We start from the raw sequence: 56,183 nt of genomic DNA, 5'->3' as shown, positions 1-56,183 counted from the left end.
GCGTTTCCCACACTTCCCGAAAACGCTCGTGATCTGCCCCACATCCTCGATATCGACGAGCGGACCGTCGATCGCGAACGGTTGGCGACTGCCGCCGAGCGTCGGTTCCGGAGTGACGCCGGGCGAGCCGTCGCGGCGGGCGACCGCCAACGTATCCAGCGGCTGCTCGACGTCAGCTACGAGCTCGAGGCCTGGGCCCCGGTCGACCTTGCCGAGACGCGCGTTCGGCTCGATGATGCCCTCGAAGGTACGAAAACGGAGTGATCGCCCGAGCGAGTTAAGAGTCGGGAAAACCTGTTTTCGACCATGGACCTCGGGCCGGTCGTCGAGTACGACTCCGCGACAGTGTCCGGCGAGCGGGAAGCGGCGGTGCTTGCGGGAATCGTCGAGCGGCCTGCCGGCCCTCACATCCTGTTCACGAAGCGCTCCGAAGACCTCGAGGATCACCCGGGTCAGATGAGTTTCCCGGGTGGCGGTCGCGAACCGTTCGACGCCGACCTGCAGGAGACGGCCCTGCGCGAGGCCCGCGAGGAGGTCGGCCTCTCGCCGTCTGAGGCGACTGTTGTCGGTCGGATCGACGACATCCTGACCGTTACAGACTATTCGATCCGGCCGTTCGTCGGTCGGATCCCGGACCGAACGTACGAACCGGGGGACGCCGAGGTAGCGGAGATCGCCGTCCTCCCGGTGGCCGAACTGATCAACCTCGACAACTACGAGACGGAGTGTCGCGAGCACCCGTCCCACGGGTCTGTCCGCTTGCACTATTTCCACGTCGACGGGTACACCGTCTGGGGAGCAACCGCTCGCATGCTCGTCCAGTTGCTGGAACTCGCGACCGACTGGGAACCGCCCTCCGGGCCAGAATGTCAGGCCGGGCCGAACTCACCGGCCTGAGTCGACTTACTTGTCGTGGCCGTGTTCGTCCGCACCGGCATGCTCGTCATCGTCGTGTTCATCCTCACCGTCGTGCTCGTGCTCGCCGTCGTCGTGTTCCTCGTCTTGGTGCTCAGCAACGTCGACAGTCGTGCCGTCGTCACTCTTGGGGAGCCGAACCTGTAACGTCCCGTTTTCCAGAAGGGTCGCACTGGCGTCGTCTCCCTCGACACTCGCTTCCGCCGGTAGGGTCACGTGACCGTCGAGGGTCTGTCCGCGTCCCGGGAAGCGCATCTCGAATCCCTCACGGTACTCCCGGAAGCGGTCGATCCGCACCTCGATCGTCCGGCCGTTCATCCGAACCTGTACGTCGCTACCGACGGCACCGGGCGCGTCAAAGACAGCCAGGTAGGCTTCCTCGCTTTCCAGCAGGTCGACCGGCAACGGCGTGTGTTCCTGGGTGCGGCCGACCGCTCGCCCGACGTTCTCCAGCACACTCTCGCCGATCGCTTCGGTGAACTCGCGGAGCTGATTCATGTGTCCCAGCGTTCGGCCGGCGCGACCTTAGCCGTTGTGCCCGCGGCGAGCCGACAGAAACTATGCCTCGATGGTTTCCATGGTCGACCCACTCGCTCTCCGGAGGCAACCTCGGATATATAGTGCTTGATACCCGTCTGTCCAACACATTCCCCCCGGGTCTTTTGAAAGAGACCCAATCGGTACGGGTCGTCGGTGGGGGACTGGCCCCCGCTGACGAGAGTGTCGATACGAGTGGTCTACGGAGATATTTAGGCACCAAAATAATCAATAATTTTTCAATTATGGTCGACCACAAGCCTTTTTTGCGGACTGCAGGTTGCCAGCCGCATGGGATTCACTCATCCGTACGAACCGGTGGACTGGGTAGAACACAGCCGACATCTGACGCAGCTCCATACGCACCAACCACGGAATACGATTCGGGCAGACACGAACAGTCACGAACCCGCGATCGACGTCGAACGGATTCCGATCGATGATCTGGGCAAGAATAACCTCTCTCCGGCGTCACCTCCTGCCGTTCTCGCCAGGAAGTATCGGAATTCCGGGTATACTGTCTTCGCGTTGACGGAGCACGAGTACTACGTCGATCGCACGAAGTACAAGGACACCGCTTACGAGGAACTGCCGGACGTGCTGTCTCGACCCAGCTGGCCGTGGACCGATCGAACAGACGATGTATCGACCGGGAAACCCCCCGAATCAGCGGATCAGACTGGGTTCGACCCGGCACAGCGAGACCTGGTCGCACTCAGGGGAACCGAACTGCGGGGCCGCTTTCAGGGAACGCTCCAGGACGTCATCGGCCTCGAGACGGACATCGGACACGGCCGCCAGGAGGCAATGGGGGCCCTTCTCGACCGGATCGCCGATCAAGACGGCATCGCACTCCTCCCCCATCCGAGTAAATATCGTGACACGGTGAGTGTCGGGGAGTACCGATCGCTGTTCGAGTCCTTCGACGTGCTTCGGGGACTCGAGATATTCAACGCCCACGACCGGTATCCGAGCCGAACCCTCTGGGATCGACTGCTGACGGAACTGGGAGCCGATCGACCGGTATGGGCGGTGGCTGGTGACGATTATCACGGACGTGCCCGGCCGTCCGACGGCAAACGGTTCGATCGCTCCCGGCTAGTGTTGTTACTCCCCGAACTGACGAAGGAGGCAGCCAGCGATGCACTGCGTCACGGGCGGAGTTACGTCCAGTACAACGGCGATTCCCACGCGCCGTTCATCGAGTCGATCCAGGTCACAGAGCGAGCGATCACGATCGACGCTCCCGCAGCGACCCGGATCGAGTGGATCGCGGCCGGTGATACTGTCACAACGGCTGACACCGTCGTGTACGAACGCGTCGCCGACGAGCCCTACGTCAGGGCTGTGATCCACGGCGACGGCGACGCACGCACCTGTACGCAACCGTTTTACGTCGAGTGATCGTTCGACGGCGGTGTTTAGTTAAGCGTAAAAAGTGAGGCGGGCAGATTTTTCGGATGATCCATGGCCGAAATCACCCGCCTCAGCGGCAGTAGCGACTGGATTGAGTTAGATTTTGTGGAGCGCGAGCGGACACCGCACCCGCTGATGGAGCTTGGTATTCGCCTGCATCTGGCTGGACTATCACTTTCGAATACAGTTTCGGAACTTGAGAAATTCGGTGTCCAACGCTCGCAGAAAGCAATCCACGATTGGACTCAAAAGGCCGATCTACAGCCAGCGGGAAATCCCCGAATCAAATCGCGCTCGACGAAACAGTGATTCGAATCAACGACCAGCAGTACTGGCTGTATGCCGCGGCGAATCCGGAAACGAACGAATTACTGCATATTCGGCTATATTCGACGACTACGACTGCGTTGACTGAGATGTTCCTGCAGGAACTCCGCGAAAAACACGATGTCGAAAACGCTGTGTTTCTCGTCGATGGAGCCCAACATCTCCAAACTGCGCTGCAACGAGCGGGGCTCCGATTTCACGTTGAACGCAGCGGAAATCGGAACAGCGTCGAACGTATCTTTCGTGAGGTAAAACGCCGTACCTCTTCGTTCTCAAACTGTTTCAGTCACGCTGAACCGGAAACAGCCGAAAAGTGGCTTCAAAGCTTCGCAACATGGTCGAACTCGCTAAACTAAACACGACCCGTTCGACGTTGCCAAAACGGCTATCGAGTCCTCCCCAGCGGTCCATAGATATCATAGTAATGTCATTAGTGTCGGGTGCGGATGACGGCCTATGGAACGGTACCCACAGCTATGGGCCGCATTGCTGGCCGTGCGTCGCGGGGCAGAGGTACTTGCGACCCATCCCCCGCGGACGGCGACGCCCGGTCCGTCGGGGCCGACGTCAACGGCCGAGTACGAACGTCCCGTCGGGGAGGCGATCCTGACGGAGCTCGACCGACACTTCCCCGAACAGGCGGTCGTTTCCGACGAACTGTCCCCCGAGTTTGCCACCAAGCCGCGATGGGTCGTCGACCCGCTCGACGGGTCTGTCAACTACCGCAACGGCGTCCCACATTACTCGATCTCGATCGCCTTCGAGGGGAACCAGGCCAAGGACGTCGGCGTCGTCTACTATGGGCCGACCGAGACGGTGTTCACGGCAGTCGAAGGCGAGGGGGCGTTCGCGGACGGCACACCGCTGTCGGTCTCGGAGACGCGGTCGGTCTCGGAGGCGCTGGTCGCAACCGGGTTCGATCCGATGACCATGGAGGCACAGGATCTGACGCAGTTCCGGGCGTTCATCGACCGGACACAGGGCGTCAGACGGCTCGGATCGGCCGCGGCGGAACTGTCGATGGTCGCCGCGGGCTACTTCGACGTGTTCTTCGAACGGATGCTCCGGGTCTGGGACACCGCCGCGGGAACGCTGCTCGTCGAGGAGGCCGGCGGCGAAGTGACCCGGATCGAGCGGCTGGACGGGGACAACAGCGAGATGGTGCTGGCTTCCAACCCACACATCCACCGGGAACTCGTCTCGCTCGTCTCCGGTGGTTCCGCGAGTACGTGAGCGAAAACGATATCGCGAGGCTACCGGAACGGCACGACGATCCCGCAGACCACGATCGCCGAGCCGAGAACGAAGAGCACGTCGAAGCGTTTGATCCCGAGGGCACTGAGCTGTAACTCCCGACTCCCGTCGTGATTTAGCGAGTGGGAGAACCCCCGCGTCTCAAGAGCTTCGACGGTGACGCGACTCCGTTTGGCGACGTTGAATATCATGGGGTAAAACGCCCGTATCGAGAGGACGAGGAGATACCGGTAGTGACGCCACCGGAACAACCCGGGGGTGTCCGGTGCGTCGCTTCGGAGTCGATACGTGTTCACGAGGTCGTGATACTCCTCGATCAGGACCGGCAACATCCGGTAGCCGTAGCTGATGGCGAAGGTGAACTGCCGGGGGACGCCGATGCTCATGAACGCCCGGCTAATGTTCTTCGGGGACATCCCCGAGAAGACGGCGATCGACGTCACCGAGATGATGGTCAACTTCGTCGTATAGGGCAACAGCGCCATCGTACTCCCCACGAAGTCCCCACCGAGCAACACCGTCACGACGGCATAGAGGACGACGTTCGTGAACACCCCAAGCGCCAGCAGTCCGACGAGGTACTTGCTCACCCGTGACACGATAGCCAAAAGCGAGACGAACGCTAGGAGGCCGCCGAGGATGCGGAGATCGTAAAACAGCCACGGGATGACGAGGAAGGCCGCGTACCACGCCAGAAGCACCCGCGGGTCGAGGCGGTCGAACAGCGTCCCCTCGTTGTCGTAGGCCGTCCGGAGCAAGTCCTCCTTGAGTGCCTCGATCGACAGCGCATCGCGGAGGTCCCGCTCGTAACTCATCTGTCGGACACCTCTGGCTCACCCCTCGGCCGGTCGAGACGGGCGGCCAACTCCGGGACCGTCAGTGCAACCGGGGAGAGTCCGAGTTTCCGGCTGAGACGGACGACCTGCGGTGGTCGAAGACCGGCCTCGATCAGCAGGGTCCGGTCCGCCAGGATCTCCCGTGGCGGGCCGTCCGCCCGAACGACCCCGTCCTGTAAGACGACGACGCGGGTCGCCCACTCAGCGACGAGTTCGAGGTCGTGCGTGGCGACGATCGTGGTCTCGACCCGGTCGTCCGCACGCTCGATGGTCCGATCGACCTCGCGGCGACTCGCCAGGTCGAGACTCCCGGTCGGTTCGTCGAACAGCGCGATCGCCGGGTCGGTCGCCAGCCCGATCCCCAGGGAGGCACGCCGCTGTTCGCCCACGCTGAGAAGGCGGCCGTCGCGGTGCTGTAGCGACTCCAGATTCAGGAACTCGACGATTTCGTCGACCCGGTCCGCGACGCCCTCGAACCCGCGCTCCTCTAAGAAGTACGCGATGTCGCCCCTGACGGTGTCCCGGATGAACATCTCCTCGGGGTTCTGATCGACGTACGTCACGTCTTCCGCGAGGTCCTCCGGCAGTACGTCGCTGGTGTCGATCCCATCCACGACGACGTCGCCGCGGTCCGGTCGTTCGAGTCCGGTCAGCAACCGTAACAGCGTGGACTTTCCGGCCCCGTTGGCACCGATCAGGGCGACGCGCTCGCCGGGATAGATGTCCAGCGAAAGCCCCTCCAGCACCGGTATGTCGCCGTCCCGGAGTGTCGAGTATCCGTGTTCGACGTTCCGAAAGGAAACGAGTGGGTCCCCGGACGGTCGGGGTGTCGGGCCATCGAACCCGAGCGTCGAGTCGGTGGTTTCCAGCGATCGCAGCCGTGAGATGCCCTCGGCGTCCGTCGTCGGGAGCGACGGTTCTCCGAGCGTCCGTTCGGCGACCCGCGTCACCTGGGGTGGATGAATTCGCTGTTCGCGCAACTCTTCGATCCGGTTGAGGGCTCGGCCAGTCGGTCGTTTCCAGCGAACCGTGCCGTCCGCGACCAGGGCGACGCTGTCACAGTATTCGGCGACGAACTCGGTGTGGTGCTCGATGACGACGATCGTCATCCCCGCGTCGTTGAGTGCCCGCAGGCGTTCGTAGGTGTCCCGGGCGTGGCCGGGATCGAGCTGGGCCGCCGGTTCGTCGACGACGAGGACGCTCGGCTCCATCGACAGCGCCGCTCCGAGCGCCACCAGATGCTGTTGGCCGCCGCTGAGTTCCCAGATGAAGCGATCGTCGACGTCCGCGACGTCCAGGGCCGACAGCGTCTCGAACGCGCGTTCGCGATAGTCTTCCCGGCCGTAGTTCAGCGGACCGAAGGTCAACTCCTCGAACACCGTCGGCGTGACGAGCTGGTTCTCGAACTCCTGGAAGACGTAGCCGACTTCACGGGATAGCTCGGCGACAGAGGCCCCCCGCGTCTCCTGTCCAGCCACGGTCACTGCTCCGTCGAATTCCCCCTCGAAGAAATGCGGGACGAGGCCGTTGAACGTCTTACAGAGCGTCGTCTTGCCACAGCCGTTCCCACCCAGGACGGCGACGAATTCGCCGCTGTCGATCCGCAAGTCCACGTCGGTGAGTGTCGGCTCCTCGGCCCCGGGGTACCTGAAGGAGAACCCGGAGACGTCGATCGCCGCTTGTGTCCCGGACATGGTCTCAGGCGGACCGCCGTTTCGCGAGTTGCCAGACGACGAGTGCGACCGCCGCCGCGACGGCGACCGGGACCAGGATGAAGGGCTGTCCGTAGGTCTCCAGGAACTCCGCCTCCCAGACGATGTTGAAACCGAAGCCGGCCTCGCCCGCGGCGGCGAACGCGAACGCGAGCGGGAACGCGATCAAGGCCATCGTAGCTGCTTTCCAGGAGAACCCTTCCAACATGGAGGCTCCGGGCGTCCCGCGGTACGGTTCCATACCCAGCAATGGTTCGATCTTCCCGTGGAGTTTCGGATACAGGTACAGCGCGGGGACGACGCCGAACAGGATTCCCGTGATAGCCATCTGTACCGCGAAATCGACCCCTTCCAGAACCAGGACACTCTCGGGGAGACCCGGAACTGCCTCCAGTTCTTCGACCCCGACGTACACCTTCCCCACGTCGACGAACATCGCGAGGAACTCGTTGAGTCCCTCCGCGATCAGGACGACGACCGCGAGTTGCACTCTGTTTTCCGGATCTCGCAGCAAGAGGGCGGCGAAGAAAAACGCCGTCGAGACCAACAGCAGATCCTCCATCACGCCGAGTCCGTTGAAGTCACCCAGCAGGATGTCTTCGAAGACGATCTCTCCGACCGGCACGGCGAGGGCGGCCCAGAACGTCCGGAACAGCAACACGAGGACGATCGGGATGAAGATGAAGTCGCCGACGCCGATCTCCAGCGGCCCGACGTCGAACCCCGGGATGATCTCCGTTATCGCGTACTGCAGGCCGCTGAGGGCCATCACGAAGATGAATATCGTCATGTCTCCCTGTTCGAAACTGAACCAACTCGACCGGTCCATCGTCGTTACCTCGGACATGCACATGAGGCGTGTCCGGCACACCGGTTTGTAATTTAATATTACATATCCATCTATATATGGTAACCCACAGATACGTACATAGTAATGGTAAGCATCGGCCTACTGACCGCTCAATATGTACTGGTAATTCCCGGGGTTAAAAAAGTAGCTGCCGAGTACAGACGGACGGAGGTACCTATCCGGCGGTGATCGGGACGGTCGGCTTGCGGGGCACCGTAACCGCTTTCCTACAGTTCGATGGCCTCCAGGGCCGACCCGCCACAGACCGGACACGAAAGGTCCTCGATGCCGTGATCGTCGGGCAGGTCGTAGGTGTAGTGGACCTCGAACATGTCGAGAAAACACTCCTCGGCCGTACAACGGACTTCCTCGGTTGCTGGCATGGTCGAGCGTTGGCGCGGATGACGGATACCGGTTACGCCGGCTTGAGTGTGGTCCGGACGCCGTCGTGTGCGTGGAGACACGGTTTTACGCCTCGGACGGCTATCCGATCTCGATGACTGACCCTGCGGATCTCGCTGTGACGATTGTCGACGGCTACGTCGACGAACCGGCCCACTTCGGGGTCCCCCCGTATATCTCCACGTATCCCCGGTACGTCGCCGGCGCGCTGGTCGATGCTGGCGTCTCTCACGACGCGATCACGTACCACACGATCGACGGACTCCGCGAGGAGAAACGCCGCTGGCAAGCGGTCGAGGAGGCCGATCTCACGATCTACGTCGGCGGGATGACCGTCCCCGGAAACTACGTCGGCGGGACGCCGGCCGAACCCGACGAAGTCCGCCGGATCGCCTGGACGGCCGACGGCACGAGTCTCATGGGTGGCCCGGTCCGCTTCGGCGTCGGCGAGGAGAACGAGGGGGCGAGCGAACCCGAACGCGACGACCTGGACTTCGATTTTCTCGCCGGTGCTGACGTCGAGGCCGCTGCCTTCGATCTCGTCGCGAACGGCCTGGAGGGGTTCGACCCCCGCTATCGCACGATGGAAGAGTCATCCCGGTGGGCACAGAAGGGTGCGTTCATCGTCGAACAACACCCCAACCATCCGGACTATCTCATCTGCGAGATCGAGACCGGCCGGGGGTGTGCCTACCGGTGTTCGTTCTGTACGGAGCCGCTGTACGGCGACGCCTCCTTCCGGGAACCCGAGGCAGTCGTCAGCGAGGTCGACGCACTGGCCGATCACGGCGTCGCCAACTTCCGGCTTGGCCGGCAGGCCGACATCCTCGCCTATGGGGGGGACGGCGAAGCGCCGAATCTCGAGGCACTCCGGGAGCTGTACGGCGGGATCCGCGAGGTGGCGCCCGAGCTGGAGACGCTGCATCTGGACAATATGAACCCGATCACAGTCGTCGAGTGGCCCGAGAAAGCCAGGGAGGGCATCCGGATCATCGCCGAGCACAACACACCCGGCGACACTGCCGCCTTCGGCGTCGAGTCGGCCGATCCCGCCGTCCAGAGCGACAACAACCTGAATGTCACCGCCGAGGAGGCGCTGGAAGCGGTCCGGATCGTCAACGAGGAAGGCGGTTGGAGACCGGGAGAAGATAGGGATAGCGCACCCAACTTCGGCGACGACGCCGCGTCCCGGCTCCCGAAACTCCTGCCGGGGATCAATCTCGTCCATGGACTGAAGGGCGAGACGAGCGAGACCTTCGAGCACAACAAGCGGTTCCTCCAGCGGATCCTCGAGGAGGGGCTCATGATCCGGCGGGTGAACATCCGCCAGGTCATGGCGTTCCCGGGGACCGAAATGGACGAGACGGGCGCCGAGATCGCCCACGATCACAAGCGCCAGTTCAAAGAGTACAAGCGAGATGTGCGGGAGACGATCGACAACCCGATGCTCCAGCGCGTCGCCCCGCCGGGCACGGTCCTGCCGGACGTTCACCTCGAATACCACCAGGACGGCAAGACCTTCGGCCGCCAGTTGGGGACTTACCCGCTGCTCGTCGGGGTTCCGGGCGAGCGCCCTCTCGGGAAGACGATCGACGTGGCGATCACCGACCACGGGTATCGCTCCGTGACGGGCGTGCCCCATCCCCTGGATCTCAACGTGGCGTCGATGGACGAACTACAGGCGATCCCGGGTATCGGTTCACAGACCGCGGGGAACATTGTGGTTGATCAGCCCTACGAGTCACTGCCGGACATTGAGGAGGCGGATCTGGACGCGTTCACGACGGTCGGTCGTGAGTCGCCGAGTTGAGGGCGATCTCTGCTCGCTTGCGCTCGATCGACAGCTCACTCCTCGAAGAACTGCAACGTGAGAAGAACGATGACGGCCATCAGCCCCGCGAGCAGGAAGTACCCCTCGTCGAAGAACCCGCGATCGGCGATCAGCCCGAAGACCAGGGGCCCCGCTGCGCCCAGCGTTGCTGCCGTCGTCCGGACAATGCCGAGACCAGTCCCGCGGGCCTCCTCGGAGAATGCCTCCGAGAGAAACGACTGCGTGATCGCGCCCGATCCGAGCATCGTGCTCACGAGGGCGGTGATGACGATAATTCCCGCGAGGCTGTCGACGAGTGGCAGTGCTGCCAGCCCGAGCACCGGGCCGGAGAGCACCGCCACCAGCGAGCGGCGCGGCCCGATCCGGTCGTAGGCGACCCCCGCGGCCGGTTTCACGACGACGCCGACGGCGAAAAACAGGCTAAAGAGAAGTCCCGCTGTCGTCTCCGAGAGTGGTTTCTGTTCGGCGAGATACGTCGGGTAGAAGCTCGTGAACGACTGCCAGACGAGAATGTACAGAAAGAGGATGAACGCAAAAAAGAGGATGTCACCCTCCCGGAGGTCGGCGATAAGCTCCCGTAGTGTCCCGCCGTCTTCCGTTTCACTCCCCGTAGCGCCAGTCTGTGCCGGGAGTACGACCACGAGTGCGAGCGCTCCGACGAGGAGGCCGGGAATCATCATCCCGAGACCGGCCTGCCAGGCGACCGCGGCGGCTACGGCCCCCGCGATCGGCGGGAAGACTGTCTGCCCGAGGTCGCCGGTCGCCATCGTCACGCCGAGTGCGCTGCCGATCCGGTCGGGATACATGTCGGTGAGGATCGTGATCCGAGCAATCGGGTACAGCGACTGCCCGAGACCGACGAGTGCCGTCGCCCCGAACAGCACGGCGGCCGTCGGCGCGAGAACGACCAGCGAGACCCCCAGCGCGGCGACCAGTACGCCCGCCGCCATGACACTTCGCTCGCTGTAGCGGTCGGCGAGCATCCCGCTCGGGAGTTGCCCGATAGCGGATCCCAGCCAGAGGATGGTAACCAGTAGACCGGCGACGGTCAGCGAGAGATCGAACGTCTCCCGGATCGAGGGCAGGAGGACTGGATAGATCATCCGTACCCCGAGCAACAGCCCCCACGTGCCGGCGACGACGCTCAGCGACCAGCCTCTCCCATCGCTCCACAGTGCCGCCGCTTCCCGGCGGATCGACGCGAGTGGGTTCACCGGTATCTCGACCTCCGGTCGTTCGCCCAAGGTGGCACGCCCGATCGTCGTCCCATCTATACGTTGGCGGAGCCGTGATCGGGTTAGGGCTTGCTAATTCACACTCTGGACATTGCTCGATCAGTCGCGTCTTGATCGGGTGTTTTCTGACCTATCGTATCAGAAGGTTCTTGACCCACGCTGGCCGACGAACTATCAATGGAGTCGGACGTCGCGGTCAGCGTCGTCCTCCCGGCGTACAACGAGGAGGACACCATCGAGCGGACCGTCGCCGAGACGCTGGACCGCCTCGAAACGTTTCTCCCAAGGGGAAGCTTCGAGGTGATCGTCGCCGAGGACGGCTGTGCGGACCGAACCCCCGAGATCGCCACCCGGTTGGCGAACGAGGACGACCGCGTCCGGCACGTCCACAGCGACCAGCGGCTGGGCCGCGGCGCCGCCCTGGAGTATGCCTTCCAGCGGGCCGAGGGAGAGACCCTCGTCTACTTCGATACCGACCTCGCCACGGACATGGCCCACCTCGAGGAATTGATCGAGAGCGTCCGCACGGAGGGCTACGATGTGGCAACGGGGTCGCGGTGGCTGCCGGACAGTCAGGCCGATCGGCCGAAGAAACGCGGGATCCCGAGTCTCGGGTACAACACGCTCGTGCGCCTGTTCCTCCGGTCGGACTTACAGGACCACCAGTGTGGCTTCAAGGCGATCAACCGCGAGGCCTTCGAGGCGCTGGTCGACGAGGTCGAGGACGAACACTGGTTTTGGGACACGGAACTGCTCGTGCGCGCCCAGCGTCGCGGGTTCGACGTCACGGAGTTCCCGGTCTCCTGGACGCCAAAGGGCGACTCGAAAGTCGATCTCGTTCGGGACGTCTTCGGGATGGGCAGCCAGATTATGCGGACGTTCTGGCAACTATCGGTGAGTCCACGGATCACGCGCACCCGGAGCATGGCCGCGGGGACGGTCCTGGTCATCGTCGCGCTGGCGCTGATGACGGTGTATCTCGATCCTTCGACAGTCCTTGCGGAGATGCGTGGGGCCGACCCACTGTTGATCGTCCTGTCCGGACTCGTCTATCTGACCTCCTGGCCGCTCCGTGGCTATCGCTACCGGGATATCCTCGCCGAACTCGGGTTTTCTTCGGACGTAGGCTTCCTGACGGGAGCGATCTTCATCAGCCAGACCGGCAACCTCGTGTTCCCGGCCAGACTGGGCGACGGGATCCGTGCGTACGTGATGAAAGCCCGACGAACGATCCCGTATCCGTCCGGGTTCGCGTCGCTTGCAGTCGAACGCGTTTTTGACCTACTGACGATAGCCGCGCTGGCGGGTGTCATGTTGGTCGGTCTGGCCGTCGGCGATCCGGCTCGCCTCGCTGGGTTGAGTGCCGAACTGACGAACGGCCGTGAGAGTGGCCGGCTCGGATTGCTCGTCGCTGCCGGGGTTGGACTGGCGGCCATCGCCGTGACGGCCGTGATTGTCCTGACGGCCCGCTCGGAGCAAAATTACGTTCGGGACGTCCTCACCCGCCTCAGTGACGACGCCTACGCCGAGTACGTGGCGGGCGTCATCGAGAGCTTCGTCGGGGATGTCCAGCGGATTGCAAGCGACTCACGCGCTTTCGCCCGCGTCGCGGCCTCCAGCGTCCTGATCTGGACCATCGACGTGGTGACGGCGATCGTCGTCTTCGCCGCCTTCGACGTCTCACTGTCGATCGTCACGCTCGGCGTCGTCTGTTTCTTCGCCGTCAGCGTCGGCAACCTCGCGAAGGTGCTCCCGCTATCGCCGGGCGGCGTCGGACTCTACGAGGGGGCGTTCACGCTGATCGTCGTCGGACTCACGCCGGTCGGGGCAGCCGTCGCGCTAGGTGTTGCGATCGTCGATCACGCGGTGAAAAACGCCGTCACGATTGTCGGTGGTCTCGTCTCGATGGCCTGGCTCAACGTCTCGCTGACGACCGCCGTCGAGGAGAGCGCCGAGGCCGAGGGGAGCGTCGAGTCTGCCGCGTGTCAGGACTGAGACGGACCGTCCCCCAGGGGTATCTCTGATCCAGTAATTGGCGTCCTTACTGGGCGAGCGCTCGGCGTCTCGACTTGGGGTGAGTTCGTTCGACCCGCCGAGTACTAGAGCTCCCTCCACGAGCGAGCGGGGTGTGAACCGAACTGTTGTATACTTTAATGGGGGTGTGAATAGTTCCCAAATAGTATACAGGGACGCCAGAACGCCGGGACTTCGTAGGGTACCAAAACACTTTTACAGTTTTCGGAATAACCTATCGTTCACCGATCGAACGCCCGGGTTTTCGACGTCTCCGCCCGGATCGTATTCGTCTTCACACTCATGAGCGAAACAAACACACGAGCGCGACTCGAGAAATCGTCGGCAGTGACCGAAGAGCAAGAGGAATCGACAGACGTCTCCTGTCCGGAGTGCGACGGCAATCTCGTTTCTGACACCGAACGCGGCGAGACCGTCTGTACTGACTGTGGCCTGGTGGTCGAGGAAGACGAGATTGACCCCGGGCCGGAGTGGCGCGCCTTCGACGCCAAAGAGAAAGACCAGAAATCACGCGTCGGCGCCCCCACCACCAACATGATGCACGACAAGGGGCTCTCGACCAACATCGACTGGCGTGACAAGGACGCCTACGGCAACTCTCTGGGTGCCCGCCAGCGCGAGAAGATGCAGCGCCTCCGGAAGTGGAACGAGCGCTTCCGGACGCGTGACTCCAAGGAGCGCAACCTCAAGCAGGCCTTAGGCGAGATCGACCGCATGGCGTCGGCGCTTGGTCTGCCCGAGAGCGTCCGCGAAACGGCCTCGGTCATCTATCGGCGCGCCCTCGACGAGGACTTGCTCCCCGGTCGTTCCATCGAGGGTGTCTCGACGGCCTCGGTATACGCCGCCGCACGCCAGGCTGGCGTCCCGCGCAGCCTCGACGAGCTGACCGAGGTCTCCCGCGTCGAGAAAGACGAAATCGCCCGGACGTACCGCTACGTCGTCCGTGAACTCGGTCTCGAGGTCAAGCCGGCCGACCCCGAAAGTTACGTCCCGCGCTTTACGTCCGATCTCGAACTGAGCGAAGAGGCCGAGCGCCGTGCCCGTGAACTCCTCCAGAACGCCAAGGAGGAGGGCGTCCACTCCGGGAAGAGCCCCGTCGGCCTCGCCGCGGCAGCGATCTACGCCGCCTCCCTGTTGACCAACGAGAAGACGACCCAGGCGGCCGTCAGCGAGGTCGCGGACATCTCCGAGGTCACCATCCGCAACCGCTATCACGAACTGCTGGAAGCCGAGCAGTCGATCCCCGCGGCCTGATCGGGCTCGCAGCTGGCCGGCCGATTACGGACCAGCACCGAATCCTATCAGACCTGATAACCGAAGGGTCACGTTTAATCCGCCTGCACGAACTCCTTTAGGTATATGGCATCAGATTCGGGTAACGCGGGCGCTGATCTCGACGGCGTCAGTTCGGTGTCCTCGACGGAACTCGGGAGCGCGATCGACGAGCTATTGCAGACATCCGAGAACGTCTCGCGGAGTTCCCAACAGATCACCGACCTCGCTCAGGAACAGTCGACAAACATGCAAGAGGTCGCCGGCGAGGTGTCGAACCTCTCGGCGACGGTCGAGGAGGTCGCCTCGAGCGCCAACGAGGTCAAGGCCGTCAGCCAGCAGGCCAGCCAGCTGGCCGACCAGGGACGGGACGTCGCTGACGACGCGATCGACGCCATGGAGTCCGTCGACGACGCGAACAAGGACGTCTCGACAGACGTCGAGCAGTTGCGCGAGCGCATCGACGAGATCGACGAGATCGTCGAGGTGATCAACGACATCGCCGACCAGACGAACATGCTGGCGCTGAACGCCTCCATTGAGGCTGCCCGCGCCGGCGAGGCCGGTGAGGGCTTTGCTGTCGTCGCCGACGAGGTCAAGAGTCTCGCCGAGGAGTCTCAGCAGAACGCCACGGAGATAGAGGCCATGGTCGCCGACATCAAGGCCGACACCGAAAGCACCGTCGAGAGTATCGAAGAGGCCAACGAACAGGTCGAGGCGGGGATCGATCAGGTGGGCGAGACCGTCGACATTCTCCAGAAGATCGACCAGGCTGTCACCGAGGCCGCCGAGGGTGCCCAGGAGGTTGCCGAGGCCACCGACGATCAGGCCGCTTCCACCGAGGAAGTCGCCAGTATGGTCGACCGGACCGCAGAGACTGCCGAAGAGGTTGCCGAGGAGATCGAGGACATCGCCGCCGCCAACCAGCAACAGTCCGCGAAGGTCAACGAACTGCAGTCGATGCTGAACCAGTGAACCTCGCTGCCTTGTAGGCCGTCTGTCGCAGTCTCTTTTCGACTCGATTCGACGGTCACGTCGATTCGTCCCCAGTCCCGGTCGCTACCGATCCGACCGTCGGTTCGGATCACAAACCACGTCACTCCTCGGGACTACTCCCGGATATGGAAACCACCCACGCGGTCGTCACGGGGGACGCCCGCGAGCTGGATCTCCCGTCGGACTCGGTCGACCTCGTCGTCACCTCGCCGCCGTATCCGATGATCGAGATGTGGGACGACGCTTTCACCGCACAGGATCCCGCGATCGGCGACGCGCTCGCCGCCGAGAACGGCGAGCGGGCCTTCGAGCTGATGCACGACCTCCTCGGGACGGTCTGGACGGAACTCCGACGCGTGCTCGTCGACGGGGGTATGGCTGCGATCAACGTCGGCGACGCCACGCGCACGCTGGAGCGCTTCCAGCAGTACCCAAACGCCGCCGAGATCACGGATCGAATGTGTGACCTGGGATTCGACGTGCTGCCGGACGTCGTCTGGCGCAAACCCGCCAACAGCGCCGCGAAGTTCATGGGATCGGGCATGCTTCCGCCGAACGCCTACCCGACTCTCGAACACGAGTCGATTCTGCTCTTTCGCAACGGCGAACGTCGTTCGTTTCCGCCCCGCGACGAGGCGCGCTACGAGAGCGCCTATTTCTGGGAGGAGCGCAATCGCTGGTTCTCCGACCTCTGGGACGTTCGGGGGACCGATCAGACGCTCGCCGAGAGCGTCCGTGACCGTTCTGGCGCGTTCCCGATCGAAATCCCGCTTCGCTTGATCCGGATGTTTTCCGTCTACGGCGACACCGTCCTCGATCCCTTCTGGGGGACCGGGACGACGACGCTCGCGACACTGTTGGCCGGTCGAAACTCGGTCGGCTACGAACGCGACGCCGACCTCCGGGCGACGTTCGACGACCGTATCGAGGGGGTTGCCGAACGGTCCCGCGAGCGTGCGACCCGACGGCTCGAACGTCACCGCGAGTGGGTCACCGAACAGGAGGCCGAGGGAGCGGATCTCGCCTACGAGAACGAGCACTACGAAACGCCCGTCCGGACGAAACAGGAGCGGGAGTTGCGACTGTACGCAGTCGAGTCGGTACGGGAGACAGCGGACGGCTACGCGGCGATGCACGTACCGCTCGAAGCGCAGGAGTGAACACTGCCGGCAGTTCTCGACGAAGTAGCGCGACTGCTGTCGCCCATCGAGCAGAGATGGCGACTTAGCCGGTGGGCGCAGGGAGATACTGCTGGAGTGCGTCGATCGCTTCCGTGACCAAGGCAGGGGTCAGTGTCCCCTGGTGGTCCTCGAGGTCGCGGTCCTTGATCGTCATCACGTACTATGGTGAAATGTACGCACGTTTCTCTGATCCGCCCCGGATCCACGCGTCGTCGGGGACGACAATCCCGTCTGGATGTCGTTGGGTCGTCATCCCGACGACGATCGACTCGACGTCCGCAAACGGATGGGCGGTATCGCTGACAACCAGCCAGGGGCGGTACGCCGGATCGGCTTTGTGTGGTGCTGGCCCCCACCAAACCGCTCCCTGTTCGTGACTCATCCCTCGTTTTCGTCTACGCCGGGGCCCCACTCGTCGGGGTCTTCCGATCCGAGGCGATCAGATGCCGTCCGCGCGGTCGACATCGCACTCAGCGTCGTTCCCACGTCCACGTCGTCGGCAATCGTCCAGTAATCCCCCCGGTGTCTCAGGAGTCCCCGTCCCTCGAGACGAGAGAGGACGACACCGACGCTCCCTCGTTTGACGCCAGTGGCCTCGTGGATCTCCTTTGGCGTGTACGCTTGGTCCGGTGACGAAGCGAGAAAGGAAAGGATTTCCTCCGCGTTTGTTCGTCCACCCGCCTTGAGTTCCTCGATGGGACGTTCTTCGAAGTGTTTGATGTCGATGGGCATGACGAAACCTATGTAACAACGAGTAATAGATGTAATGGGTGTCGAAGAGAGACGTCCCATTCAGTCACAGCGGATAGCGGTGACACTGGTCGAGGGCGGTAACTCCCTGAGCCTCGAAGCACAGAGATTTCGGAGATAATCGAGACGGGGCGTTTTTGCCAACTGGCGACCCAGGCCCGATATGAACTTCGAGTCGTTTCGACTGGCGGCTGCTACGGCGGATCTGGACGACGAGCCGGCGGCCCGCGAGCACGCCGACCTGGTCGAGTTGCGGATGGACATGGCGGCCGACCCCCTTTCGCAGTTGTCGGACTACGGCGGCGAATTACCGCTGTTGGTGACCAACCGCCCCGAGTGGGAGGGTGGGGAGGCCGAGGCGGATGGTCGGCTGGCGGCCCTGGAGGCAGCGGTCACTGACGATGCCGTCGCCGCCGTCGACGTGGAACTACAGAGCGCTCGCGAGGGCGCGGCCGATCGCGTCATCGAGACCGCTCGGGAACACGACGTCAGTGTGATCGTCTCGACGCACGACTTCGAGGGGACGCCGCCGATGGGCGAGTTGCAGGCTGCCCTCCGGACGGCCTGTGAGTACGGCGATGTCGGCAAACTCGCCGTCACGGCCGAGACGCCCGACGACGTGCTCGACCTGCTGGTGGCGACACGGGCGGCGACCGTTGAGGGAGAAACCGTCGCGACGATGGCGATGGGCGAGGCGGGCCGGCACTCCCGAGCGGTCGCGCCGCTCTATGGCTCGCGGATCGGGTACGCGCCGGTTGATCCGGCCGAGGCGACAGCACCCGGACAGTACGACCTGGCGACGCTTGCCGAACTCGTCTCAGAGCTGAACGGCGTCTGATCGCAGTCGAGGCGGTCGGTGCTGAGCCCGGATCGGGTGACCGGGCGTCCGGTGGGACTTGGAAAGGTTAACGTCCACGGACTGCCCCTAGTCGGACAGTGAACGAGACACACAAGCGTCGACGACCGTGGGTTGCGGCTGCGCTCTCGGTGCTCTTTCCGGGCCTTGGCCACGCGTACCTTCGGGAGTGGCTCCGCATGGGGATGTGGCTCGCGCTCATGGTGGCGGTCGTTTCCTTTCTGCTCCCGCCATCGATCGTCCCGCAGGAAGTCACGTTCGACGCAGTGATGGCAGCCAGCCGGAACCTGCCGACGGACCTCTCGCTTGTCATTCTCGCGTTGCGAACGCTGAACGTCTTCGACGCCTACGTCATCGCCCGCCAGGCCCAAAACCGAACCGCGGTCGAGACGGGCCAGCAGTGCCCCCACTGCGGGCACGAACTCGAAGACACGGACCTCGCCTTCTGTCCGTGGTGTGGGTCCGAACTCGACGGGACGCCGGAAGACGAGAACACACGTTCAGGGCTCTGAAAATCGGTTTTGGAAGCAAAGCGCCTCAACCGAGTCACCACGTTTCGATGCGACGCCAGGGCGTCATAGAACGGTAAAATAGAGTGTCGGCTTCTACCCCGCCCGCAAGGGTCAAGGTATTCGTCACGCAATTCTAGAATCCCGTGTATTTGCCACTGCACAGATGAGGAAGATTGGATGGTGCCTATTACTGCAAGGCCGCACTGCCGGTCGCGAGCCCCTGAAACCCATTCGTCATCGTCACGACCTCGATCGTTTCCAAGATTTCCGCGTCGGAGGCCCCTGCCGAACGTGCTTGCTCCGCGAGGTTCTCGACGCCCTCCTCGTGGCCCGCCGCCGCGTCAAGAGCCATCATGATCAGGAACTTCGTTTTGGGCGGGAGTTCGCCGTCAGTGAGGGCCTGTTCGAACGCCTCTCCGACTGGCTCACCGAATTCCGGATCGGCTTCGATCAACTGGTCGAGAAATTCTGGCGGTTCGTCCGACATCAGGACGATTCGATGTAGAGCCGATCAAAATATCTTTTCTTCTCAGCTGTGCACGTTGAGAATTGAACAGTTTCGTGGACCGAATTGGTGGTTGAGACGGTGTGCAATCGAATACGCGGGATCCAGCCGGAGATTGTATTCGCCTCAACGGCGGGGAAGCGGGGTGAACACCGGCTCCATCAGCGCCACTCGCTCGCTTTGACGTGTCGAGTTACTGCCCGAATCAGTCGGAATATCGGCTCTTAGAACCCACTACCTGGAAACGGTTCCATGGCTCCCTGTGCTGGGCTTTTACTTCTCGATGATACTCTCCTCGACAGCCTCACCGAAGTGCCGTGCCTGGTCTTCATGGTAGACCAGCAGTTCGTCGCCGGCTTCGAGGTCAGTCACGGCCGTCCGTCCGTCGGGGGTGGCGACCTTGATCGTCTCGGCGTTCTGCAGCAGTGTTTCGATCGTATCCCCGTCCTCGGTCTCGGCCTGAAGCCGGAACATGGGGCGTTGCTCGATCTTCGCGCGGCCGACGATCGCCTCGCGGGTGTTGCCGTCCGCGTCGACGACCTGGACCTCGTCGCCGCTGGACAGCTCCGAGAGGTATTTCGTCTCCCCGCCGGGCGTGCGGACGTAGGCGTGGACGGCCCCGGCGTTGACCCGGAAGGGACGGGAGGCGACGTACGGCGATTCGGCGGTCTCGGCGTGGACGAAGAACAGTCCACGGGCCATCGAGCCGACGAGCATCCCCTCGTCGTGATCCATGATCGACCCCGTGTCGACACAGACTCGGTCGGCCGAGCCGGTCTGCTCGATCGCCGTAATCGTGGCGTACTGCAGGTCCAGGGTCTCTCGTCCCACGGCGTCGCGTACCTCACAGGTCTCCCGGATCTCGTCGGGGTCGTCAGTGTCGAGCAGGACGGCGTCGGCCCCGATCTCTAAGGTCTCGTAGGCAGTGCGGGCGTCTTCGGCGGTCTGGACGCCGGCGATCAGCGTCGTCTCCTCGCCGACTCGGGCGATCAGGTTCTCCAGGGGGATGATCTGCCAGTCCTCGGAGACAACGATCGAGTAGGTGGCGTCTCCGGCGATCGCTTCGGCGAAAGCCTCGTAGGACTGATCGAAGATCCGGACGTATCCGCCGTCGGCGCCGCCGCTCCGGAGTGCCGAGAGGTCGGCTGATCCCGAGAAATCGGAGGGGAGATCGACCGTGCCGTCACCTTCGCCGTCTTTGCCGACGATCACCGCGTCGGCCGTCGGAGCGTCCGCTGCCTCGGCTTCCATGACGTGGACGTCGTCGCCAGTGAAGGCAGCAACGTTCACCTCGCCGAGTTCGCGGACGCGATCGACGTCGCGTTCGTCGACCAGTACCCAGTCGACGCCGGCCTCCAGTCCTGCAGTGATACGTCGCTTGCGCGCCTCCCAGTCACCGACGGCGTCGTCGGCCTTGAGCCACACGGAGCGTGTCATATCTCGACACTCGCGGGGGCCCGGCTTGAACGTGGCGGATCACGCGATCGAGCCGTCGCGTCGGGGCCACCGGTCCGCTCGTCGGTTCACCATCCTAGTCGTCCAACAGTTAAGAGCGTGGACGTAGAATCCCCTCGCATGGCAGAATCAGGAAGCAACGAGTCCTACGAAAGTCGGCTGTACGAAGTCGCCGAACGGCTACAACTCCCGGACAGCACACTTCAGATCACCCGCGTCCGCCTCGACCGTCTCAGCGGCGAGTCGAACGTCGATGCGGCCCACCTCGACCGTATCGCACCGGCGGTACTGGCGCTGTCTTGTCGTGAGGACGGGCTCCCGATCACCGACCGGGATATCGTCGAGCCGTGGGTCGAACTGTTGGCCGATCCCGAGGAGACTGGGCTCGATCCCGAACGCTTGCCAGAGCAGATCGAGGCGGTCGCCGACCGACTCGATATCGATCATCCCCCGGAACAGCCCGACGCCCTGGTCGAGCAATACGTGGATGCGCTCGACCTGCCTGAGGCAGTGGGGACGATCGCCAGGCGGATCCTCCGGGACACCTTCCGGGAGGCGCCGCGGGTCGTCGCCGAGGCATCCTCTCCAGGGGAGACGGCCGGTGCGGCGCTCGTCCTCGCCGCGGAGGCAAACGGTGACGACGGGCTTGGCCCGAGCGACATCGCCGATGTCGGTTCGGCTGGCGGCGTCACGATAAAGAACCGCTACAAGGCGTTTCGGGAAGCCCTCGGCGAGGAGGCCCTGGGTGCCGAGCACTATCAGGCCTCGTCCGTGGAGGATCCGTCTCTCGAAGCCGAGGAGTCCAACGTCGAAGAGCCAGCCACGAACGGGGACGCCGAGACTGCCGGGGAGGCGTCCAGCGACGACCCAGCTGAAGAGACAGCCCCCGGAGCTGACGCCGCGGAGTCAAACGGGGACGGAACGGCCGAGAGTGCGTCGGCAGTCTCGCGGGCGGCGTGTATGGACGCCGTCCGTGAGATGTTCCCGGACGAACTCCCGACGACGGCGACCGTCGCCGAGACCCTCGATGAGGACGAGGATGCCGTCGCTCGGCGGCTGGAGGCCCTCACAGAGGACGGCGAGATCGAGGCCAGGCGTGCCGGCGAGACCGTCGCCTGGATCCCCGGTGATCAGGAGGAACTCGGTGCGGATCTGACGATCGACGCCGTCCAGGGTGAAGTCGACGCGCTGGCAGACATTCTGGACACCGACGCGTCGCTCCGGCTGTTCGCACGCGGACTCGTCAGCGACGCTGCCGGTGACGTGCCCGTCGAGGACGCCGCCGAGTTCGCCGGTGCCGCGCTGATCGCCAGCAGCCGTCTCAACGACGGTGCCCTTGACCCGGCGACCGTCGCCGCCGAACGGGAGTTCGAACCCCGGGCGCTTTATGAGTGGCTCGGCCGTCTCGGGGAGAACGCCGACGTCGAGATCCCCCAGCGCAGCCCGGCAGACGTCGTCGAGTCTCTGATCGAGGATCTTGACCTCTCCGAGCGGATCCGCGAGGAGAGTCTCCGGACCCTGGAACACTACCGCCCGGAGGAAGACGGCTCCTTCGCCGCGCCGGAACTGGCCGCCGGGGCCGTCTTCTTTGCGGCCACAACTGTCCGCGAGCCGATCGACGTCGATGCACTGGCCGACAGCATTGGATTCGAGACGAGCCACGTCTCCGACGCGATGAACAGCGTCTTCGTCGCGCTGTGCCGGCGCCTGATCCGCGGCGAGATCGACTACGAGGAGTGTTTCTGGACGGCCGAACTGCTCGAATCGGATCATATCGCCGAGATCGGCGATCCCCACACCGGCCGTGTCGTCGCGGCCGCCAAGACCTACATCGCCGGTCGGGAGAACGAACACGTCGACGAAGGGACGCTTGACGTGTTGCTTGCCGAAGACTGATCGGCGCGCGTCGCAGTTCAAAACGATACTGTACCGACGCCCCACTTCGTTTCCGCTGGGTCTCCCCCAACAGTCAGTCAGGCGTCGATCGCGAGTCCGGCCCGTTCGGCGGCTGCGTCCGCGCTCTCGTCATCGTGGATGACTGCCGAGACCGCGCGCGTGATCGCCTCGGGGTCCTCGTGCTGGAAGATCGATCGTCCCATCGAGACGCCAGCGGCGCCGCCATCCATCGCCCCCCGGACCATCGCCAGGGTCTCACGGTCGGTCCCGCGCGACCCGCCCGCGATCAGGACCGGCTTGCTCGCGGCGGCCGCGACGGTCTCGAAGCTCTCTGCATCACCGCTGTAGCCCGTCTTGATCACGTCAGCGCCCACCTCCTCCGCCAGCCGGACGGCGTGAGCGAGTGCCGTCGGATCCGATTCCTCGACGCCCGGTCCCCGGGCGTAAGCCATCGCCAGCACGGGCATGCCGAGTCGATCGGCTTCGCTCGCGACCTCGGACAGCTGGGTCAACTGGTCGGGTTCGTGTGTGCTGCCGACGTTGATGTGAAAGGAGACGGCGTCGGCGCCCGCTCGCACGGCATCATCGACGGTCCCGGTCGGGCGCTTGTCGTTCTCGTCGGGACCGATCGTCGTCGAGCCGTTGAGGTGGACGACGTAGCCCGCACCATTCAAGTTCCCGTGGACGCGCTCGGCGACGCCCTTCTGGGTGAGAACGGCATCCGCGCCGCCGCGCGTGATCGATGCGACGGTCGATTCTAGGTCGACGAGGCCCGTTACCGGACCCATCGTGAGGCCGTGATCCATCGGGACGACGAGGTGTCGCCCCCCTGTACCGATACGTTCGAGACGTGCGTGCTTGCCAGCAGTCATTGTGTCATGGTGTGGCAAGTGACGGTAATGTGCGTTCCGGTCCCGGCGTCATCCCTGTCTACTCGACACACAAGGATTATTAGACACCGTCTGAACACGTCCGGACGCATGCACCGCGCGGTCCCCGCTGCCCTCCTGGTTACCCTGATCGCCCTCGCAGGGTGTGGCATGCTCGGCGATAGCGCGCCGCCGAGCGACGACCGCGCCCTCGAGGTTCGAAACGAGACTGTCGACGCACTCGCCGACGTCTCTACCCTCCGGATGTCGATGGACGGCGACGTCTCTGCCTCGGCCGACGGACGGGACCGGACGGTCTCCATCGACGGCGACGGCGTCGTCAACCGGACAGCCCGAGTGATGCGGATGAACACCACTGCCGACGGCCGGACCGCGACCAGCTATCTCGACGATCGAACGGTCTACACGAAATGTTCCAGCCCGTGGTCCGGGTGGGGCCGACAGAACCAGTCGACCGACGTCGAGTGGCTGACGCTGACGTCGCTCGGTCGGCAGGTCGAGCTGTTCGAACGGACGAACGTCTACTGGGACGGTACTGCGACGATCAACGGGCGGGAGACGTCAATCATCGTCGCCTATCCCTCCCAGGAGACGGTGTCATCGCTGCCCGGCAAGAGCCAGACGGACCTCGCGAACACTGACGCCACCGTCGAGAACATCACCGCCAAGCTGTGGGTCGATCAGGAAACCGCCCGTCCGGTTCGGTCGCTCTTGCAAGTCGAAATTTCGGGCAACGGCGGCGAGGCGACGGCGAACGTGATGATCGACTACACGGACTACGGTGAGCCAGCCTACGTCGATGTCCCCGAAATCACCGGCGAAACCTGGGACGGCGGCTGTCCCGGGGCGTGACGGCTATCGTCGTTCAGTCCCCAGACTCCGGCGTCGCGATGCCGGCGCCGCGGAGCGCACCTTCCTTGAGCTCTCTGGCCCTGGTTTCGAGTCGCTCCGCGACTGCCTCGGTCGACTCGTCTCCGTCCGTCCCTTCGGCGACGATGTCGACCAGCGCCGAGCCGACGATGATGCCGTCAGCGCCCGCCGAGACGATCCGCTCGGCGTGCGCGCCGGTCTTGATCCCAAATCCGACTGCTTTGGGGACGTCCCACTCGGAGAGTCGCGCGAGGCTCTCGTCGGTCTGATCGCTGACGTCCTCGCGCGCGCCAGTCGTCCCCAGCCGTGCCTGGACGTAGACGTACCCCGAGACCCGCTCCATCATCCGCGCGAGGCGGTCGCCCTCGGTCGTCGGCGCGACGATGAAGATCAGGTCGAGACCGTGTTCGTCACAGGCCGCCCGGAGTGGGTCGGCCTCCTCGGCCGGGAGGTCGGGAACGACCAGGCCCGCGATCCCGGCTTCGGCGGCTCGTTCGACGAAGGACTCGGGTCCTGGCTCGGACCCAAACTGGTAGATCAGGTTGTAGTAGGTCATACAGACCAGCGGCGCTTTGACGTCCAGATCTTCGACGAAATCGAAGTATCGATCGGGCGTCATTCCGGCTTCCAGGGATCGAACGATCGCATCCTGGATCGTCGATCCCTCGGCGATCGGCTCGGAGAACGGAAGGCCGAGTTCGATCACGTCTGCGCCGCCGCGTTCCAGCGCCTCGACGTATTCGAGGGAGGCCTCGTAGTTGGGATCGCCAGCGACGAGATACGGGATGAACGCGGGCTCGCCCTCGGCAAAGACCGCGTCGATGGCGTCGCTCATCGGTCGACCTCCCCGAACACGCTCATGTCCACGTCCACGTCGAGGTCGTGCTTCTCGGTCTCCTCGACGACGGTCTCCAGGTCCTTGTCGCCCCGTCCGGAGAGGTTGACGATCGTCACATCCCCGATTTCCTCGGGATGCTCCTCTAGATACCCGAACGCGTGGGCACTTTCCAGGGCGGGAATAATCCCTTCTAGCTGCGAGAGGCGATGGAACGCCTCCAGGGCGGCCTCGTCGTCAACGTTGACGGCGTCGACGCGGCCTTCGTCGACGAGGTGGGCCAGTTCCGGACCGACGCCCGCGTAGTCCAGGCCCGCGGAGACGCTGTGAGATTCCATGATCTGGCCGTCGGAATCCTGGAGGAGTTTCGTCCGCGCGCCGTGGAGGACGCCCTCCTCGCCGGTCGACAGCGTCGCCGAGTTGGGCGCGACGCCCGCCTCCTCGTCGACCGCCAGGGAGGACCCCCCAGCCTCGACGGCGATCAGATCCACGTCGTCACCACGGAACTCGTGGAAGGCTCCCATCGTGTTCGAGCCCCCGCCCGCACAGGCCACCACGGAGTCCGGCAGGCGCCCGGTCTTCTCTCGGATCTGCTCGCGGGCTTCCCGGCCGATGACCGACTGGAAGTCACGGACCATCCGCGGGAACGGGTCGGGACCGACGATCGATCCGATGACGTAGTGGGTGTCCTCGACGTTCGTCGCCCAGTCGCGCATCGTCTCGCTGATGGCTTCCTTCAGCGTCCCCCGTCCGGTCGTGACTGGCTTGACCTCGGCACCGTTTAGGCGCATCCGGAAGACGTTGGGCCGCTGGCGCGTGATGTCCGTCGAGCCCATGAAGATCTCGCAGGGCATGTCCAGGTGGGCGGCGGCCATCGCAGTCGCCGTACCGTGCTGGCCGGCACCCGTCTCGGCGATGATCCGATCTTTGCCCATGTACTTCGCCAACAGGACCTGTCCCAGTGCGTTGTTCAGTTTGTGTGCGCCGCCGTGCAGCAAGTCCTCGCGCTTGAGGTACACCTCGGTGTCGTAGCGTTCGCTCAACTGCTCTGCGTGTTGCAGCGGCGTGGGCCGGCCGCCGAAGTCCGCGAGACGCTCGCGGAACTCGTCCATGAAACCGTCCTCGTTTTCGAGGACGTAGCGTTCGTAGGCGTCGCGCAATTCTTCGATCGCGGGCATCAGCGCCTCGGGGACGTACTGGCCGCCGTAGCCGCCGAACTTGCCGTTTGAATCGGTGCTCATGTGTTCGTGTTCTCCGGTAGCGTCGTGAGTCGTTCAGTATTCGCACGCACGTCGCCGTCCATGATCGCCGAGCCGACGAGTTGTCCGTCCGCGCCTGCCGCCCGCATTCGCGCCACGTCCGCCCGCGTCTCGATCCCGCTCTCGGCGATCAGCGTCACGTCATCCGGGACGGTGGGAGCCACCTCCTCGAACGTCGAAAGGTCGAGGTCCAGCGCACCGAGGTCGCGGTTGTTCACGCCGATGATCTTCGCCCCCGCATCGACGGCCGTCCGGACTTCCTCGCGGGAGTGAGTCTCGACGAGGACCTGAAACCCCCGCTCGTGAGCGGCCGCGAGCATGTCTTCGAGATCAGCTGTCCCGTCCGCTTCGAGAAATCGAACGATCAACAGTACCAGGTCGGCCTCGACAACGTCGAGTTGCTCTTCGTACAGCAGGAAGTCCTTCCGGAGGACCGGCACGTCGACGGCCGCGCGGACGCGCTTGAGTGTCTCGGGCGAGCCCCCGAAGTGCTCGGGTTCGGTCAGTACCGACAGCGCGGCCGCACCGCCCGCGACCATCGCCTCGGCGAGTGCTACAGGGTTATCCTCCCGAGTCCGCGCCGTCGTCGGACTCGTCGGTTTGACCTCGGCGATCGTGGGCACGCGCCCGTCGTCCTCGGCGCGTGCGAACGCCTCGGGCAACGAGCGCGGGCGCGCTTGCACCTGCCCGTCGGCCCCGCCACGCTCGCGGGCTGCGTCGATGATCGACCGCACTTCGGGTGCGACCTCCTCACTAGCGTCCATTACCGTACACTAACGTACAGACATGGACATAAGGCTTGCGGCACAGTCCTGCCGGTCAAGACGGCTGAAACACGAAGTCGGCCCCACGCTCAGAACGTGTAGCCTTCGTCGGGGTCGTCGTCCTGAATCGCGGGGTCTTGCTGGTCTTCGACCGTCTGGGAGAACATGTCCTCTTCGGCGGGCGTTTCGTTCGGTTCGTCGGTCGTCCCGTAGGCGGAGACACCCATTGTGAGCAGTTCCTCGACAGCCTGATCGCGGTTGACGAACTCGCCCTGTTCGACGAGTCGGTCGATGTCGTTCTCGATACGGTCGGGCAATGATATCGATATTTTCGGCATATCCGGGGGTGAGAGGTCCACCGGGATGAATCTATCCCTCGAAGCATTCCTATGTTTTTAGGCTAGCCAAAACACATAAGACCACGCGGTCGCCTACGGTCGGGTAATGCCACGCGCCGACGACCCGGACGGCGACAGCGAGGTCCAATCCTTTCAGTCCTCGCCCGAACGGACGGTCTTCACCGAAGAGGGCAATCCCGACGGCTGGATCGCGACGGATCTTGCAGTCGAGCCGTCGCCCTGAGAGACACTTGGAGCCGAACGTTTTAGCGCCCGCCCATCCTACGGAAGGGTCATGAGTTCAGTCCCGGAGCGCAACGAAGTCGACGAGGAGTACACGTGGGCTCTGGAGTCGCTGTACGCTGACAGCGACGAGTGGGAAGCAGCCTACGAGGAGGCCGAGGAGTTGACCGAGGTCGTCGCGAGTTACGAGGGGCAAGCCACGGACGACGCCGAGACGCTCCTCTCGGTACTCGATGATTACGAGGATCTGATGCGGACTGTTTCGAACGTCGTCTCCTATGCGCGAATGCGTCGCGACGAGGACACCCGTCGTGACGAGGCCCAGGCAATGTTGACCCGTGCCCAGTCGCTCTCGGCCGAGGCTTCAAGCGCGGCGAGTTTCCTCGATCCCGAAATTCAGGCACTCGAACGCGAGGACGTCGAGACGATGATCGAGGCCGAACCCGAACTCGCTGAGTACGAGCACTACTTCGACGACGTGTTGCGGATGAAACCCCACACGCGCTCGACGGAAGTCGAATCCTTGCTCGCGGATCTGAGCGAGGTCACTGGCGCACCCGGCGAGGTCTACGACATGCTGACCAACGCCGACATGTCCTTTCCCACTGTCGAGGAACCGGACAGCGAGGCGCGAAGTGCCTCGGACAGGTCGAGCGGTGACGACAAGGAACCGCGAGGCGGGGACGCGGTCGAAATCACGCTCAATAACTTTACGACCCTCCAGAAGCGCCACGACCGGGAGTTCCGTCAAAATGTCTATGAGGCCTTCTACGACGAGTGGGAGACTGTCCACAACACTGTCGGTACGGCCTACGCCAAAGCCGTCAAGACGGACGCGAAAATGGCAGCCGCGCGCAACTACGACAGCGCCCGCCAGGCGTCGCTGAACGGCCCGAACGTCCCCGTCGAAGTCTACGACACCCTCGTCGAGACTGTCCGGGACAACCTGGGGACACTGCACCGCCACGCCGATCTCAAGCGCGAACACACCGACGGCGACGATCTGCGGATGTGGGATCTGTACGTCCCACTGACCGAGACCGAGAGTCCCGAGATCAGCTACGAGGACGCCTGCGAGCACGTCGTCGACGCCGTCGCGCCGCTGGGCGAGGACTACCAGTCCCGTGTCGCCGAGGGACTGGACTCGCGGTGGGTCGATGTCTACGAGACCCGCGGCAAGCAGTCGGGCGCGTACTCCGGGGGCACCTACGATTCCCAGCCGTACATTTTGATGAACTATCAGGATGACGTCGAGTCGATGTACACGCTGGCGCACGAACTCGGTCACTCGCTGCACTCTGAGTACACCAGCGAGGCCCAGCCGTACATCTACTCGGGCTACGAGATCTTCGTCGCCGAGGTCGCCTCGACGGTCAACGAGGCGTTGCTGACTCGACACCTGCTTGATACCGTCGAGGACGATCGCTTCCGCCGGCACGTTCTGGACACCTACCTCGAACGCTTCCGCTCGACGCTGTACCGCCAGACCATGTTCGCGGAGTTCGAGCACCGCACCCACGAGATGAGCGAGGCCGGCGAGCCCCTGACACCCGACCGGCTGAACGATCTCTATCGGGAACTCAAGGCCGACTACTACGAGCCAGGTGAGATCGACGACCGGATCGCCAGAGAGTGGATGCGCATCCCGCACTTCTATCGCTCCTTCTACGTCTACCAGTATGCGACGGGCATTTCCGCTGCCGTGGCGATCGCTCGTTCGATCGAGGAAGAAGGGCAGCCGGCCGCAGAGAGCTACCGCGAGTTCCTCGCGAGTGGCTCCAGTGACTATCCGCTCGAACTCCTCCGGACAGCCGGCGTCGACATGTCCGAGTCCGATCCGATCGAGGACGCCATCGAGGAGTACGACGACGCCCTCGATCGGATGAGCGAGTACATCTAGAGGTAGCCCAACAGCCCAGCGGCTCTCGCAGGGCAAACAGCATCATCTCGGACGTACTGCATCCGAGATTTGTCACCATTCGCACTGGGTTTCTTATCGGTGGCGCCACAAGTTCTAGAGTAGGCCCCACGGCCGGAACGGACTGTTCAGACAATGCAAGAGAGACCGACCATCCTGATCCCGATTCGCGTTCTCGAGCGCGAATCGATTCCGGAGGGGGTTCCCGCACTCCTCACGAATGCCCACGTCGTCTTACTGGGCTATCACGTCGTGCCAGACCAGACAGCGACCGGCCAGGCACAGGCCCAGTTCACAGATCAAGCCACCCGCCGTCTTGACGACCTCACGGCGATACTCGCGCATGCGGGGGCGACAGTCGACTCCCAGCTCGTGTTCACCCACGATGCACAAACAACGATCGATCGGGTGACCACGGAACATGACTGTCTCGCGGTCCTCATTCCGAACGCAACGAGGCCGATCGAGCACGTACTCGTCGCGGTTCGGGGCGTCGTCGGTATCGATCGGTTCGTCCGTCTGGTTTCAGGGCTGTTCGGACCGAAGGACATCAACGTGACCCTGTTTCACGTCGCCGAAGCGGACGAAACTGATGCGGACGTGGAGACACTCCTCAACGGAATCAAAGCACGTCTTTCCGAGCAAGGGGTGTCCGAAGCTGTGGTCGATATCGAAATTTCACGTGGGGACGCTCATCAAGAGCTGATCGTCGATGCAGCCGACAACTACGATGCGATCATCATGGGTGAATCCGATCCCTCAGTGACGACGTTCCTGTTCGGGATGACTGCAGATCAGGTCGCCAAACAGTTTCTCGGCCCAGTGTTCGTGGTACAACACGAACAAACCGACGTGCGCGAAGCGGCTGAAGCAAAGTGACGGGACCAAGTACGGAACAGCCACACAACTACAATGAGCCAGCCACAACAACTGTATGAGCTTCTCGGTGACGGCAGCGAAATCAACATCGTCTGCCATAATAACCCTGATCCAGATTGTCTGGCGAGTGCGCTGGCGTTAGGCCGGATCGCGGGCGCTGCCGGTATCGAAGAACGGACTATCCTCTACAGCGGGACGATTTCACACCAGCAAAACCGCGCATTCGTCAATCTCCTCGATATCGACCTCCAACCGTTCGAATCTGCGACCGTCCAGAACCGCCAACCGGACTCGTTACTTGCGTTCGTCGATCATGCTATTTCCGGTGAGAACAACCAGGTTCCGCCGGACACGCACGTAGATATCGTGATCGATCATCATCCTGCCGATACCGTTGAGGCTCGGTTCGTCGATCATCGTGCTGAACTGGGGGCAGCAGCGACGATTCTCACAGAATATGTCTGCACTCTCGACATCGATCTAGATGCAGATCTTGCGACGGCACTCCTGTTTGCCATTCGTTCGGATACGCTCGATTTCCTCCGTGGAGCCACGCGTGAGGATTACGATGCAGCCGGACAACTTCACGAATTCGCAGATCAAGAGATGCTCCGCCAACTTTCGACGCCATCAGTGACTGGCGAGACTATCGACGCGATTTCGACCGCCATCGCTAATCGAAGAATAAACGGCGCAGTACTCATCTCACATGTCGGCCGAACGACTGAACGGGATGCGCTCCCCCAAGCTGTCGATTATCTCGTGCGACTGGAGGGCGTTCAAACCGCTATCGTGTTTGGACTCGTCGAGGACGCCATTCACATCAGCGCTCGGTCACCAGATGCACGAGTGAACGTCGAGAATATACTGAACGAGGCGTTCGAGGATGTCGGCAGCGGCGGTGGCCATCACGACGTTGCGGGCGGTGAAATCCCACTCGGTATCTTTGCCGACTACACGTCCGACGACGACCAGTTACTCGATATTATCGAACAAATCATCACTGCACGTCTTTTCGCGGAACTCAATCTATCCGAAGACGAAGAAGACTGACTCCGTTTCAATCGCAGGTCAATTCGTCCCGACACGGGCCCCTTTATTGTTACTAGAGGTCTGGTGAAATTATTGTCTGTATGGGTCGTGCCGATGTCAACATGTCTGTCATCTGTACGTTCGTCTAGGGGTGTGGCGACCGTTCACTCGCCTGTTGAGAAAACAGGACCCGCCTCACTGATACCGGCCGCGGCCTTCGATCTCCCGCAGGCGATCCAGGACGGTTTCGCCCCGCTCGCTTGCCTCGCGGTAGGCCGCTTCTGCGGCCTCACACAGTGGTTCGGCGTCGTTGGCTGTCCCCGATAGCGACTGGCCGAAGACGTGCAGGTCCATCGCGTGATCCTCGGCGTGATCGCTGTAGTAGCCCAGTCCGAAGTCGATCAGGTATGTGCGATCCGGGGCCTGCTCACGGCTCCGTCTGTCACCGTCGCCTCGCGGCTTCGCCGCTTGACTGTCTGCGGAACTCCGTTCCGCGCTACTCGCACTGTCGGCGGCGCTCTCTTCGCTCGCGCCGCCCGCGAGCCGGACGTTGCGCGTCGTCGGATCACCGTGGACGAACCCCGCGTCGTGGATCGTCGCCAGATGTCGTCCGACATCCCTCACGCGCTCGACGGTGAGTTCTGCCCGCAGGTCCCGGTCGCCGACGCGCTCGAAGACCAGCACGCTGTCCTGTGGATCAATGTCGTAAACGACCGGTGTCGGCACGCCCGCCCGCCGCGCCTCGCTGGTGAGACGCGCTTCCTCGCGTGTGCGTTCGGTCCGTAGGCGCTCGTCGAGCGTGGGGTGGCGGTACGTGCGCGGGTTCCGGCGTTTGCGGACGCGGCCATTCTCGACGGTGACGGTCGCCTCGGCACCCTGAACCCGTTCACTATCGCTTGAGCCCGCCCACGAGCCAACGGACTCACCTGAACGCCAGCTGACGGCCACCTCGTCGGGCCGGAAGTCCGGGCGAACCGTCGAGTCCTCGACCGCGATCGTGTCGCCCGCCGCGTACATCTTTGCGCCGAGGACGGCGATCATCCCCGCGTTGTCCCGCAGCAATCGCGGTTCGGGGGCGTAGAAGTCCGCCCCGCGCTGTTTGCACATTTCCGCAAGCATCTCCCGAAGACGCTCGTTCTGGCCGACGCCACCACCGAGGACGAGTTCGTCGGCGTCCGTCAACGAGAGCGCGCGCTCGCTGACTTCGGTCAGCATCGCGAAGATGTTTTCCTGCAGCGAGTAGCAGACGTCTTCGACTGCCTCCCCACCGTCGGACTGACGGTCCGACGAGCTCCCGCTCGCTTCGCTCGCGGGAACCCCGTCGACGGCCTGCTTGGCGGCGCTCATGATCCCCGAAAAGGAGAAGTCCATCCCCTTGACGACGTAGGGCATGTCGATATATTCGCCGTCCCTGGCGCGTTTCTCGACTTTCGGCCCGCCGGGGTGAGACCACCCGAGGTGACGGGTGAACTTGTCGATAGCATTGCCGACACCGGTGTCCATCGTCTCGCCAAGGACGCGATAGCGGCCATTGCGATACCCAAGGACGTGGGCGTTCGCGCCGGAAGCGTTCAAACAGACCGGCGAGGAAAAGCCCGAGCGGTGGCGACCGATTTCCAAGTGTGCCACCATGTGGTTGACGCCGACCAGCGGCACGTCGAGTCGCTGGGCAAGTGCCCGTGCGGCCGTGGCGACGATCCGCAGACAGGGACCGAGTCCGGGACCTCGCGAGAAGGCGACGGCGTCGACCGGCGACTCCTCGGGGTCTTCGCCCGCCTTTTGGGCCTGCTTGCGAGCGATATCGAGCGCACGCTCAACGACTTCCGGGATGGCTTCTTGCATGTGTTCGGCGGCTTCCCGCGGGTGAATGCCGCCGCTGTCGGGTTCGTATGCGTCCGTCTCGATCGTGACGTCGTCAGCATCGACGTCGTAGATGGCTGCGCTGGCGGCCCAGGCTGTGCCTTCAATTCCGAGTACCCGGGTGGCGTCGTCGTTACTCGCTGTCCGTTCCATTCAATCGGTAGAGGCTCTATCGTCGATGGAAAAGACGACTTCGATCCCACTCGGCCTCAGCAGTCCGGGAGCCACCGCGACTGCGGGCCGTTACTGGGTGATGTACCCGCCGTCGATCACGAGGGACTCACCGGTGATGAACGAGGCCTCCTCAGAGCACAGCCACACGGCGGCATCGCCGATCTCCGGCGGTTCGCCCAGGCGACCGATCGGGGTCGCCGCGGTGATCCCCTCGATCATCGCCTGGTCACTTGCCTCGACCATCGGCGTTTCGATCACGCCAGGACAGATCGCGTTGACGCGGACGCCGGACTCACTGTATTCGGCGGCGGCTGTCTTTGTCAATCCGATGACGCCATGTTTGCTCGCGACGTAGGGACTCGAGTTCGGAAACCCGACTTGGCCGGCGATCGACGACATGTTGACGATCGAGCCACCGCCATCTTCCAGCATAGCATCGATTTCGGCCTGCATCCCGAGGAACACTCCTTTGAGGTTGACATCGATGACTTGCTCCCAGTTGTCGAGTGGCTGATCACTGGTCGCTGCGTTTTCTCCTTCGATGCCGGCGTTGTTGACGGCGAAGTCGAGTCCGCCATACGTCTCGACAGCTGTCTCGACCAGTGCTGTTACGTCCGCTGGGTCGCTGACGTCGACCTCGACGAACGTCGCTTCTCCGCCCGCGTCGTTGATCTCGGCGACTGTCTGCTCGCCATCTTCCACGTTGACGTCGGCCGCCACGATGTTGGCTCCCTCCTCACCGAACCGTTTGGCTGTTGCCGCACCGATTCCAGTACTCGCACCTGTGACGATCGCGACGCCATTCTGTAGTTCTTATATACTATTCCAGACAAATATTCCATCTGAGAATCAAAAAACTATAATTCCATTCTCACGCCGTGGGGACTGGTACCAATTGGGTTATGTTCGGCGGCGTCAGGTAACAACTTCTACAACCAATACGCCACGTATCCCTGGGGATACGTCACGAACGATGGGTAGTGTCCCTCACAAATGGGACAAGGATATCACTGTGGGTGGATCAAAAGAACAACAGTTCGGCTTCGCAACCGCCTAGTTCCACTCGGTGTAGCCACACCGGCCACAGTGCTGTCGGTCGCCGTGCTCGGCGAGGAACGCGTCGCCACAGCGGGGGCACTGTTCACGCTCGGTGGTGCCGTCGTCGTCGTAGAGTTCGTGCCGGGCCATCGTCAGGCCTCCTCTGCCTCGGCATCGCTCTCCTCGCCGAGGATCTTGTTGCGTTCGAGCATGTGCTCCTGTTCGACCTCACGGGCGAACTCCGGGTCGTCGTACACCTTCGCGTACCCGACGGTCTTGCGCATGCCGTACTTCGTGTCCAGCTCGTGGACGACCACTTCTTCGGCGTCCTTGTTGAGCATCGCCGCCAGGGAGTCACGCACGGAGAGCCGCGACGGCGTCGCCTCCTCGTGGGTTACCTCGAAGCGGACGTCCGTCCGATGCAACATCGGATTGTCCTCTTCCTCGATGATCTCGATGTCCATAGTTCGTTACTCATACGTCCCCCGCAAACGTGTATAAGGATTTCGAAGCGAACGGTTTCCGCCCGGTGGATTCTGTCTTCGCTTCCGTCTCCGCTTTCAGTCGCCCACCTTCGGCCGTCCACCCCGTCACTCGCTCGCCCCGAGTTCGGCCAGCAAATGTGAGAGGTGGATCCGGTCGTCGGTCCCCGCTGCGAGATCCAGGTCGATCTCGCCGGCCAGTCGGTGGAGGCGTACCAGTGTTTCCCCGGTGTAACGGGCGCGACCCACCCGGAGGATCGCCGCCAACACTTCAGGACCGCTGTGGCCTTCCTCGACCAGCAAGTCGTCGAGTTCCGAGCGGGCATCCCGGAACTCCCCCTCGTCGGCAGCGGCTAGCATGCGTTCGACGCGGTCGTCGGTCTGGACCTCCCCCAGTGCCTCGTAGGCGGCGTCCATCGTGATCTCGCCGGCCGCCTCGTGTGTCGTCTGCGCGCCGAGAATCGCCTTCCGGAGGTCGCCGTCGGCGTAGCCCGCGACGTATTCTAAGCCCTCCTCGTCGTACTCGGCTGTCTCCGCTTCGGCGATACGCCCCAGCACGGTCACGATCTCGTCGTGGGTCGGCGCTCTGACTGTCAGGGGGAAACATCGCGATCGGATCGGCGGGATCAGCGTCGAGGACTGCCGCGTCGCGATGACGAACTGTGTCGCCTCGTAGTACTGTTCCATGACTCGCCGGAGCGCCTGCTGGAAGTCCTCGCGCATCCGCTCGGCGTTGTCCAGCAGGATCGTCTTGTACGACCCCGAGACCGGTGAGTAACTCGCCGACTCCTTGAGGACGTGATTGATCAGGTCGGCCTTCGAGGACTCCCGCCGACGCTTGGCCGTGATGAACCGCTCGAAACGGGGGTCCTCCGAGAGCTCTTTTTTCGTCAAATCGAAGAAGTCGGCGACGTTGATCTCGATGAGGTCAGCATCGTGATCCTCGTGGGCCTCCCGGGCAAATGCCCGGATGGCGGCAGTCTTGCCGCTCCCTGCCGGCCCGTGGACCAGCAGGTTCATCGGGTCATCGAGTGCCCCGCGCAACTGCTCGCGAACTTCGGGTTGGGGCAACTCCTCGATCGTCGGCGCGTGTCGCTCGGTCCACAGCGGCCCGTCCATCGCCAGTCGATACACGACGCCCGGTCAAATATTCCGCGGTCGGATCGGAGCCCAACGACCCCCCGTACCGGTGGTCACGGTGGCGGTCGATTCGTGGAGAATCCCAGTGACTGTAGCGGCAGTGTTGGCGCCCTTCTCTCCGGAGCTGTCCGTTGTCGGCTGCCGCCTGCTTCGCCCGTTTCTTTTATAACCCTCAGAAGTATATAAACAGCCATGAACAGAGGGCTGTTCGTCGTCACTGATGCAGACGAGACAGAGGCACAGTTACTGGACGAAGCGGCTACCGTCAGTTCCTGCTCGGAGGCTCCTCTCGTCGTCTTACGGCTGATTCTGCCTGAAGACCTCGAGTCAGTCGAGGACGTCGAACTCACGAGCGACATCGATCGACAGAGCCACGAGGATCCCGTCGACCGCCAATTCGAGGAGGAGACGGAGGCGTTCGTTCGGGAGACTTTAGATGACGCGGGAGTGGATTCCGAAATCGCCGTCCGGGCCGAACCAGAGGGCGACCGTGCGGGGGCCATCCTTGACGTGGCCGAGGAATACGACTGCGATCACGTCTTCCTCGTCGGCCAGCGCCGATCCCCCACCGGGAAAGCGCTGTTCGGTGATCTCACCCAGGAGATAATCTTGAACTTCGACGGCACGATCACGCTCTCGATGGAATAGAGCGCCGCCTGTAGTCGGCTGGTCCGGACGCGAAGCGACCAGAGGTAGCCGCGACTGTCCTGGCTTTTTTGAGGGCCAGCCATCATGAACGAATATGGGCCGGATCGTCTCGCTGGCTCCGAGCGCAACGTCGATCGTGTGTGCGCTCGGTGGGGCCGATCGCTTGGTCGGCGTCACCGCTCACTGCGAAGTCGAAGCCGTCCCACGCGTCGGCGGATGGTTGAACCCTGACATCGAGACGATCGACGACCTTGACCCGGATCTGCTGGTCACGAACGACCCGCTGCAAGCCGATCTGCGGGATACACTGCGTGATCGTGGATACACGGTTGCCCACGAGGAGCCAGCAACGCTTGCAGACGTCCTTGAGACCTTCCGGACGCTCGGCGAGTCGATCGGTCGGCCCGAGCGCGGTGCCCGTCTTGAGGCGCGTGCCAGGGACCATGTCCAACAGATCAACGAGGCAACGCCCGACGGCGAAGACAGATCGGTGGTCTACTGTGAGGAGTGGGGCGATCCACCGATGGCGGCTGGCAACTGGGTGCCTGATGCCGTCCGGGTTGCCGGCGGTCGCTATCCATTCGTCGAACCTGGGGAGCGCTCTCGAGAGATCGACGGGCAGACTATCCAGAACGCTGCCCCAGATCACGCGATTGTCCACCATTGCGGAACAACGGAGTCTTCGACTCAGCCGCTAGCCGAGCGCGGTTGGGACCTCGACGCCCAATTGCACGCCATCGACGACTCGCTTTTGAACCAGCCGAGTCCGCGCCTGCTTGACGGAATCGGAACGCTCGCCGATCGACTACACGGGATCGACGTCTCGGGTTCGTTTCCACCGTGAGTCGTCGTCCTGCACCCAGAACCCGCTCTACCGTTCGTTCGGAACTGCTGATCCCGGGAGGGTCCTGCACAGCTCGGGCACGCTCGGCCGTTCCGGGGCTGGGACTTCCAGAGTTCAATTCCTGCTACCGAATTTGCCGCTCACGGGCTGTTCACGACAAAATTCGCCGGCCGGGAGTGAGCAAACGCACCGCGTTTGCGAACTACGGGCGGCGCACGACCGCAGGGAGTGCGCCGGCCGGGAATTGAACCCGGGCTATGAGCTTGGGAAGCTCATGTCCTACCACTAGACCACCGGCGCTCACTCACTTCGTTCGTTCACGCCGAGGATCGCGGTTCCTCCGGAACCGCTCACCACCGGCGCTCGTCCCGCACTCCTCGCGCACCGAGGATCGCAAGCCCTTCGGACTTGCTCACTACCGGAACGCTCGCTGGCTCGCGTTCCGAGCCTTGCCTCGCTTCGCTCGGCAAGACACCGGCGCACATTGCGTTCACACGCCGAGTATCGATCGACTGCGTCCGTTTCGATATCTGACGCGTCGTACCCATACCTTCGAACGCCCCAACACTTCAACGTAGCGCTTCCCGACGCCAGACCGGTGGCGGGCGATTCGACTACACAGACCGTTCGGCGATGGCGCTCGTCTACTTATCAGCGTCCGTCAGAACCTGAAACGCCGCGCGACAATCACTCGCGAAGTGCTTCAACCGGATCGAGTTGCGACGCTTTCCAGGCCGGATAGGCCCCGCTGATCAGTCCCGATCCGATCCCGAAGCTGAACCCGCCGCCGATGTAAATCAGGCTCAGCGTGTCGAACGCAAGCGGATCGCCGAGAAAGAGGCTGTGGATGCCGGCCCCGATGAGCACGCTGACAATGACGCCGGCGGTCCCGCCGATAAGCCCGAGCAAGGCCGCCTCAGTGAGGAAGATTCGCAGGACTGCGAGGCGCTTGAAGCCGACTGCACGGAGAACGCCGATCTCCCCACGGCGTTCGACCGTGCTCATCAACATCACGTTGAGGATGCTCGTCCCGGCGACTACCAGCGATACTGCGCCGATCCCGATGAGAAACAGGTTGAGCTGGAGGAACAGCTGCCCGATCTGCTGGGCGAGCTGGCTGAACTCGAAGACCTGGACGCGCTCGCGCCGGTCGTTCATCGCCGTCCGGATCCGTTCGGCTGTCTGGGTCGCCTCTGCGGTCGTATCCGACAGGACGATGACCTGCGTGTAGGTGTCTTCGGCGAACCGGGAGGGTGGGAGGATGACTGCGCTGTTCGGGTTGATCAGTGTGGCTTGACCCGCGTCTTCGAGGACCGCCGCGACACGGTAGGTCTGGCCGTCCAGATTCATGGCGTCACCAGTCTCGATCCCTTCCACCGTCGCGAGTTGGTCGCCGACGACGATGCCGCTACGCCAGTTGGGCGGGATCTGCCCGTCCCTGACGTCGAAGAGTCGGTCCGGTTCGGCGATGCCATAGACGGTCCGGCTGGTTGTTCCCTCACGGGTTCGCATCTCACGGCTGTCTTGTTTGATGGCGATCAGATCCGCCGGCTGTGCCGAACGCCGGATCTCCTGCAGTTGCGTCTCGGTGAAGTTTGCCCGATCCAGGTCCTCGCCGGGGAAGACGCCGACGTTGTTCCCGATCGTGCCGATGTTTTCCATCTGTGATCGCTGGAACGCCGATCCAAACATACCCAGCGAGACGATCGCGATGACGCCGATCGCGATACCGATCGCTGCCAGCGCCGATCTGGTCTTCGACCGCGAGAGGTTCCGGAGTGCTAGCGATAGCACTGGCACCCGGTCGGCGAGTGATCTAGGAGACATGCTGCGTTGCTTTTGTGGTGTCGCCGACGCGGCCGTCGACGAGTTCGACCACCCGGTCGGCGAAGTCGGTGACGAGCCGGTCGTGTGTCACGGCGACGACGCTCGTCCCATCGTCTGTGATCCGCTCGAACTCCCCGAGGATGGTCGTCCCGGTGTTTTGATCGAGGTTCCCCGTGGGCTCGTCGGCGAGGACGACTGCCGGATCGTTGATCAACGAGCGGGCGATCGCGACCCGCTGTTGTTGCCCGCCGCTCAGTTCCGAGGGTGTGTGTTCTGTCCGGTCGCCCAGGCCGAATTGATCCAGTAAAGCGACAGCCCGGTCGTTGCGCTCGCTCGCTGGCTTCGTAAACAGCTGAGGTAGGGCGACGTTTTCGCGAGCGGTCAGCGTCGGAATGAGATAGAAGTCTTGGAAGATGAACCCGATCGTGTCCCGACGGAGTTCGGTCCGTTCTCCGTCCGTGAGCGTCTCCGCCGCGACGTCCTCTACCAGCACCGTCCCCTCGTCGGGCGTATCGAGAAGGCCGATGAGGTTCAGCAATGTCGACTTCCCCGATCCCGACGGACCAACGACCGCGACGAACTCGCCGGGCTCAACGCCGAAGTTTACGTCCGCCAGCGCGGTCACGATTTCGCCACCGAGGGTGTAGCGCCGCCAGACGTCACGGGTTTCAATCAGCACGGCGACGCCTCCAGACGTAGACGCCTGCGCCGACGACGACGAGTACGACGAGGATAGGGACGAGCGGGAGACCTCCCCCGCCTGTCTGTGCCGGATCCGGCGTCGGGGCCGGCTCGTAACTCGCCTCGGCCGTCGCCCGGCGCTGGTGGCCATCGACAAGGTAGGTCACCGCGAGTGGGACCGTCGTCCGATTACCGGGATCGGCGAGGCGAGCGTTCACCGTGAACGAGGCGAAGTCGCTACCCTCTATCTCTCCGACGAAGTACTCCTGGCCCGAACTGCTCGGCACGACGCCCGTATCAGATTGGACGCGGACGGTCACCGCCGAGACGTCCGTCCCGCCGACGTTACTGGCCGTCCCTGTCAACTGGACGGTCCCGCCGCCCGCAGGAGTGATCTCGATCCCCGTGAGTTCGACCTCGCCCGGGACGAGCGCTGCGGCAGCCGTCGTCTCCGTCTCGAGGCGGTCGCCGCCGACATCGTAGGCTGCCCGGATCCGTAATTCCGGACGCGGAGCCGTGATGTCAGTCACGTTGAGCCGAACCGATCGCGATTGTTGGGACGGAATCCGGTCGATTAGCCCGGTCGAGACCGTTGCCGCGTCGCTTTCGGCTGTCACGGCAACATCTTCCAACGGCGCATTCCCGAGGTTGACCGCATTCACCTCCACGGCTGAATCCCCCTCGATCGTTCTGACGTCGAGTTGTAACTGCTGGGTCAGTTCTTCGACGTCGTAGGTCTCTGTCGTCTCGACGGTCTTGGTCTCGCCCGTGCCGTCGGTGTAGCGTAGTTCAGCGGTCACACTACGCGTCCCCGCCTCTGTCGGCGTCAACGTGAACGCGTACGTCTGCTCGCCGGCGCCAGAGAGTTCGGAACTGACCCGCGTCGGGGAGTCGATGCCGATCCCGTTACCGTCGAGTTCGAGACGGAGATTTCTGACTGCGTCCGGGAGTCCGTTCGCGACCGTGACGTTTGCCTCCGAATCGACCCCGACGATGCCGTCCTCGCGCTCGAAATCAACCTGAATCTGCGGCTTCTCAGCACCGAGGACGCGGACTGTCACCGGATGGCGGACAGTGACAACGTTCCCATGGGAGTCGACGCCGTTGACCTTGACGTCGAAACTATGGGTCCCGGGTTCGTCGATGGTCGCCGGTACCGAGACTGTCATTGAACCGCCCGGCCCGAGCCGTCCGAGATCGTCTGCGAAGTACGTGTTTTGCCCCGGGGTCTGGGCGTAGACTTCGTTGATCGTGACCGACCGAGCGGTCGATTCGCCCTGATTCTGGAGCGTCAACTCGACTTCGAAGGTCTCCCCGACCGTCGGCATCTCCGGCGTGTGGGAGACGTTCGTCACCGACAGGTAGGTATTCTGTGCCTCGACGCTGATAGGGCCACCCACCACAAGTGTGGCACTCAGACACAGCGCCATCACGACAGTTGCAACTCGCCTGGAGGGCCGAACATCGTGCATGCTGTCAGCAAACCTCTGGAACTATCAAATAACTTACGGTCGGGACAGGTATGCCCGTTTGAACGTAGTCCGGCGTTCGAGACGCGTTCCAGTGGGGGTCACAAACGTCGTCTCGGGGGATCCGTCTGTGCTCGTTCGGCTATCGATTCTTCGACGCGTGTCTATCTGTGCCGGGTGGACGGATGCCTATTAGTTCCTGGAGCCCGATTCAGGAAACAGATGTCAGAAAGCCAGTCGATCGCGAAAGGGGATTCGCCGCTCGATCTCCGGCTGTCCGAGGACGAACTGACAGCCCACTGCGAGCACATTACTGATTTCATCGCCACCCAAGTCGAGGGTGCCGGCCTCAAGCGGGCCGTAATCGGGCTGTCTGGGGGCGTCGACAGTTCCACCGTGGCGGCCCTCGCCGTCGAAGCGATCGGTGCACAGAACCTCCACGGGCTGGTGATGCCAAGCGAGGTCAACGATCCGGAGACGATGAGCGACGCCGAACGCGTCGCCGAGGACCTGGGCATCGACTACGACGTCGTCGAGATCGAACCCATCGTCGAAGCGTTCCTCGATGCGTATCCCGACGCCGAAGACGACCGTATGGCTGTGGGAAACGTTCGGGTACGGTCCCGTGCTGTTTTGAACTATCTCGTCGCTAACACTGAGAACGGGCTCGTCCTTGGGACCGGGAACCGGACTGAGTCGTTGACGGGCTACTTTACGAAGTACGGCGATGGCGCCGTCGATTGTCACCCGATCGCTAACCTCTACAAACAGCAGGTCCGCCAACTGGCCCGCCACCTCGACGTCTCGGAAGACATCGCCTCCCGAACGCCCACTGCGGGGATGTGGGTCGACCAGACTGACGAGGGTGAGTTGGGCGTCGAGTACGACACGATCGACTCGATCCTGGCGCTGCACATCGAAGGGAGTGCCGGTGCTAGCGCCACGGCGGAAATCGTCGGCGTCGAACAGTCGGTCGTCGAACACGTTCAGGAACTGTACCAGCGAAGCGCGCATAAACGAGCGACTCCTCCGGCACCGGAACCGCTGTAGGGGCCTCTTTCAGGTGCGGAGACGCCGGTGAGTGAGATGGGACCTTTCCAAAGGTCTTTGACTTTGCCTCCGTTAGTTCGGCGTAATGCAGGAAGCCGCGGTGGTTCGCCGTGCCGCCACGGACGCCGTCGAGGACGTCGAACCCGAGCGACTGCACGAACGGATCGTTTCCCGCCTGGAGGGCAGTTCCATGGCGGCGGGCGCGTTGACGATCGACTGTGCCCGCGCCGTCCTGGAACATCGCTCCCCCGGATCGGCTCACGCCGTGATCGAACACCCTGATGATCCATTAGCTGACGCCGTGGCCAAGCGGGCCGCCGGCGTCCAACTCATCCACGAGGGGCTCGGGCTGACCCGGACGCTGGCTCAGGATCCGCCGTGGCTCTCCGGCCACAAAGCGGCGGGCGACCTCGACGTGTTGATTGCAGACATCCTCGTCGGTCGCGGGTTCTATCTGCTGGCTCGGACGGAAGCCTCCGACGAGGCGGTCGCGACGGTCCGGGCGTTCGGTCGCGACCAGACTGTCCGCCGCGAGACCGGAGACCCCTCACTGGATCGGAACCTTGAGGCCGATGTCTTCGAACTGGCGGCCGTCGCCGGGACAACCGCCGTTGGCGGCCAGCCTTCGCCTGGACTCAGAGAGTACGCGACCTCGCTGGCCGATACGACGCTGACCAACGGCGACACGCCGACGTTCCCCGACGAACGGCTGTCTGCTTTGGTCTCGATCGATTCGACCGGCGGCGACGGCGTCCGGACATCCGCTGATCACTGAGAATCGAAACGCCTAAAGTTAACTCCGGGTAAGACTGGGGTACGCGCCTGGGTAGCTTAGCGGTAAAGCGCGTCCTTGGTAAGGACGAGAGCCCGGGTTCAAATCCCGGCCTAGGCTTTCTGCGACGAACAGACGTGGGGAGCGAGAGCAACATCCGGGATTTGAGCCAGCAAGTCGCAGCGCGAACAAAGTGAGCGACCGTCTTGCGCTGTTCAAATCCCGGCCTAGGCTCTTCTTGCGATCACTCTCCGTGAAGCTTCGGCTCCGATATTCCCATGACCGTCGTGGTCTCCCTCGTTCCAGACCCCATTTCAGATGAAGCCGAACAGATTGGCGAGCGCGATCCCGAGCACGGTCGCGAACGCGAAGTGCAACAGCGTCAGTACCGTCGTCGCCCGTCGGGAGAGGCCATAGACTTTCGCGACCGCCATTGCGTCGGCGAGCAGTGTCGTCACGAGGACGACCAGCACGCCAAGTTCCCGTGAGAAGACGCCAACACTTTCCAGTCCGTAGCGGCCCAGCAGGATCGAGACGGCCGCGGGGACAGGACCGACGTAGGCGGCCCGCTGACTGGGGACGTCGCCCAGGAAAAACGTCGCCGCCAGATGCAGTGTGACGGCGTAGAACAGCGAGACGGCCAGAAACACGCCGATGAGGGCAGCGAGTCCCCCGCCGATCGGGCCAGTCTGCAGGACTGTATGCCTCCCGGTTGCTGCGGTCCGCAGGGCCGTATCGCCCGCAGCCGTTGCCGTCCGCAACGCCGTCGCTCCGGTGGGAGCGCTCGGGAGTAACAGGAGATGAGAAGACGCGAGTGAGAGCATATGCGGCCTTCGGCGGGCAGGCGCTTGTCGGTTGTTATTCCAGCAGGCCGAGTTCTTCGAGCCGGGAGACGATCTTGTCGACGGCCTCGCGGGCGTCGTCTGGCTCTTTGCCGCCAGTGATGACGAGTTTACCCGAGCCAAAGAGCAGCGCGACGACGTCGGGGTTTTCGAGCCGGTAGACCAGCCCGGGGAATTGCTCGGGCTCGTACTCGATGTTCTCCAGACCGAGGCCGATCGCGATCGCGTTAAGGTTGAGGTTGCGACCCAGATCGGCCGACGTGACGATGTTTTGGACGACGATTTCGGGATCCTCGTCGACTTGGATCTCCAGGTCCCGCAGTTTGTCGAAGACGATCCGCAGGCTCTGATGGACATCGTCAGTGCTCTTTGCGCCGGTGCAGACGATCTTCCCCGACCGGAAGATCAGCGCCGCCGACTTCGGTTCCTGCGTGCGATAGACCAGCCCGGGGAACTGCTCGGGGTCGTAGTCGGCACCCTCTAAGTCCATCGCGACGCTCTGTAGGTCGAGCTCCTGACCGATCCCGGTCGAAGCAACCACGTTCTCGATGTTGATCGTTTCCTTGGGGTCAGCCATGATTCGAATAGGAGATCGTATTTAAGTCTTATAAAGGTTGGTATTTAAGATTTATAAGCACCCCATTATTCAGGGTATGGGCCATTTCAGGGTCCCACGGGCAGGAATCGTCCGTCGCACTCCCTTCGGACTCTTCGGATCGACACGTCCCTTGCTTGGCAGGCAACCGCCAGAGACAAGCGCCGACGGACACTCCCTACGGGTGTGTATCTGCTGGAGCTGGCGGGCACCGACGACGCGTTCGCGGCCTACGAGGCGTCGAGCGCCGCCAGTGACGTCTCCGTCGTCGGCGGTGGCCTGGCGACTGCGGGCGCGATCACCGGCCGCGTCACCAAGCTCGCGTTGACCCACCGCGTCAGCGAACTCGTGGGGACGACGGACCCAACGATCGAACGTGCTCGTCAACACCTCGGGGAGATGTCGTTCGATCGGACTGGATCAGTCGCAGTACGGGCACGCGACGTTCGTGGTGCGACGGGGATCAGTACCCAGGCTGTCGAGCGAGAACTCGGTTCGGTGCTCGTCGATCGGGGGTTCACGGTGGACCTAGAGGACCCCGATCACGAGCTCCGTGTCGTCTTCGCCGGATCACCATCGGTCGGGGACAGCAAGGCTGTTGCAGTCGCTCCCCATGGGGACGAGGGTGTCTGTGCACTGGGCTGGCTCGCGAGTGAGCCCGACCGAGCGTTCACCGATCGCGCGCCGACTGATCGTCCGTTCTTCCAGCCCGGGAGCATGGATCCGGTGCTCGCCCGCGCGCTGGTCAACGTCGCCGGTGGCCGCCCCGGCACGACGCTCCTCGATCCGATGTGCGGGACCGGCGGGCTGTTGATCGAGGCGGGATTGGTCGGGGCCGACGTCATGGGCGTCGACGTTCTCCCGAAGATGGTGCGGGGGACCCGTGAGAACCTGACTGCGCTCGTCGGGGAGCGATTCGGCGTCTGTCGAGGTGACGCGCGACGACTCCCGTTCCGGGACGACGCCGTCGACGCGGTGGTCTTCGATGCGCCCTACGGGCGACAGACGAAAATCACCGGCGACGACCTCGCGCCGTTGCTTGCCGACGCACTCGCGGAGGCACGGCGACTCGCCCCCCGGGCGGTCGTCGTCGGTGACCGCCCGTGGGCTGACGTGGCGACCGACGCCGGGTGGACGGTCGGGGCGCACTTCCAACGCCGTGTCCACCGGTCCCTGGACAGGCACGTCCACGTTCTCGAACGCGAGTGAGACGTGATTGCAACGCGTGCAGGTGCTCACCGACCTTCGATGTTCATGTGGTGTTCCGTGGCGACGGGACGGTGATCTCGGCCAACTCGACGACGCTGCTTACTGGCGTTCGATCGTGACGTGGTGTTCCGTGACGGCCGTGACCTCCCCGTCGATGGAGGCGTGGTGGGCGTTGCTGATCGCGTCTGCGGTGGGTTTGGCGACCCGATCGCCGACCGTCACGTCCTCGCCGGGTGAGACGGTCGGGTCCGCGTAGTCGGCGATGCCCTCGTAGTCCGCATTGCTCAACAGCGGGATCCGAACCCGGTCTGGCTCCAGATCAGTCGGCTCGTCCTCGAGACTGCGGCCTTTCCAGGCCTGGGGACCGAGAATATTGATGCGGCCGTTGGCGATCCGGTTGTCCTCGGCAAGCGCCTCGTCGATGATCAACAGACAGTTCGTCCGCTTGGTGACGCCGAACATGTCAGGGTCTCGCTCGATTTCGAAACTCCAACCCGGCCCGCCGTCGGCGAGAATCTCGTGTGATCCGGGGCCCCCGGGTCGTCCTGCGACTGCGAGGAGGTCCGTCGCCAGCGTCCCCACCGGGACTCTGAGGAACCGGTGGCGGGGGGTGTCGCCATCAACGTGGACGAACTTGTGTGTCACCGGCCGGTCCTCGCTCAGTGCCAGCGCGATGTTATACAGCGTCTCGGTGTTCTGGACGATCCACCCGTGATCCATCGGCAGGTCCCGACCGATGACGGTATCGTTGACCGTCCGCAACAGGACGCTCTCCATCCCGTACTCGTAGCGGTCGTCGGTACAGGCGACGATCACGCCGGTCTCCCTGTCGTCGATCGGTAGCTCGTCGGGTTCGTAAACCGTCGCGTCAGTGGCTTCTTCCAAGGCGCCCAGCCACACACCCCGGTAGTGCTGTTTGGTTCCGATCACGACGCGGTCCAGGACAGTCTCCAGCAGCGCCTCACAGAACGCGGCCAGCGTCCCGGCCTGGGTCCGCCCGATCCAGCGATCCTTGCTGAAGTCCGGTTCGCTTTCCTGGTGGTTGATAAGTAACGAGTCGACCTCGTCGACTCGCTCCCACTTGGCGTAGGCGGGGAATCCGGCACCACCGGCACCGGCTATGCCTGCACGCCTGATGCGATCCGCGAGCGGCTGTTCCGCCAGTGCGAACGATCCCCGGTCCGCCGATGGCTGTGGGTTGTCTTCGCTCATACATCTCCCGTCGCGGAGTGATGTCGACCTGGGTGTCCGAACCCGGGGTGGCCTGTGGTGACCATAGAGTCCAATGAGTCACTCAACGGTACCTGACCGCGTCCGGAACGGTTTCCCACACATCGCGCACTCGCCCGGATGTGTCTCGGCTGTGACGACTGCACCGCACTCCGGGCACTCGTACGTGGCGCGCACCCCGACCGGCTCACCCGTCGCGTCGTGAGTGTGGACCATCATCTAGTACGCCACGGCCCGGCCGTAAGTATCGGTCGTAAACGGAAAAATATGTCATTTATTGAAAACTGCTTCTCGACCCACACTGTGAGGGCAAGCAAGTCGTGGTCGATTCGGTGGCACGGCCGAATACCACTGAATAGCAATTTTTATATAGAACCGCAATCGACCATTCATACGAGGATCCAATTATGTCACAGTCTGGACAGCAGCGCATGGGCGGTCAGCCGATGTTTATTCTCAGCGAGGACTCCCAGCGGACACAGGGGAAAGATGCACAGAGTTCGAACATCTCGGCGGGGAAAGCAGTCAGCGAGGCGGTACGAACGACGCTCGGGCCCCGCGGGATGGACAAGATGCTCGTCTCCGACGACGGCGACGTCGTGATCACGAACGACGGCGCCACCATCTTAGACGAGATGGACATCGAGCATCCCGCGGCGAACATGATCGTCGAAGTCGCCGAGACTCAGGAGGAAGAGGTCGGCGACGGGACGACCACCGCTTCGATCCTCACGGGCGAACTGCTCGCGAAGGCCGAAGATCTCCTCGAGGACGATGTCCACGCGACGACGATCGTCGAGGGGTATCACGAGGCCGCGCGCCTCGCCCGCGAGGCCATCGACGACCTCGTCGTTGACGGGGACCTGGACGACGAGTCACTGGTCGAAGTCGCCGAGTCGAGCATGACCGGCAAGGGGACCGGCGACGTCGCTGCAGAGCCCCTGGCCGAGACAGTCGTCGAGGCGATCCGTCACGTCCGTGACGGGCGCGTCGAGCGCGAGAACATCACGATCCACACGCAGGTCGGTTCTTCCTCGAGCGCGACCGAACTCGTCGAGGGCGTCATCGTCGACGAGGAGCCCGTCCACGACAACATGCCCCGGACGGCTGAGGACGCCGATATTGCCGTCGTCGACGGCGATGTCGACCTCAAGGAGAGCAACATCGACGCCGAGTACAACGTCAACAACGTCGACCAGCTCAACGCTGCCATCGAGGCCGAGGAGGAGGAACTTCGCGGGTACGCCGAACGGCTCGCAGATCTCGGTGTCGACGTGGTCTTCGTCTCCGGCGATGTCGAGGACCGCGTCGCCGCCTACCTCGCGAAAGAGGACGTGCTGGCTCTGGACGGCGTTGACGACCTCGAGGCCATCGCCGGTGCGACCGGCGCGAGCCGGGTCACCTCCGTTCAGGATCTCGAAGCTGACGAACTCGGTGAAGCGGACTCGGTCAGCGTCCGTGCCTACGGCGAGGAGGATCTCACCTTCGTCGAGGGCGGCGCGGCTGCCGAGGCAGTAACGATCTTCGCCCGCGGCGGCACTGAACACGTCGTCAACGAACTCGAACGCGCCATCATGGACGCCCTGGACGTCGTGACTGCCGCCCTCGAACGCGGCGGCGTCGTTCCCGGCGCGGCCGCCACCGAGATTGCCGTCGCCGACTACGTCCGTTCCCACGCCGCCACCATCGAGGGCCGCAAGCAGCTCGCTGTCGAAGCCTTCGCCGACGCCGTCGATGTGGTCCCGCGGACGCTTGCGACGAACACGGGCATGGACCCGATCGACGCTCTGGTCGACCTCCGGTCGGCCTACGAGGACGACGACCTCTCAGGCGTCATCAGTGAGGGCCAGACCGGCGTCATCGCCGATCCCCTCGAGTACGGCGTGATCGACCCCGCCGCGGTCAAGCACGAGGCCGTCGAGTCCGCCACCGAGGCCGCGACGATGATCGTCCGCATCGACGACGTCATCGCCGCGAGCTAAGGAGATTCGTCCACAATCGGGCGGTTTGACCCACGGTAATCGGGTCAAACTCGGTCCGATACCCGTGATGGGATTCAGTCGTTGATGACTGCGGGTCGCCGCCGTATGGCGGTGACAATAATGGAAACGACACACCCGAAAACGGACTTGGATCGAATCGACCCACACTCCGTTCTGGAACTATACCTTTCTGAGAGGGAAACGGACTTAGCCGACCGTACACGTCGCTCCCACAGATACGTTCTTGAACGGTTCCTTGTGTGGTGTGATGACAATAATGTAACAGCGACGGCAGATTTGGATGGGCGTGACATCCACGACTTTCGCAAAGAACGGCGAGAAGAAGTGAACGGGAATACTCTTCGGTCACAACTCGGCGTTCTACGACAATATATTCGCTTTGCAGAGTCGATTGAAGCCGCCTCAGTTGGCCTTGCAGAGCGAATAGTCTTGCCACAGGTGGAGAAACAAACTCGTGAGACTCGCCTTGAGACTGACGTAGCTGACACCATACTCGAACACCTTCGAAAATTCCAGTACGCCTCGCGGGATCACACACTTCTCCGATTGCTGTGGGTCACGGCGATCCGCGTTGGGACAGTACGATCCTTCGACGTGGACGACTTTGACCCAGACGCAGAGACTCTTGCTGTCCGCCATCGCCCCGAAACAGGGACATCGTTGAAAAACGGCAAACGGGGTGAACGGTTGTTAGCACTTGACGACCGAACAACAGAGACACTTGACGATTACATTGAACACGCCCGTGTGAAGACAACTGATGAACACGGGCGTGACCCACTATTGACGACGAAACACGGGCGTGCTGGGATATCGACGTTACGACGAGCCGTGTACCGATGGACACGTCCTTGCCAACGGGGTGATGTCTGTCCACATGACCGTGACCCCGACGACTGTGATGCAAAGCAGATCGTTTCACTCGCCTCTCAATGTCCATCGACCCAATCACCACACGATGTTCGACGGGGGGCAATTTCGTATCTACTGACAAAGGACATTCCCGTTAGAGCGATATCCGACAGGGCAAACGTGAGTAAAGATATTCTTGATAAACACTATGACGTTCGTTCCGAGTCTGAGAAAACTGAATCTCGACGGCAATTCTTTGAGTAGGCAATTAGAGGCACATCCAAGGAGGTGAGTGGGAGATACGCGCCTCCCCCGATCGGCGTTACCATTACCGTATTTCAGACGGGTGTGATGCGACAGTGACCGCATGGGTGGGGAGGAACATTCAACACGAATGAATTTGAATAGCAAAACAAGTGACTGCGACAGAACTATCCGCTCGGGAGATTCAACATCGGCTCCAACAGATTGATCCATACGACTTTGAGAAGTTGGTAGCCGACGTATGGGAAGCAGAAGGCTATGATACGACTGTTCGCCAAAAGAGTGGGGATCGGGGCATTGACGTGGAAGCGATTAAAGAACAACCGTTTCAACAGAAAGTCCTGATCCAGGTCAAACGGTATGCTGACTCGAATACAATTGGTAGCGAAGAAGTGAGGAAATACGCTACCCTGTATCAACAGGTGAGTGACGTTGATACGGTCGTGATCGTTACCACGGGGGATTTTAGTACACAGGCGAAGAGACTGGCCCGTGATTTAGATGTCAAAACAGTGGATGGACAATCGCTTGCTCAAATGATTGTCCAGAACGACAATGAAGATATCTTATCGAACTATAATCTGCTATCAGACGCTCCGTCTGTACCATCTAACCACCTGAATTCACAGAGCGATCGGGAAGTAACGGACACGGGAGAAGAAATTGAATCTTTGGAGAATGTTAGTGATATCCAGAATACAAACATCATTAAGCTGTTTGTGGTTCTTGTCCTTCCTTCAATTCTCCTGTTGGGAATTATTTTATTATTTTCGCACGCTATTATAAACATCTATCCACAGGATGCCAGTCCAGAATTTGTCCAATTCTTTTTCTTTTGGACTGTCGGGGGAGGGATCATACTTTTCGTGTCATACCAATATATTGGTAGGTGATAGATACATTAAATATATTGATGTATATCTGTCTCATACCTATCGAGAGAGAAGGCATATTCCCGAAGCAAGCTTACTCTGATTCTCCCCTGCAGACGTGTATTGCGACACCCTCATTTCCATTCTAACCCGCCTGACAGTCGCCACAGTCGGTTTGTTTGACACATGCGTGGTGAGCATGGGAACGATGAAAAACTCTTAGAATCGCTACAGTTATCTCTAAACAGAGAAGAATTATTTTTTGAAATATTCTATCAACGAATATTTCGGTGATACAATTGTACTTATACACAGAACTCTCCTCTATCCCGCGGGTCGCTCATCACTCGGTTCGCATTTTGATTCAAACCGCAAATCAAAATGCTCACGCGAGCAATTTCGCTCCCCGACAGCAGTTGGGATAGAGAGGAGAGTGTATATTTGACAACGACAAAAATCACCTTGCCCCCATCACAAACGTCTGCAAGGAACGTCTCTCCCCCGTTCAAAGAGTCGTGAGACGGGTGAGAGACGATTTGTTTTGAACGTTGGTGACAGGCACGTCTCTTCTTACTCCACCGAGTGAGGGATAATTCTTCACTCAAATATCCATGATACGAGGATGTCTAACACAAACAATTCTCTGCGGGTCAAAGTGATCTATGCCGCAGCCAGTTCACACACCTCTTCTTCTTTCCCATGCTGTCTGAACGTCGCCCCTCGGTCCGCATTCGATTTGCTGTTTGAATCGAATGCGGAGCGATGGGGTGACGTGATTGCCGAAAGAAGAGAGGTCTTTCCAACAACATCACAAATATTTAACAGAAAGTATCTTACCTATCACTCTTCTCCGTCCCCGCACTATATACACTACTACTGTCCTTAAATAGTTTATAAGGGATGTATATCTTTCTACCCTCTACATACGTAATCGCCAGAGGGCGCTATTATCATTAATACTTGTAAGTAGGAGGTAACAGAGATGTCATCGAACGAATCTCGTATTCGAGTTTTGGAAGCACAGTTGAATGAGTTGAACGAACTTGAACGGGCGGTATATGGCTCAGAAACGGAAGTGAGCCACAATACCATGCTTGTTGAATTGATCGACTTCTACAGAGAGAATAATCTCTAATCGCTGTACGGAACACGTATTAAATTATAATCGCAGTAAGAGGAGCGTATTAAATTTATGCAGACTGTACGAATTTCACGAGCGACGCTTGAAGAGTTGAATAGTCAATTTCCTGATACGAAGTACAGCCATGCAATTGCCCGCATCGCAGGTGAGTGGCAGGGAGATAATCGCATTAGGGGGCGCGTATTAAATCACAGAAATAACACGACTGTCACCGTGTCAGAAGAATGTCGTGTTGTCATAGAAAAATTAAAATCCGATATTTTTCTAAATCCTCATAAGCGTTCTCTCGGTGACGTAATTGAGGTTCTTGTTTGAGGTGAACGATGGTAGAACATTGGAAGTTTCAAGACGATCCTACCGACACGGGAGTGGACGTTGATAGCGACTACCTTGATGTCGGTGAGTCTGAGTCAGTAGACGACTGTTATGAAGTCGGTAGTGGTGACCCGAAGATTGATGATTCCTATGCGTCACAAGGTCGTTCAATCTCAAGTAAACGTCAATGGGAAGAGCAAGACAGTGATTCCCCGCTCGCACGAACGCCGCAAAGTTCTCCTGCTCGAACAGACTGGAAAGCGGGAGAGGTAATTGACCCAGAGAAGGGTTGGGACTATGATAAGAAAGGAAAGGGCCAGGAGAAAAACGGAAACAAGTATCGTTTCCAAATGGGGTTGGACGTTCGTGGGGCAACGGGCAAGGAAATGAGAACCAGTAAAATAAACGGCGATAAGGAAATTGAGGCAGTGGTGTCAGCTATTTTGGGTAATGGCGCTCTTGCCGATGACGTTATTTATGACGTGAGTAATGCTCCCGAATCCGAAAAGAAGTCTTGGAACCCAGACGGGGGGCACAAAGCCATGGTAGTCGGATATTGTGGATATGCTGTTGGTGATGATGTTACTGACGCCACTCAGACGCTCTTAGATGAAGTCAATGACGACGTTTTTGACGGACTCGGTATGTCGGACGGTGAGGTACTCAAATCCGTTCGCAAGGCGTTCAATGCCATTAGCGAACGACAGACCCACCTCTAATGGGTATGAGATTGGGGTGACAAAACAAGTGTCACCCCAAGCAGACTGTACTGAATGCAACTGCAAAGGCGGGACTCTCACCCGCATGACCAGACTTCAATATCGACATTAACGACCTGTAGAAGGCCGATACGGTCGGTTCACAGCCCCGAACAGAAGACTCGAATTGAACCAAACACGTATGCAGAAGCGGAGAGGCTCCTGCATTACGTATACTCTTATTGCCCTATTTAAAGTATAAATACAACAATAGTAGTTTATTAAATAGAAGATGAGAGTAATGCAAACTGGCATTGATGTTGGCGACGTAATCGAGTTTGGCAAGCTGAGTCACGTAAAGCTCGAATCAGGACACGGTACAAGTTTGCGAGCAATCTCTGAGGGAGAGGAAAAAAAAACACGTCCTCCTTACCGAGACTAACGCACCTGACCAAGACGAAATCGATTTGCACGAAAATGCTGTTATACTTGGATTCGTCTCGGGTCAAGGCGTCATGTCAGAAACCCTCTGGTATGCACTGCCGAAGTCTGTTTACGGTGATTCTCAATGAACCTCTCGGCAAAACAGGTAGAAAATTGCACGGGGGACAAGCGTGACGATCGCCCCGATAGGAGTGATGACCTTTACCTGCGGCGACGTGTTGGCTTCAAAGAAGGATCCCCCGCAGTAGAGTCCTTTGATAAGGTGCCTCTCGACGGGGAAGTCGATCCCTGTTATGAAGACTATCTAACGAGGAGCGACTTATTCCGACCCGAAGCGCACGACTTTCTCACTAATCTGTTCAACAGTGAGCAAATCAACTCGCTTGAAGACGCATCGAACGAGATTAGAACAGACGAATCTGCCATACGTCAAGCGTGTGAGATTCACGACATAGAGATTTCTGAGGGGGGTGATGACGGGAGGGACGATCGTTCACCGACTGAGCTAACGTTCCCGAGTGGCGAGAGTTGGAAATTGAGTCTCCTAACGACCCCCGTTCATGAAGATCCTCGTGTGCTGACTCAATTGCTTGCGAGTGACGGACTTAGCGTGAAAGAGACTGCCAGATACCTGAGTGACCGACTCGACACGAACGTTACCGAGTCGGACGTTCGTAGTGCTGCAAAGTCGTATAATCTTCTGTGAATGAATCAAGAACCAATTTCACGAGATACTCTATGCGATGAAACCGCAGTACGTGAGTTGGTTGAGAAAGCAGATGAACATCCAGATGTCGGGGGTAATTCTGTCTATGCCACCACGATGTTGATTCAGGATGGACTTGACACGGGGGGCAACGTGTTCATGTCAGATGTGGCTGCAGCAATTGATTTCCACACCGATATTGATGTTTCCAATCGGCATAGGTCACGGTCAATGAAACTACGCATTATACGTAATAGCCAATAGGACATCATTGGGGGGAAAGATTTATATATGAATAAAAGACTAATATATAAATGTATGCCCCAAACAGCTCTTGAGGATGTGAAAGACATGCCAATTGTAGTGAGTGTGGAAAGGCACGTAGAGTGTAGTGAATGTGGAGAAGGAAGGAAAGAAGTGACAATTGAAGAGGAGCGTTGTCCTGGATGTGGTCAGGAAGTCCAATGGACGAAAGTGAAGGATAAAGTTGAACTGAATACAAAAAAGGCATGTCTGAATGTAGAATCGATTGATGACATTGCTTCTCAGCTCATTGAATCGGGCAAGAAAATTCGGGACTTGAAGTATGAGGAATTCGCTGTAGAGTATACGCTACGTAGCCAGAAGCCTGTTCTAGAGCGGTATCACCGATAGCAACATATTTTCTGGCGGGATTGCGAATTTGAATGGCGGGCCATATATATGAGTTCTGACACTTATTGCTCCTCCTAATAAAAGGGAGGTAGGACCTCTCTACGGCAATATTTCTGAATACACTGATCATTTATATTATATATCTGGTATAATAGTGAAATCGCCACACGGCAGAACCGTTTGACCCCTCATATTATTACTGGAAAATGATGTATAGGGTTTGATTCTGTAACCAATGCTGATTTGATGAAACGGTCCCCCGCCTACATCCCTTTAATTCGATACTTATATTGGTGATTCCAATGGTTCTACTCACCACGGTTTTAGTATAATCGCAAGACAACAACCGAATTGACGGGTGAAATTCCGTGGTACCACAGTTGCGGATAACAAGTTCAGTCTGGGATTGTAGGACCATATACCCCCAGTAGACTCTTTGATCGCGGAACAGAGGCGTTCTTGTATCTTTGTTATTAGAAGTTGATAATTCTGCCAGAGGGGTGTTGCGTGAGACACACGCGCAGGTGCGTGTCTAATAGAAATTCTGGCCGTCGAACCCTCTTTCCCGATCGA

Annotated in this window: 53 protein-coding genes, 2 tRNA genes and 2 pseudogenes (1 of these 57 running past the window's edge); 29 read left to right on the top strand and 28 right to left on the bottom strand. The window is 61.5% G+C overall.

The window, feature by feature from the left end; translation table 11 throughout:
* Nucleotides 1–264, top strand: the 3' portion of a protein-coding gene (locus BN2694_RS07295; protein ID WP_135663778.1) for a DUF7109 family protein. Its footprint begins 216 nt before the window's first position; only the last 264 of its 480 coding nucleotides appear in the window; its start codon lies off the left edge, out of view; it ends in the stop codon at nucleotides 262–264.
* Nucleotides 265–306: 42 nt separating this feature from the next.
* A complete protein-coding gene (locus BN2694_RS07290; RefSeq protein ID WP_135663777.1) occupies nucleotides 307–897 on the top strand; it encodes an NUDIX hydrolase in 591 nt (196 codons plus the stop codon).
* 6 nt (nucleotides 898–903) lie between these two features.
* Here BN2694_RS07290 and BN2694_RS07285 read toward each other — a convergent pair whose 3' ends face one another.
* Nucleotides 904–1,413, bottom strand: coding sequence for an Hsp20/alpha crystallin family protein (locus tag BN2694_RS07285; protein ID WP_135663776.1), 510 nt, complete (start codon nucleotides 1,411–1,413; stop codon nucleotides 904–906).
* A 330-nt stretch (nucleotides 1,414–1,743) separates the two neighbouring features.
* Here BN2694_RS07285 and BN2694_RS07280 point away from each other — a divergent pair, with 330 nt between their 5' ends.
* The 3 genes and pseudogenes from BN2694_RS07280 to BN2694_RS07270 all read left to right on the top strand — a co-directional run bounded on the left by BN2694_RS07280 (nucleotide 1,744) and on the right by BN2694_RS07270 (nucleotide 4,428).
* Entirely contained in the window at nucleotides 1,744–2,856 is a 1,113-nt protein-coding gene (locus tag BN2694_RS07280) for a PHP domain-containing protein (protein WP_135663775.1), read from the top strand.
* Nucleotides 2,857–2,919: 63 nt separating this feature from the next.
* Nucleotides 2,920–3,551: pseudogene (locus tag BN2694_RS07275) on the top strand (IS6 family transposase).
* A 100-nt stretch (nucleotides 3,552–3,651) separates the two neighbouring features.
* Nucleotides 3,652–4,428, top strand: coding sequence for an inositol monophosphatase family protein (locus BN2694_RS07270; RefSeq protein WP_135663774.1), 777 nt, complete (start codon nucleotides 3,652–3,654; stop codon nucleotides 4,426–4,428).
* A gap of 20 nt (nucleotides 4,429–4,448) precedes the next feature.
* Here the strand turns inward: BN2694_RS07270 and BN2694_RS07265 are convergent, their stop codons facing one another.
* From BN2694_RS07265 to BN2694_RS17040, 4 genes are all read right to left on the bottom strand, one after another.
* Nucleotides 4,449–5,264, bottom strand: a complete 816-nt coding sequence (locus tag BN2694_RS07265; protein ID WP_135663773.1) for an energy-coupling factor transporter transmembrane component T family protein — start codon at nucleotides 5,262–5,264, stop codon at nucleotides 4,449–4,451.
* Entirely contained in the window at nucleotides 5,261–6,979 is a 1,719-nt protein-coding gene (locus BN2694_RS07260) for an ABC transporter ATP-binding protein (protein WP_135663772.1), read from the bottom strand. The genes BN2694_RS07265 and BN2694_RS07260 overlap by 4 nt, the downstream gene beginning before the upstream one ends.
* A 4-nt stretch (nucleotides 6,980–6,983) precedes the next feature.
* Complete coding sequence (locus BN2694_RS07255; protein ID WP_244605384.1) at nucleotides 6,984–7,826, bottom strand: hypothetical protein; 843 nt, start codon at nucleotides 7,824–7,826, stop codon at nucleotides 6,984–6,986.
* Nucleotides 7,827–8,074: 248 nt separating this feature from the next.
* Nucleotides 8,075–8,230 carry a DUF7559 family protein gene (locus tag BN2694_RS17040; RefSeq protein WP_167879980.1) on the bottom strand — a complete coding sequence of 52 codons (156 nt, stop codon included), beginning with the start codon at nucleotides 8,228–8,230 and terminating at the stop codon, nucleotides 8,075–8,077.
* Between the two features lie 113 nt (nucleotides 8,231–8,343).
* Between BN2694_RS17040 and BN2694_RS07250 the strand changes: the two genes are divergently transcribed.
* Nucleotides 8,344–10,059, top strand: coding sequence for a radical SAM protein (locus tag BN2694_RS07250; protein WP_135663770.1), 1,716 nt, complete (start codon nucleotides 8,344–8,346; stop codon nucleotides 10,057–10,059).
* A 35-nt stretch (nucleotides 10,060–10,094) separates the two neighbouring features.
* On the opposite strand, the gene BN2694_RS07245 is transcribed toward BN2694_RS07250, so the two are convergent.
* Nucleotides 10,095–11,294 carry an MFS transporter gene (locus BN2694_RS07245; RefSeq protein ID WP_135665500.1) on the bottom strand — a complete coding sequence of 400 codons (1,200 nt, stop codon included), beginning with the start codon at nucleotides 11,292–11,294 and terminating at the stop codon, nucleotides 10,095–10,097.
* 198 nt (nucleotides 11,295–11,492) lie between these two features.
* Here BN2694_RS07245 and BN2694_RS07240 point away from each other — a divergent pair, with 198 nt between their 5' ends.
* From BN2694_RS07240 to BN2694_RS07225, 4 genes are all read left to right on the top strand, one after another.
* Entirely contained in the window at nucleotides 11,493–13,310 is a 1,818-nt protein-coding gene (locus BN2694_RS07240; protein ID WP_135663769.1) for a flippase-like domain-containing protein, read from the top strand.
* 321 nt (nucleotides 13,311–13,631) lie between these two features.
* Nucleotides 13,632–14,603 carry a transcription initiation factor IIB gene (locus tag BN2694_RS07235; RefSeq protein WP_135663768.1) on the top strand — a complete coding sequence of 324 codons (972 nt, stop codon included), beginning with the start codon at nucleotides 13,632–13,634 and terminating at the stop codon, nucleotides 14,601–14,603.
* Between the two features lie 105 nt (nucleotides 14,604–14,708).
* A complete protein-coding gene (locus BN2694_RS07230; RefSeq protein WP_135663767.1) occupies nucleotides 14,709–15,596 on the top strand; it encodes a methyl-accepting chemotaxis protein in 888 nt (295 codons plus the stop codon).
* Nucleotides 15,597–15,742: 146 nt separating this feature from the next.
* Complete coding sequence (locus BN2694_RS07225; protein WP_135663766.1) at nucleotides 15,743–16,777, top strand: DNA-methyltransferase; 1,035 nt, start codon at nucleotides 15,743–15,745, stop codon at nucleotides 16,775–16,777.
* Between the two features lie 181 nt (nucleotides 16,778–16,958).
* On the opposite strand, the gene BN2694_RS07220 is transcribed toward BN2694_RS07225, so the two are convergent.
* Both BN2694_RS07220 and BN2694_RS07215 read right to left on the bottom strand, forming a co-directional pair.
* A complete protein-coding gene (locus BN2694_RS07220) occupies nucleotides 16,959–17,180 on the bottom strand; it encodes a hypothetical protein (RefSeq protein WP_244605383.1) in 222 nt (73 codons plus the stop codon).
* A complete protein-coding gene (locus tag BN2694_RS07215; RefSeq protein ID WP_135663765.1) occupies nucleotides 17,177–17,530 on the bottom strand; it encodes a MarR family transcriptional regulator in 354 nt (117 codons plus the stop codon). The genes BN2694_RS07220 and BN2694_RS07215 overlap by 4 nt, the downstream gene beginning before the upstream one ends.
* A 181-nt stretch (nucleotides 17,531–17,711) precedes the next feature.
* Here BN2694_RS07215 and BN2694_RS07210 point away from each other — a divergent pair, with 181 nt between their 5' ends.
* Together BN2694_RS07210 and BN2694_RS07205 are read left to right on the top strand one after the other, a co-directional pair.
* A complete protein-coding gene (locus BN2694_RS07210; protein ID WP_135663764.1) occupies nucleotides 17,712–18,386 on the top strand; it encodes a type I 3-dehydroquinate dehydratase in 675 nt (224 codons plus the stop codon).
* A gap of 98 nt (nucleotides 18,387–18,484) precedes the next feature.
* The gene (locus BN2694_RS07205) at nucleotides 18,485–18,916 is read left to right on the top strand and encodes a zinc ribbon domain-containing protein (RefSeq protein WP_244605382.1); all 432 of its coding nucleotides are present in this window, start codon (nucleotides 18,485–18,487) and stop codon (nucleotides 18,914–18,916) included.
* Between the two features lie 187 nt (nucleotides 18,917–19,103).
* On the opposite strand, the gene BN2694_RS07200 is transcribed toward BN2694_RS07205, so the two are convergent.
* Nucleotides 19,104–19,403, bottom strand: a complete 300-nt coding sequence (locus tag BN2694_RS07200; RefSeq protein ID WP_135663763.1) for a carboxymuconolactone decarboxylase family protein — start codon at nucleotides 19,401–19,403, stop codon at nucleotides 19,104–19,106.
* Between the two features lie 291 nt (nucleotides 19,404–19,694).
* Nucleotides 19,695–20,858, bottom strand: coding sequence for a 3-dehydroquinate synthase II (locus BN2694_RS07195; protein ID WP_135663762.1), 1,164 nt, complete (start codon nucleotides 20,856–20,858; stop codon nucleotides 19,695–19,697).
* 138 nt (nucleotides 20,859–20,996) lie between these two features.
* On the opposite strand from BN2694_RS07195, the gene BN2694_RS07190 reads away from it, so the two are divergent.
* Nucleotides 20,997–22,772 (top strand): hypothetical protein, encoded by a 1,776-nt coding sequence (locus BN2694_RS07190; RefSeq protein ID WP_135663761.1) that lies wholly within the window; start codon nucleotides 20,997–20,999, stop codon nucleotides 22,770–22,772.
* A 77-nt stretch (nucleotides 22,773–22,849) separates the two neighbouring features.
* Here BN2694_RS07190 and BN2694_RS07185 read toward each other — a convergent pair whose 3' ends face one another.
* Entirely contained in the window at nucleotides 22,850–23,644 is a 795-nt protein-coding gene (locus tag BN2694_RS07185; protein WP_135663760.1) for a 2-amino-3,7-dideoxy-D-threo-hept-6-ulosonate synthase, read from the bottom strand.
* Nucleotides 23,645–23,752: 108 nt separating this feature from the next.
* Between BN2694_RS07185 and BN2694_RS07180 the strand changes: the two genes are divergently transcribed.
* Nucleotides 23,753–24,514, top strand: a complete 762-nt coding sequence (locus tag BN2694_RS07180) for a hypothetical protein (protein WP_135663759.1) — start codon at nucleotides 23,753–23,755, stop codon at nucleotides 24,512–24,514.
* Between the two features lie 13 nt (nucleotides 24,515–24,527).
* Here the strand turns inward: BN2694_RS07180 and trpA are convergent, their stop codons facing one another.
* The 4 genes from trpA to BN2694_RS07160 form a co-directional block, all read right to left on the bottom strand.
* Nucleotides 24,528–25,367 carry a tryptophan synthase subunit alpha gene (gene trpA / locus BN2694_RS07175; RefSeq protein WP_135663758.1) on the bottom strand — a complete coding sequence of 280 codons (840 nt, stop codon included), beginning with the start codon at nucleotides 25,365–25,367 and terminating at the stop codon, nucleotides 24,528–24,530.
* Nucleotides 25,364–26,608 (bottom strand): tryptophan synthase subunit beta, encoded by a 1,245-nt coding sequence (trpB, locus tag BN2694_RS07170; RefSeq protein ID WP_135663757.1) that lies wholly within the window; start codon nucleotides 26,606–26,608, stop codon nucleotides 25,364–25,366. Before trpB ends, trpA begins: the two co-directional genes overlap by 4 nt.
* Nucleotides 26,605–27,390 carry an indole-3-glycerol phosphate synthase gene (gene trpC, locus BN2694_RS07165; protein WP_135663756.1) on the bottom strand — a complete coding sequence of 262 codons (786 nt, stop codon included), beginning with the start codon at nucleotides 27,388–27,390 and terminating at the stop codon, nucleotides 26,605–26,607. Before trpC ends, trpB begins: the two co-directional genes overlap by 4 nt.
* A gap of 89 nt (nucleotides 27,391–27,479) precedes the next feature.
* Nucleotides 27,480–27,728, bottom strand: a complete 249-nt coding sequence (locus BN2694_RS07160) for a ribbon-helix-helix domain-containing protein (RefSeq protein WP_135663755.1) — start codon at nucleotides 27,726–27,728, stop codon at nucleotides 27,480–27,482.
* A gap of 106 nt (nucleotides 27,729–27,834) precedes the next feature.
* On the opposite strand from BN2694_RS07160, the gene BN2694_RS17035 reads away from it, so the two are divergent.
* The 4 genes from BN2694_RS17035 to BN2694_RS07145 all read left to right on the top strand — a co-directional run bounded on the left by BN2694_RS17035 (nucleotide 27,835) and on the right by BN2694_RS07145 (nucleotide 31,821).
* Nucleotides 27,835–27,972 carry a hypothetical protein gene (locus BN2694_RS17035; RefSeq protein ID WP_167879979.1) on the top strand — a complete coding sequence of 46 codons (138 nt, stop codon included), beginning with the start codon at nucleotides 27,835–27,837 and terminating at the stop codon, nucleotides 27,970–27,972.
* Between the two features lie 51 nt (nucleotides 27,973–28,023).
* Nucleotides 28,024–29,871 (top strand): oligoendopeptidase F, encoded by a 1,848-nt coding sequence (pepF, locus tag BN2694_RS07155; protein ID WP_135663754.1) that lies wholly within the window; start codon nucleotides 28,024–28,026, stop codon nucleotides 29,869–29,871.
* A gap of 153 nt (nucleotides 29,872–30,024) precedes the next feature.
* Nucleotides 30,025–30,768: a universal stress protein gene (locus tag BN2694_RS07150; RefSeq protein WP_135663753.1), complete on the top strand. Its 744-nt coding sequence runs from the start codon at nucleotides 30,025–30,027 to the stop codon at nucleotides 30,766–30,768.
* A gap of 33 nt (nucleotides 30,769–30,801) precedes the next feature.
* Complete coding sequence (locus tag BN2694_RS07145; protein WP_135663752.1) at nucleotides 30,802–31,821, top strand: DHH family phosphoesterase; 1,020 nt, start codon at nucleotides 30,802–30,804, stop codon at nucleotides 31,819–31,821.
* Nucleotides 31,822–31,995: 174 nt separating this feature from the next.
* Here the strand turns inward: BN2694_RS07145 and BN2694_RS07140 are convergent, their stop codons facing one another.
* The 5 genes and pseudogenes from BN2694_RS07140 to BN2694_RS07120 form a co-directional block, all read right to left on the bottom strand.
* Nucleotides 31,996–33,813 (bottom strand): bifunctional N(6)-L-threonylcarbamoyladenine synthase/serine/threonine protein kinase, encoded by a 1,818-nt coding sequence (locus BN2694_RS07140; RefSeq protein WP_135663751.1) that lies wholly within the window; start codon nucleotides 33,811–33,813, stop codon nucleotides 31,996–31,998.
* 90 nt (nucleotides 33,814–33,903) lie between these two features.
* Nucleotides 33,904–34,632: pseudogene (locus tag BN2694_RS07135) on the bottom strand (SDR family NAD(P)-dependent oxidoreductase); the annotation flags it as partial.
* Nucleotides 34,633–34,887: 255 nt separating this feature from the next.
* Nucleotides 34,888–35,022, bottom strand: coding sequence for a 30S ribosomal protein S27ae (locus tag BN2694_RS07130; RefSeq protein WP_135663749.1), 135 nt, complete (start codon nucleotides 35,020–35,022; stop codon nucleotides 34,888–34,890).
* A gap of 2 nt (nucleotides 35,023–35,024) precedes the next feature.
* Nucleotides 35,025–35,336, bottom strand: coding sequence for a 30S ribosomal protein S24e (locus BN2694_RS07125; RefSeq protein WP_135663748.1), 312 nt, complete (start codon nucleotides 35,334–35,336; stop codon nucleotides 35,025–35,027).
* A gap of 126 nt (nucleotides 35,337–35,462) precedes the next feature.
* Nucleotides 35,463–36,473 carry an AAA family ATPase gene (locus BN2694_RS07120; RefSeq protein ID WP_135663747.1) on the bottom strand — a complete coding sequence of 337 codons (1,011 nt, stop codon included), beginning with the start codon at nucleotides 36,471–36,473 and terminating at the stop codon, nucleotides 35,463–35,465.
* Nucleotides 36,474–36,686: 213 nt separating this feature from the next.
* On the opposite strand from BN2694_RS07120, the gene BN2694_RS07115 reads away from it, so the two are divergent.
* The gene (locus BN2694_RS07115) at nucleotides 36,687–37,142 is read left to right on the top strand and encodes a universal stress protein (RefSeq protein ID WP_135663746.1); all 456 of its coding nucleotides are present in this window, start codon (nucleotides 36,687–36,689) and stop codon (nucleotides 37,140–37,142) included.
* 94 nt (nucleotides 37,143–37,236) lie between these two features.
* The gene (locus tag BN2694_RS07110) at nucleotides 37,237–37,986 is read left to right on the top strand and encodes a cobalamin-binding protein (protein WP_135663745.1); all 750 of its coding nucleotides are present in this window, start codon (nucleotides 37,237–37,239) and stop codon (nucleotides 37,984–37,986) included.
* A 229-nt stretch (nucleotides 37,987–38,215) separates the two neighbouring features.
* On the opposite strand, the gene BN2694_RS07105 is transcribed toward BN2694_RS07110, so the two are convergent.
* The 4 genes from BN2694_RS07105 to BN2694_RS17640 all read right to left on the bottom strand — a co-directional run bounded on the left by BN2694_RS07105 (nucleotide 38,216) and on the right by BN2694_RS17640 (nucleotide 41,966).
* Nucleotides 38,216–38,286 (bottom strand) — tRNA-Gly (locus BN2694_RS07105).
* 387 nt (nucleotides 38,287–38,673) lie between these two features.
* A complete protein-coding gene (locus BN2694_RS07100; protein WP_135663744.1) occupies nucleotides 38,674–39,813 on the bottom strand; it encodes an ABC transporter permease in 1,140 nt (379 codons plus the stop codon).
* Nucleotides 39,803–40,492, bottom strand: a complete 690-nt coding sequence (locus tag BN2694_RS07095) for an ABC transporter ATP-binding protein (RefSeq protein ID WP_244605381.1) — start codon at nucleotides 40,490–40,492, stop codon at nucleotides 39,803–39,805. Before BN2694_RS07095 ends, BN2694_RS07100 begins: the two co-directional genes overlap by 11 nt.
* Nucleotides 40,482–41,966 (bottom strand): CARDB domain-containing protein, encoded by a 1,485-nt coding sequence (locus tag BN2694_RS17640; protein ID WP_135663742.1) that lies wholly within the window; start codon nucleotides 41,964–41,966, stop codon nucleotides 40,482–40,484. The genes BN2694_RS07095 and BN2694_RS17640 overlap by 11 nt, the downstream gene beginning before the upstream one ends.
* A gap of 219 nt (nucleotides 41,967–42,185) precedes the next feature.
* On the opposite strand from BN2694_RS17640, the gene BN2694_RS07085 reads away from it, so the two are divergent.
* The 3 genes from BN2694_RS07085 (at nucleotide 42,186) to BN2694_RS07075 (ending at nucleotide 43,905) form a co-directional block, all read left to right on the top strand.
* The gene (locus BN2694_RS07085) at nucleotides 42,186–43,013 is read left to right on the top strand and encodes an NAD+ synthase (RefSeq protein WP_135663741.1); all 828 of its coding nucleotides are present in this window, start codon (nucleotides 42,186–42,188) and stop codon (nucleotides 43,011–43,013) included.
* Nucleotides 43,014–43,098: 85 nt separating this feature from the next.
* Complete coding sequence (locus BN2694_RS07080) at nucleotides 43,099–43,788, top strand: DUF7114 family protein (protein ID WP_135663740.1); 690 nt, start codon at nucleotides 43,099–43,101, stop codon at nucleotides 43,786–43,788.
* Between the two features lie 45 nt (nucleotides 43,789–43,833).
* Nucleotides 43,834–43,905: transfer RNA gene (locus tag BN2694_RS07075), tRNA-Thr, on the top strand.
* Between the two features lie 194 nt (nucleotides 43,906–44,099).
* Here the strand turns inward: BN2694_RS07075 and BN2694_RS07070 are convergent.
* Both BN2694_RS07070 and BN2694_RS07065 read right to left on the bottom strand, forming a co-directional pair.
* The gene (locus tag BN2694_RS07070; RefSeq protein ID WP_342210799.1) at nucleotides 44,100–44,609 is read right to left on the bottom strand and encodes a DUF7473 family protein; all 510 of its coding nucleotides are present in this window, start codon (nucleotides 44,607–44,609) and stop codon (nucleotides 44,100–44,102) included.
* 34 nt (nucleotides 44,610–44,643) lie between these two features.
* On the bottom strand, nucleotides 44,644–45,204 hold the full coding sequence (locus tag BN2694_RS07065; RefSeq protein ID WP_135663739.1) for a TATA-box-binding protein: 561 nt from the start codon (nucleotides 45,202–45,204) through the stop codon (nucleotides 44,644–44,646).
* Between the two features lie 204 nt (nucleotides 45,205–45,408).
* Between BN2694_RS07065 and BN2694_RS07060 the strand changes: the two genes are divergently transcribed.
* On the top strand, nucleotides 45,409–46,431 hold the full coding sequence (locus BN2694_RS07060) for a methyltransferase domain-containing protein (RefSeq protein ID WP_135663738.1): 1,023 nt from the start codon (nucleotides 45,409–45,411) through the stop codon (nucleotides 46,429–46,431).
* 99 nt (nucleotides 46,432–46,530) lie between these two features.
* Here the strand turns inward: BN2694_RS07060 and BN2694_RS07055 are convergent, their stop codons facing one another.
* Nucleotides 46,531–47,643 carry an NADH dehydrogenase subunit gene (locus tag BN2694_RS07055; RefSeq protein ID WP_135663737.1) on the bottom strand — a complete coding sequence of 371 codons (1,113 nt, stop codon included), beginning with the start codon at nucleotides 47,641–47,643 and terminating at the stop codon, nucleotides 46,531–46,533.
* 78 nt (nucleotides 47,644–47,721) lie between these two features.
* Entirely contained in the window at nucleotides 47,722–47,877 is a 156-nt protein-coding gene (locus tag BN2694_RS07050) for a rubrerythrin-like domain-containing protein (RefSeq protein WP_135663736.1), read from the bottom strand.
* A gap of 215 nt (nucleotides 47,878–48,092) precedes the next feature.
* Between BN2694_RS07050 and thsA the strand changes: the two genes are divergently transcribed.
* From thsA to BN2694_RS07025, 5 genes are all read left to right on the top strand, one after another.
* Entirely contained in the window at nucleotides 48,093–49,643 is a 1,551-nt protein-coding gene (gene thsA / locus BN2694_RS07045; protein WP_135665494.1) for a thermosome subunit alpha, read from the top strand.
* 84 nt (nucleotides 49,644–49,727) lie between these two features.
* On the top strand, nucleotides 49,728–50,780 hold the full coding sequence (locus BN2694_RS18130; protein ID WP_135663735.1) for a tyrosine-type recombinase/integrase: 1,053 nt from the start codon (nucleotides 49,728–49,730) through the stop codon (nucleotides 50,778–50,780).
* A gap of 152 nt (nucleotides 50,781–50,932) precedes the next feature.
* Nucleotides 50,933–51,673: a restriction endonuclease gene (locus BN2694_RS07035; RefSeq protein ID WP_167879977.1), complete on the top strand. Its 741-nt coding sequence runs from the start codon at nucleotides 50,933–50,935 to the stop codon at nucleotides 51,671–51,673.
* Between the two features lie 1,443 nt (nucleotides 51,674–53,116).
* Complete coding sequence (locus BN2694_RS07030; protein WP_135663733.1) at nucleotides 53,117–53,827, top strand: hypothetical protein; 711 nt, start codon at nucleotides 53,117–53,119, stop codon at nucleotides 53,825–53,827.
* 1,447 nt (nucleotides 53,828–55,274) lie between these two features.
* Entirely contained in the window at nucleotides 55,275–55,610 is a 336-nt protein-coding gene (locus BN2694_RS07025; RefSeq protein ID WP_135663732.1) for a hypothetical protein, read from the top strand.
* Nucleotides 55,611–56,183 lie beyond the last annotated feature (573 nt).

The sequence above is a fragment of the Halorhabdus rudnickae genome (genome assembly GCF_900880625.1).
Taxonomy (GTDB): domain Archaea; phylum Halobacteriota; class Halobacteria; order Halobacteriales; family Haloarculaceae; genus Halorhabdus; species Halorhabdus rudnickae.
Note: the sequence above shows the minus strand (reverse complement) of the source record. Positions and strands in the feature narration are given on the sequence as shown.

Bases quoted from the DNA above. Each gene is read 5' to 3' on its own strand.
- BN2694_RS07025 (WP_135663732.1), top strand. From the start codon at position 55,275: ATGCCCCAAACAGCTCTTGAGGATGTGAAAGACATGCCAATTGTAGTG.
- BN2694_RS07215 (WP_135663765.1), bottom strand. From the start codon at position 17,530: ATGCCCATCGACATCAAACACTTCGAAGAACGTCCCATCGAGGAACTC.
- BN2694_RS07110 (WP_135663745.1), top strand. From the start codon at position 37,237: ATGGGCCGGATCGTCTCGCTGGCTCCGAGCGCAACGTCGATCGTGTGT.
- BN2694_RS17040 (WP_167879980.1), bottom strand. From the start codon at position 8,230: ATGCCAGCAACCGAGGAAGTCCGTTGTACGGCCGAGGAGTGTTTTCTC.
- BN2694_RS07160 (WP_135663755.1), bottom strand. From the start codon at position 27,728: ATGCCGAAAATATCGATATCATTGCCCGACCGTATCGAGAACGACATC.
- BN2694_RS07055 (WP_135663737.1), bottom strand. From the start codon at position 47,643: ATGAGCGAAGACAACCCACAGCCATCGGCGGACCGGGGATCGTTCGCA.
- BN2694_RS07260 (WP_135663772.1), bottom strand. From the start codon at position 6,979: ATGTCCGGGACACAAGCGGCGATCGACGTCTCCGGGTTCTCCTTCAGG.
- BN2694_RS07145 (WP_135663752.1), top strand. From the start codon at position 30,802: ATGAGCCAGCCACAACAACTGTATGAGCTTCTCGGTGACGGCAGCGAA.
- trpA (WP_135663758.1), bottom strand. From the start codon at position 25,367: ATGAGCGACGCCATCGACGCGGTCTTTGCCGAGGGCGAGCCCGCGTTC.
- trpC (WP_135663756.1), bottom strand. From the start codon at position 27,390: ATGGACGCTAGTGAGGAGGTCGCACCCGAAGTGCGGTCGATCATCGAC.
- BN2694_RS07195 (WP_135663762.1), bottom strand. From the start codon at position 20,858: ATGACACGCTCCGTGTGGCTCAAGGCCGACGACGCCGTCGGTGACTGG.
- BN2694_RS17640 (WP_135663742.1), bottom strand. From the start codon at position 41,966: ATGCACGATGTTCGGCCCTCCAGGCGAGTTGCAACTGTCGTGATGGCG.
- BN2694_RS07050 (WP_135663736.1), bottom strand. From the start codon at position 47,877: ATGGTCCACACTCACGACGCGACGGGTGAGCCGGTCGGGGTGCGCGCC.
- BN2694_RS07085 (WP_135663741.1), top strand. From the start codon at position 42,186: ATGTCAGAAAGCCAGTCGATCGCGAAAGGGGATTCGCCGCTCGATCTC.
- BN2694_RS07220 (WP_244605383.1), bottom strand. From the start codon at position 17,180: ATGAGTCACGAACAGGGAGCGGTTTGGTGGGGGCCAGCACCACACAAA.
- BN2694_RS07210 (WP_135663764.1), top strand. From the start codon at position 17,712: ATGAACTTCGAGTCGTTTCGACTGGCGGCTGCTACGGCGGATCTGGAC.
- BN2694_RS07250 (WP_135663770.1), top strand. From the start codon at position 8,344: ATGACTGACCCTGCGGATCTCGCTGTGACGATTGTCGACGGCTACGTC.
- BN2694_RS07265 (WP_135663773.1), bottom strand. From the start codon at position 5,264: ATGAGTTACGAGCGGGACCTCCGCGATGCGCTGTCGATCGAGGCACTC.
- BN2694_RS07225 (WP_135663766.1), top strand. From the start codon at position 15,743: ATGGAAACCACCCACGCGGTCGTCACGGGGGACGCCCGCGAGCTGGAT.
- BN2694_RS07240 (WP_135663769.1), top strand. From the start codon at position 11,493: ATGGAGTCGGACGTCGCGGTCAGCGTCGTCCTCCCGGCGTACAACGAG.
- BN2694_RS07280 (WP_135663775.1), top strand. From the start codon at position 1,744: ATGGGATTCACTCATCCGTACGAACCGGTGGACTGGGTAGAACACAGC.
- thsA (WP_135665494.1), top strand. From the start codon at position 48,093: ATGGGCGGTCAGCCGATGTTTATTCTCAGCGAGGACTCCCAGCGGACA.
- BN2694_RS17035 (WP_167879979.1), top strand. From the start codon at position 27,835: ATGCCACGCGCCGACGACCCGGACGGCGACAGCGAGGTCCAATCCTTT.
- BN2694_RS07030 (WP_135663733.1), top strand. From the start codon at position 53,117: ATGGTAGAACATTGGAAGTTTCAAGACGATCCTACCGACACGGGAGTG.
- BN2694_RS07140 (WP_135663751.1), bottom strand. From the start codon at position 33,813: ATGGAACGGACAGCGAGTAACGACGACGCCACCCGGGTACTCGGAATT.
- BN2694_RS07180 (WP_135663759.1), top strand. From the start codon at position 23,753: ATGCACCGCGCGGTCCCCGCTGCCCTCCTGGTTACCCTGATCGCCCTC.
- BN2694_RS18130 (WP_135663735.1), top strand. From the start codon at position 49,728: ATGACTGCGGGTCGCCGCCGTATGGCGGTGACAATAATGGAAACGACA.
- BN2694_RS07235 (WP_135663768.1), top strand. From the start codon at position 13,632: ATGAGCGAAACAAACACACGAGCGCGACTCGAGAAATCGTCGGCAGTG.
- BN2694_RS07100 (WP_135663744.1), bottom strand. From the start codon at position 39,813: ATGTCTCCTAGATCACTCGCCGACCGGGTGCCAGTGCTATCGCTAGCA.
- pepF (WP_135663754.1), top strand. From the start codon at position 28,024: ATGAGTTCAGTCCCGGAGCGCAACGAAGTCGACGAGGAGTACACGTGG.
- BN2694_RS07125 (WP_135663748.1), bottom strand. From the start codon at position 35,336: ATGGACATCGAGATCATCGAGGAAGAGGACAATCCGATGTTGCATCGG.
- BN2694_RS07185 (WP_135663760.1), bottom strand. From the start codon at position 23,644: ATGACTGCTGGCAAGCACGCACGTCTCGAACGTATCGGTACAGGGGGG.
- BN2694_RS07255 (WP_244605384.1), bottom strand. From the start codon at position 7,826: ATGGACCGGTCGAGTTGGTTCAGTTTCGAACAGGGAGACATGACGATA.
- BN2694_RS07290 (WP_135663777.1), top strand. From the start codon at position 307: ATGGACCTCGGGCCGGTCGTCGAGTACGACTCCGCGACAGTGTCCGGC.
- BN2694_RS07070 (WP_342210799.1), bottom strand. From the start codon at position 44,609: ATGCTCTCACTCGCGTCTTCTCATCTCCTGTTACTCCCGAGCGCTCCC.
- BN2694_RS07115 (WP_135663746.1), top strand. From the start codon at position 36,687: ATGAACAGAGGGCTGTTCGTCGTCACTGATGCAGACGAGACAGAGGCA.
- BN2694_RS07270 (WP_135663774.1), top strand. From the start codon at position 3,652: ATGGAACGGTACCCACAGCTATGGGCCGCATTGCTGGCCGTGCGTCGC.
- BN2694_RS07190 (WP_135663761.1), top strand. From the start codon at position 20,997: ATGGCAGAATCAGGAAGCAACGAGTCCTACGAAAGTCGGCTGTACGAA.
- BN2694_RS07150 (WP_135663753.1), top strand. From the start codon at position 30,025: ATGCAAGAGAGACCGACCATCCTGATCCCGATTCGCGTTCTCGAGCGC.
- trpB (WP_135663757.1), bottom strand. From the start codon at position 26,608: ATGAGCACCGATTCAAACGGCAAGTTCGGCGGCTACGGCGGCCAGTAC.
- BN2694_RS07120 (WP_135663747.1), bottom strand. From the start codon at position 36,473: ATGGACGGGCCGCTGTGGACCGAGCGACACGCGCCGACGATCGAGGAG.
- BN2694_RS07130 (WP_135663749.1), bottom strand. From the start codon at position 35,022: ATGGCCCGGCACGAACTCTACGACGACGACGGCACCACCGAGCGTGAA.
- BN2694_RS07080 (WP_135663740.1), top strand. From the start codon at position 43,099: ATGCAGGAAGCCGCGGTGGTTCGCCGTGCCGCCACGGACGCCGTCGAG.
- BN2694_RS07065 (WP_135663739.1), bottom strand. From the start codon at position 45,204: ATGGCTGACCCCAAGGAAACGATCAACATCGAGAACGTGGTTGCTTCG.
- BN2694_RS07230 (WP_135663767.1), top strand. From the start codon at position 14,709: ATGGCATCAGATTCGGGTAACGCGGGCGCTGATCTCGACGGCGTCAGT.
- BN2694_RS07200 (WP_135663763.1), bottom strand. From the start codon at position 19,403: ATGTCGGACGAACCGCCAGAATTTCTCGACCAGTTGATCGAAGCCGAT.
- BN2694_RS07285 (WP_135663776.1), bottom strand. From the start codon at position 1,413: ATGAATCAGCTCCGCGAGTTCACCGAAGCGATCGGCGAGAGTGTGCTG.